This window comes from Halomonas maura, from assembly GCF_030409305.1.
Classification (GTDB): domain Bacteria; phylum Pseudomonadota; class Gammaproteobacteria; order Pseudomonadales; family Halomonadaceae; genus Halomonas; species Halomonas maura.
Genome location: NZ_JAUFPQ010000013.1, coordinates 113,024 through 168,280 on the forward strand (window position 1 = coordinate 113,024; position 55,257 = coordinate 168,280).

At 70.7% G+C, this 55,257-nt stretch carries 54 protein-coding genes and 1 riboswitch (2 of these 55 only partly in view); of the genes, 21 read left to right on the forward strand and 33 right to left on the reverse strand.

The window, feature by feature from the left end; translation table 11 throughout:
• From QWY76_RS07410 to QWY76_RS07450, 9 genes are all read left to right on the forward strand, one after another.
• A protein-coding gene (locus QWY76_RS07410) for a C40 family peptidase (protein WP_290310482.1) crosses the window boundary here: on the forward strand, positions 1 to 11 show its 3' end. Its footprint begins 478 nt before the window's first position; the window shows 11 of its 489 coding nt (coding positions 479-489); its start codon lies off the left edge, out of view; it ends in the stop codon at positions 9 to 11.
• A gap of 140 nt (positions 12 to 151) precedes the next feature.
• Entirely contained in the window at positions 152 to 787 is a 636-nt protein-coding gene (locus QWY76_RS07415) for a thermostable hemolysin (protein WP_290310483.1), read from the forward strand.
• On the forward strand, positions 771 to 2,222 hold the full coding sequence (locus QWY76_RS07420) for an AMP-binding protein (protein ID WP_290310484.1): 1,452 nt from the start codon (positions 771 to 773) through the stop codon (positions 2,220 to 2,222). The genes QWY76_RS07415 and QWY76_RS07420 overlap by 17 nt, the downstream gene beginning before the upstream one ends.
• Entirely contained in the window at positions 2,219 to 2,911 is a 693-nt protein-coding gene (locus QWY76_RS07425; RefSeq protein ID WP_290310485.1) for an iron-containing redox enzyme family protein, read from the forward strand. The genes QWY76_RS07420 and QWY76_RS07425 overlap by 4 nt, the downstream gene beginning before the upstream one ends.
• Positions 2,898 to 3,728: an SDR family oxidoreductase gene (locus QWY76_RS07430; RefSeq protein ID WP_290310487.1), complete on the forward strand. Its 831-nt coding sequence runs from the start codon at positions 2,898 to 2,900 to the stop codon at positions 3,726 to 3,728. Before QWY76_RS07425 ends, QWY76_RS07430 begins: the two co-directional genes overlap by 14 nt.
• Positions 3,725 to 4,372 (forward strand): tetratricopeptide repeat protein, encoded by a 648-nt coding sequence (locus QWY76_RS07435; protein ID WP_290310488.1) that lies wholly within the window; start codon positions 3,725 to 3,727, stop codon positions 4,370 to 4,372. The genes QWY76_RS07430 and QWY76_RS07435 overlap by 4 nt, the downstream gene beginning before the upstream one ends.
• Before the next feature lie 12 nt (positions 4,373 to 4,384).
• Positions 4,385 to 5,065, forward strand: coding sequence for a response regulator transcription factor (locus QWY76_RS07440; protein WP_290310489.1), 681 nt, complete (start codon positions 4,385 to 4,387; stop codon positions 5,063 to 5,065).
• Complete coding sequence (locus QWY76_RS07445; RefSeq protein WP_290310491.1) at positions 5,062 to 6,438, forward strand: ATP-binding protein; 1,377 nt, start codon at positions 5,062 to 5,064, stop codon at positions 6,436 to 6,438. The genes QWY76_RS07440 and QWY76_RS07445 overlap by 4 nt, the downstream gene beginning before the upstream one ends.
• Before the next feature lie 125 nt (positions 6,439 to 6,563).
• Positions 6,564 to 6,845, forward strand: a complete 282-nt coding sequence (locus QWY76_RS07450; RefSeq protein WP_290310492.1) for a hypothetical protein — start codon at positions 6,564 to 6,566, stop codon at positions 6,843 to 6,845.
• 11 nt (positions 6,846 to 6,856) lie between these two features.
• On the opposite strand, the gene QWY76_RS07455 is transcribed toward QWY76_RS07450, so the two are convergent.
• Positions 6,857 to 8,305: a di-heme oxidoredictase family protein gene (locus QWY76_RS07455; protein WP_290310493.1), complete on the reverse strand. Its 1,449-nt coding sequence runs from the start codon at positions 8,303 to 8,305 to the stop codon at positions 6,857 to 6,859.
• A 213-nt stretch (positions 8,306 to 8,518) separates the two neighbouring features.
• Positions 8,519 to 8,621, forward strand: a riboswitch (TPP riboswitch).
• A 32-nt stretch (positions 8,622 to 8,653) separates the two neighbouring features.
• Here QWY76_RS07455 and thiM point away from each other — a divergent pair.
• Together thiM and thiE are read left to right on the forward strand one after the other, a co-directional pair.
• Positions 8,654 to 9,460 carry a hydroxyethylthiazole kinase gene (gene thiM, locus QWY76_RS07460; protein WP_290310494.1) on the forward strand — a complete coding sequence of 269 codons (807 nt, stop codon included), beginning with the start codon at positions 8,654 to 8,656 and terminating at the stop codon, positions 9,458 to 9,460.
• On the forward strand, positions 9,450 to 10,064 hold the full coding sequence (thiE, locus tag QWY76_RS07465) for a thiamine phosphate synthase (RefSeq protein WP_290310495.1): 615 nt from the start codon (positions 9,450 to 9,452) through the stop codon (positions 10,062 to 10,064). The genes thiM and thiE overlap by 11 nt, the downstream gene beginning before the upstream one ends.
• 64 nt (positions 10,065 to 10,128) lie before the next feature.
• On the opposite strand, the gene QWY76_RS07470 is transcribed toward thiE, so the two are convergent.
• From QWY76_RS07470 to QWY76_RS07540, 15 genes are all read right to left on the reverse strand, one after another.
• A complete protein-coding gene (locus QWY76_RS07470) occupies positions 10,129 to 11,004 on the reverse strand; it encodes a DMT family transporter (RefSeq protein WP_290310496.1) in 876 nt (291 codons plus the stop codon).
• A gap of 155 nt (positions 11,005 to 11,159) precedes the next feature.
• Positions 11,160 to 12,644, reverse strand: a complete 1,485-nt coding sequence (locus tag QWY76_RS07475; RefSeq protein WP_290310497.1) for a serine hydrolase — start codon at positions 12,642 to 12,644, stop codon at positions 11,160 to 11,162.
• A gap of 108 nt (positions 12,645 to 12,752) precedes the next feature.
• On the reverse strand, positions 12,753 to 15,632 hold the full coding sequence (locus QWY76_RS07480; RefSeq protein WP_290310499.1) for an HD domain-containing phosphohydrolase: 2,880 nt from the start codon (positions 15,630 to 15,632) through the stop codon (positions 12,753 to 12,755).
• A gap of 130 nt (positions 15,633 to 15,762) precedes the next feature.
• A complete protein-coding gene (locus tag QWY76_RS07485; protein WP_290310500.1) occupies positions 15,763 to 16,527 on the reverse strand; it encodes a sulfite exporter TauE/SafE family protein in 765 nt (254 codons plus the stop codon).
• Between the two features lie 54 nt (positions 16,528 to 16,581).
• Positions 16,582 to 16,788, reverse strand: coding sequence for a hypothetical protein (locus QWY76_RS07490; RefSeq protein ID WP_290310501.1), 207 nt, complete (start codon positions 16,786 to 16,788; stop codon positions 16,582 to 16,584).
• A 55-nt stretch (positions 16,789 to 16,843) separates the two neighbouring features.
• Positions 16,844 to 17,227: a putative zinc-binding protein gene (locus QWY76_RS07495; protein ID WP_290310502.1), complete on the reverse strand. Its 384-nt coding sequence runs from the start codon at positions 17,225 to 17,227 to the stop codon at positions 16,844 to 16,846.
• A gap of 22 nt (positions 17,228 to 17,249) precedes the next feature.
• Positions 17,250 to 17,993 (reverse strand): Crp/Fnr family transcriptional regulator, encoded by a 744-nt coding sequence (locus tag QWY76_RS07500; protein WP_290310503.1) that lies wholly within the window; start codon positions 17,991 to 17,993, stop codon positions 17,250 to 17,252.
• Complete coding sequence (locus QWY76_RS07505; RefSeq protein WP_290310504.1) at positions 17,953 to 19,209, reverse strand: molybdopterin molybdotransferase MoeA; 1,257 nt, start codon at positions 19,207 to 19,209, stop codon at positions 17,953 to 17,955. The genes QWY76_RS07500 and QWY76_RS07505 overlap by 41 nt, the downstream gene beginning before the upstream one ends.
• Entirely contained in the window at positions 19,206 to 19,793 is a 588-nt protein-coding gene (gene moaB / locus QWY76_RS07510; RefSeq protein WP_290310505.1) for a molybdenum cofactor biosynthesis protein B, read from the reverse strand. Before moaB ends, QWY76_RS07505 begins: the two co-directional genes overlap by 4 nt.
• A 75-nt stretch (positions 19,794 to 19,868) precedes the next feature.
• On the reverse strand, positions 19,869 to 20,690 hold the full coding sequence (locus QWY76_RS07515) for a peptidylprolyl isomerase (RefSeq protein ID WP_290310506.1): 822 nt from the start codon (positions 20,688 to 20,690) through the stop codon (positions 19,869 to 19,871).
• A 272-nt stretch (positions 20,691 to 20,962) separates the two neighbouring features.
• The gene (gene narI / locus QWY76_RS07520; protein ID WP_290310507.1) at positions 20,963 to 21,646 is read right to left on the reverse strand and encodes a respiratory nitrate reductase subunit gamma; all 684 of its coding nucleotides are present in this window, start codon (positions 21,644 to 21,646) and stop codon (positions 20,963 to 20,965) included.
• Positions 21,647 to 21,658: 12 nt separating this feature from the next.
• Positions 21,659 to 22,444: a nitrate reductase molybdenum cofactor assembly chaperone gene (gene narJ / locus QWY76_RS07525; RefSeq protein WP_290310508.1), complete on the reverse strand. Its 786-nt coding sequence runs from the start codon at positions 22,442 to 22,444 to the stop codon at positions 21,659 to 21,661.
• Complete coding sequence (gene narH, locus QWY76_RS07530; RefSeq protein ID WP_290310509.1) at positions 22,437 to 24,044, reverse strand: nitrate reductase subunit beta; 1,608 nt, start codon at positions 24,042 to 24,044, stop codon at positions 22,437 to 22,439. Before narH ends, narJ begins: the two co-directional genes overlap by 8 nt.
• The gene (locus QWY76_RS07535; RefSeq protein WP_290310510.1) at positions 24,041 to 27,817 is read right to left on the reverse strand and encodes a nitrate reductase subunit alpha; all 3,777 of its coding nucleotides are present in this window, start codon (positions 27,815 to 27,817) and stop codon (positions 24,041 to 24,043) included. Before QWY76_RS07535 ends, narH begins: the two co-directional genes overlap by 4 nt.
• Positions 27,818 to 28,118: 301 nt before the next feature.
• The gene (locus QWY76_RS07540) at positions 28,119 to 29,366 is read right to left on the reverse strand and encodes an MFS transporter (protein ID WP_290310511.1); all 1,248 of its coding nucleotides are present in this window, start codon (positions 29,364 to 29,366) and stop codon (positions 28,119 to 28,121) included.
• A 208-nt stretch (positions 29,367 to 29,574) separates the two neighbouring features.
• Between QWY76_RS07540 and QWY76_RS07545 the strand changes: the two genes are divergently transcribed.
• From QWY76_RS07545 to QWY76_RS07575, 7 genes are all read left to right on the forward strand, one after another.
• A complete protein-coding gene (locus QWY76_RS07545) occupies positions 29,575 to 31,482 on the forward strand; it encodes a type IV pili methyl-accepting chemotaxis transducer N-terminal domain-containing protein (RefSeq protein ID WP_290310512.1) in 1,908 nt (635 codons plus the stop codon).
• Complete coding sequence (gene narL / locus QWY76_RS07550) at positions 31,479 to 32,141, forward strand: two-component system response regulator NarL (protein ID WP_290310513.1); 663 nt, start codon at positions 31,479 to 31,481, stop codon at positions 32,139 to 32,141. The genes QWY76_RS07545 and narL overlap by 4 nt, the downstream gene beginning before the upstream one ends.
• A gap of 275 nt (positions 32,142 to 32,416) precedes the next feature.
• Positions 32,417 to 34,069, forward strand: a complete 1,653-nt coding sequence (locus QWY76_RS07555; RefSeq protein ID WP_290310514.1) for an MFS transporter — start codon at positions 32,417 to 32,419, stop codon at positions 34,067 to 34,069.
• A gap of 226 nt (positions 34,070 to 34,295) precedes the next feature.
• Positions 34,296 to 35,681, forward strand: a complete 1,386-nt coding sequence (locus QWY76_RS07560; RefSeq protein WP_290310515.1) for an MFS transporter — start codon at positions 34,296 to 34,298, stop codon at positions 35,679 to 35,681.
• 149 nt (positions 35,682 to 35,830) lie between these two features.
• Complete coding sequence (locus QWY76_RS07565) at positions 35,831 to 36,268, forward strand: DUF4870 family protein (protein WP_290310516.1); 438 nt, start codon at positions 35,831 to 35,833, stop codon at positions 36,266 to 36,268.
• Between the two features lie 2 nt (positions 36,269 to 36,270).
• Positions 36,271 to 36,855: a cytochrome c oxidase subunit 3 gene (locus QWY76_RS07570; RefSeq protein ID WP_290310518.1), complete on the forward strand. Its 585-nt coding sequence runs from the start codon at positions 36,271 to 36,273 to the stop codon at positions 36,853 to 36,855.
• A gap of 59 nt (positions 36,856 to 36,914) precedes the next feature.
• Positions 36,915 to 37,211, forward strand: a complete 297-nt coding sequence (locus tag QWY76_RS07575; RefSeq protein ID WP_290310519.1) for a hypothetical protein — start codon at positions 36,915 to 36,917, stop codon at positions 37,209 to 37,211.
• Between the two features lie 6 nt (positions 37,212 to 37,217).
• Here the strand turns inward: QWY76_RS07575 and QWY76_RS07580 are convergent, their stop codons facing one another.
• The 17 genes from QWY76_RS07580 to QWY76_RS07660 all read right to left on the reverse strand — a co-directional run bounded on the left by QWY76_RS07580 (position 37,218) and on the right by QWY76_RS07660 (position 52,607).
• Positions 37,218 to 37,427: a hypothetical protein gene (locus tag QWY76_RS07580; protein ID WP_290310520.1), complete on the reverse strand. Its 210-nt coding sequence runs from the start codon at positions 37,425 to 37,427 to the stop codon at positions 37,218 to 37,220.
• Positions 37,428 to 37,437: 10 nt separating this feature from the next.
• On the reverse strand, positions 37,438 to 39,384 hold the full coding sequence (locus QWY76_RS07585) for a nitric oxide reductase activation protein NorD (protein ID WP_290310521.1): 1,947 nt from the start codon (positions 39,382 to 39,384) through the stop codon (positions 37,438 to 37,440).
• Between the two features lie 167 nt (positions 39,385 to 39,551).
• Entirely contained in the window at positions 39,552 to 40,364 is an 813-nt protein-coding gene (locus QWY76_RS07590) for a CbbQ/NirQ/NorQ/GpvN family protein (RefSeq protein ID WP_290310522.1), read from the reverse strand.
• 54 nt (positions 40,365 to 40,418) lie between these two features.
• A complete protein-coding gene (locus QWY76_RS07595) occupies positions 40,419 to 41,774 on the reverse strand; it encodes a cbb3-type cytochrome c oxidase subunit I (protein WP_290310523.1) in 1,356 nt (451 codons plus the stop codon).
• Between the two features lie 39 nt (positions 41,775 to 41,813).
• Complete coding sequence (locus tag QWY76_RS07600) at positions 41,814 to 42,266, reverse strand: c-type cytochrome (RefSeq protein WP_290310524.1); 453 nt, start codon at positions 42,264 to 42,266, stop codon at positions 41,814 to 41,816.
• Between the two features lie 176 nt (positions 42,267 to 42,442).
• Positions 42,443 to 42,763: a carboxymuconolactone decarboxylase family protein gene (locus tag QWY76_RS07605; RefSeq protein ID WP_290310525.1), complete on the reverse strand. Its 321-nt coding sequence runs from the start codon at positions 42,761 to 42,763 to the stop codon at positions 42,443 to 42,445.
• A 52-nt stretch (positions 42,764 to 42,815) separates the two neighbouring features.
• Positions 42,816 to 43,202 carry a SirB2 family protein gene (locus QWY76_RS07610; protein WP_290310526.1) on the reverse strand — a complete coding sequence of 129 codons (387 nt, stop codon included), beginning with the start codon at positions 43,200 to 43,202 and terminating at the stop codon, positions 42,816 to 42,818.
• A 5-nt stretch (positions 43,203 to 43,207) separates the two neighbouring features.
• Positions 43,208 to 44,404: an NnrS family protein gene (locus QWY76_RS07615; protein ID WP_290310527.1), complete on the reverse strand. Its 1,197-nt coding sequence runs from the start codon at positions 44,402 to 44,404 to the stop codon at positions 43,208 to 43,210.
• Between the two features lie 120 nt (positions 44,405 to 44,524).
• On the reverse strand, positions 44,525 to 44,968 hold the full coding sequence (locus QWY76_RS07620) for a globin (RefSeq protein WP_290310528.1): 444 nt from the start codon (positions 44,966 to 44,968) through the stop codon (positions 44,525 to 44,527).
• Between the two features lie 160 nt (positions 44,969 to 45,128).
• A complete protein-coding gene (locus QWY76_RS07625) occupies positions 45,129 to 46,697 on the reverse strand; it encodes a nitrite reductase (protein WP_290310529.1) in 1,569 nt (522 codons plus the stop codon).
• Positions 46,697 to 47,542 carry a uroporphyrinogen-III C-methyltransferase gene (gene cobA / locus QWY76_RS07630; RefSeq protein ID WP_290310530.1) on the reverse strand — a complete coding sequence of 282 codons (846 nt, stop codon included), beginning with the start codon at positions 47,540 to 47,542 and terminating at the stop codon, positions 46,697 to 46,699. The genes QWY76_RS07625 and cobA overlap by 1 nt, the downstream gene beginning before the upstream one ends.
• Before the next feature lie 24 nt (positions 47,543 to 47,566).
• Positions 47,567 to 48,781, reverse strand: coding sequence for a heme d1 biosynthesis radical SAM protein NirJ (gene nirJ / locus QWY76_RS07635; RefSeq protein WP_290310531.1), 1,215 nt, complete (start codon positions 48,779 to 48,781; stop codon positions 47,567 to 47,569).
• A gap of 23 nt (positions 48,782 to 48,804) precedes the next feature.
• Positions 48,805 to 49,374 (reverse strand): siroheme decarboxylase subunit beta, encoded by a 570-nt coding sequence (gene ahbB / locus QWY76_RS07640; RefSeq protein ID WP_290310532.1) that lies wholly within the window; start codon positions 49,372 to 49,374, stop codon positions 48,805 to 48,807.
• Positions 49,349 to 49,807 carry an Lrp/AsnC family transcriptional regulator gene (locus tag QWY76_RS07645; RefSeq protein ID WP_290310533.1) on the reverse strand — a complete coding sequence of 153 codons (459 nt, stop codon included), beginning with the start codon at positions 49,805 to 49,807 and terminating at the stop codon, positions 49,349 to 49,351. The genes ahbB (QWY76_RS07640) and QWY76_RS07645 overlap by 26 nt, the downstream gene beginning before the upstream one ends.
• Entirely contained in the window at positions 49,804 to 50,337 is a 534-nt protein-coding gene (ahbB, locus tag QWY76_RS07650) for a siroheme decarboxylase subunit beta (protein WP_290310534.1), read from the reverse strand. Before ahbB (QWY76_RS07650) ends, QWY76_RS07645 begins: the two co-directional genes overlap by 4 nt.
• Positions 50,325 to 50,819 (reverse strand): AsnC family transcriptional regulator, encoded by a 495-nt coding sequence (locus tag QWY76_RS07655; protein ID WP_290310535.1) that lies wholly within the window; start codon positions 50,817 to 50,819, stop codon positions 50,325 to 50,327. Before QWY76_RS07655 ends, ahbB (QWY76_RS07650) begins: the two co-directional genes overlap by 13 nt.
• Before the next feature lie 60 nt (positions 50,820 to 50,879).
• Positions 50,880 to 52,607, reverse strand: a complete 1,728-nt coding sequence (locus tag QWY76_RS07660) for a cytochrome D1 domain-containing protein (RefSeq protein ID WP_435388970.1) — start codon at positions 52,605 to 52,607, stop codon at positions 50,880 to 50,882.
• Between the two features lie 363 nt (positions 52,608 to 52,970).
• On the opposite strand from QWY76_RS07660, the gene QWY76_RS07665 reads away from it, so the two are divergent.
• The 3 genes from QWY76_RS07665 to hmpA all read left to right on the forward strand — a co-directional run.
• Positions 52,971 to 53,306 carry a c-type cytochrome gene (locus tag QWY76_RS07665; protein WP_290310536.1) on the forward strand — a complete coding sequence of 112 codons (336 nt, stop codon included), beginning with the start codon at positions 52,971 to 52,973 and terminating at the stop codon, positions 53,304 to 53,306.
• 13 nt (positions 53,307 to 53,319) lie between these two features.
• On the forward strand, positions 53,320 to 54,540 hold the full coding sequence (locus QWY76_RS07670; protein ID WP_290310538.1) for a cytochrome D1 domain-containing protein: 1,221 nt from the start codon (positions 53,320 to 53,322) through the stop codon (positions 54,538 to 54,540).
• A gap of 128 nt (positions 54,541 to 54,668) precedes the next feature.
• Positions 54,669 to 55,257, forward strand: partial view of an NO-inducible flavohemoprotein gene (gene hmpA, locus QWY76_RS07675; RefSeq protein WP_290310539.1) — the 5' portion only. The gene runs 584 nt beyond the window's last position; 589 of the gene's 1,173 nt are visible here — the first part of the coding sequence; it begins with the start codon at positions 54,669 to 54,671; the stop codon falls past the right edge of the window.

A 55,257-nucleotide genomic window follows, 5' to 3' on the forward strand; every position in this document is an offset into this window, starting at 1 on the left:
CGGCCCCCTGAACGTGCCGCCCGGCGTCGACACCGGGCGCTGGCGGGCCTGCATCCTCGCCTGAGCGGGCGTCCCGGCGCCGGTGGCGCGCTTAAGCCTGCGTTAAGTTGCTTCCGCCATAGTATCGGGGAACCGTCCTGGAGACGCCCCGATGCGCGACCGCTCCTCCCCCGTCCCTCAGCAATCGCCCCTGGCGTGGCGCGAGGCTCGCCACTGGTCCGAGCGGCGACGCCTGGAGGGCTTGATCCGCCAGTGCTTCGCCGCCCAGCACGAAGCCCGCATCCACCACTTCCTGCCGCGGCTGTTCGGCCTCTGGCAGACCGGCCAGCCGCTGGCGGCGGTGGGCCTCAAGCGGGCCGACGCCGGCCCCCTGTTCCAGGAGTGCTACCTGGAGGTACCCGCGGAACAGCGCCTGGGCGAGGCCGTGGGACGCGCCATCGCCCGCGACGGCCTGGCCGAGATCGGTAACCTGGCCAGCCGACGGCATGGCCTGCAGCGCCGCCTCTTCCTGCACCTGATCGACCAGCTGGCCGGCGAGGGACTGGAGTGGGTGGTGTTCACCGCGCTGCCGACGGTGGCCAGCGGCATCCGCCGGCTGGGCATCGACCTGCTGGCGCTGCAGCCCGCCGACCCGGCGCGACTCGGCGACGGCCGTGCCGCCTGGGGACGCTACTACGAGCATGCCCCCTGGGTGATGGCCGGTGACCTCCAGCTCGCCCGACAGCGCCTGCGGGCGGCCGGCCTGCTGCCCGTGCCCCAGGAGATGGTCCATGAGCGCCTGGCGTGAGGCCTTCCTCGCCCGCCTGGCCCGCCATGCCGAGCGACGGCCCGAGACCACGGCGCTGCGCGCCGGCCGCCGTCGGTTGCGCTATGGCGACCTCGCGGCCGAGATGACGCGACGCCGGCGGCGGCTGGACGCGGCCGGCGCCCGCCGCGTCGGCCTGGCCCTGGACAACGGCCTCGACTGGGCCCTCTGGGACCTGGCGCTGCTCGCCGGGGAGCGGGTGGCGGTCCCGGTGCCGGCCTTCTTCAGCGCCGCCCAGCGCCGTCATCTCGTCGAGGCCGCGGGTCTCGACGCCTGGATCGGCCCCGGCGGCGACGCCCTGGGCTTCGCACCGGACGGGGACCCCGACATCGCCACCCGCTCGCTGACCGTCCCGCCGCCCCTGCACCCCGGCACCACCCGCATCACCTTCACCTCCGGCACCAGCGCCGCCCCCAAGGGGGTATGCCTCGACGCGGCGGCCCCGCTGAGGGTGGCGACCAGCCTGGCCGAGGTGGTCGCCCCCCTGGCCATCGCCCGCCACCTGGCCATGCTGCCCCTGGCCACCCTGCTCGAGAACATCGGCGGGCTCTACCTGCCCCTGCTGCTGGGTGCCGAGATCGGCCTGCCCCCGGTGGCGAGCGTGGGCTGGCAGGGCGCCAGCGGCTTCGCTCCCGGGGCGGCCCTGGCGACGATCGACGCCTATCGGCCCCACAGCCTGATCCTGGTGCCCCAGCAACTCCAGGCCCTGGTCGAGGCCACGCCCCGGGCGCCGGCGGGACTGCGCCTGGTCGCCGTGGGCGGGGCCCGGGTCGCCGAGCCCCTGCTCGAGCGGGCGCTGGCCAGCGGCTGGCCGGTGGCCGAGGGCTACGGGCTCTCGGAGTGCGCCTCGGTGGTCTGCCTCAACCGCCCCGGGGAACCGCAGCGCGGCGTGGGCCCGCCGCTGCCCCATGCCCGGGTGCGCCTCGACGCCGACGGCCAGGTGCTGGTCCACGGCGCCACCATGCTCGGCTACCTGGGCGAGCCCCCCGCCGCGGCCTGGCACGCCACCGGCGACCTCGGCCGCTGGGACGGCGATGCCCTGCGGCTGGCGGGGCGCCGACGGGAGGTCTTCATCACCGCCTTCGGGCGCAACGTCGACCCCCAGTGGGTAGAGGGCGTGCTCTGCACCCGCCCGAGCATCGCCCAGGCCCTGGTCCACGGCGAGGCCCTGTCCGCCAACCGGGCGCTGATCGTGCCCGCCGACCCGGCCCTCGATGACGCCCGGATCACCGCGGACATCGCCGCCGCCAATGCCGGCCTGCCCGACTATGCCCGCGTCCGGGCGTGGCGCCGCTGCCCCCCCTTCACCCCGGCCAACGACCAGCTGACGGCCAATGGCCGCCTGCGCCGCGAGGCCATCCTGGCCACCCACGGCGCCTGGCTGGGCGCCGGCTATCCGCAAGGAGCAAGCCCATGAGTGCCTACCGACGCCTCCAGGATGCCACCCGCGCCGAGCGCGAGTGGCTGCTGGCCACCCCCCTGCTGACCCGTGCCGTCGACGGCGAGGTCGGCCGGGACGAGTACCTGGCCTTCCTCGGCCAGGCCTATCACCACGTGCGCTTCACGGTGCCGCTGATGATGGCCTGCGGCGCCCGCCTGCCGGACCGCCTGGCCTGGCTGCGCGACGCCATGGTGGCGTACATCGACGAGGAGCACGGCCACGAGCGCTGGATCCTCGACGACATCCGCGCCGCCGGCGGCGACCCCGAGGCGGCGGCCGCGGCGCCCGCCGACCCGGCCACGGCGCTGATGGTGGCCTACGTGCGCGACCGCATCGCCCACGACAACCCGGTGGGCTTCCTCGGCATGGTCCAGGTGCTGGAGGGCACCAGCACGGCGGTCGCCACCCGCGCCGCGCAGAGCCTGCAGGAGAGCCTCGGCCTGCCGGACGACGCCGTTCGCTACCTGAGCTCCCACGGCAGCCTGGATATCGGCCACCTGGCCTTCTTCGAGGGGCTGATCGAGCGGCTCGACGAGGCGGACCTGCCGGCGGTGATCGACACCGCGCGCATGGTCTATCGCCTGTATGGCACCATGTTCCGGGGCGTCACCGCCCGCAGCAGGGGCGGCGATGCCCCCCGGGAGCTCGCCGATGCCCTGGCCTGACCGCGACCGCCTGGCGGGCGGCTGGCCCGCCCAGCGGGTACTGCTCACCGGGGCCAGCGGCGGCATCGGCCGGGCACTGGTGGCGGAGCTCGCCGAGGCCGGCGCCCATCTGCTGATCAGCGGGCGCAACGCCGAGATCCTGGAGGCCCTGCGCCGCCACCACCCGCAACGGGTCTCGGCCCTGCCCGCCGACCTGACCCTCGCCGAGGATCGCCGGCGCCTGGTCGCCGCGGCCCGGGAGGCGGACTGCAACATGCTGCTCAATGCCGCCGGCATCAACCGCGCCGAGCTGTTCGAGGACGGCGACGACGACGCCATCGCGCAGCTGGTGACCACCAACCTGACCGCCACCCTGCAGCTGACCCGCGCCCTGCTGCCGCAGCTGCGCACGGCGGAGCACGGGCGCCTGGTCAACCTGGGCTCGGCCTTCGGCCAGATCGGCTACCCGGGCCAGGCCGCCTATTGCGCCACCAAGTTCGCCCTGCACGGCTTCAGCCAGGCCCTGCGCCGCGAAGTCGCGGACACCTCGCTGCGGGTGCTGTACATCGCCCCCCGGGCCACGTGCACCGCCATGAACGCCCCGGCGGTGGAGGCCATGAACCGCGAACTCGGCAACGCCATGGACAGCCCCGAGCGGGTCGCCCGACAGGTGCGCCGCGCCATCGAACGCGGCCGCAAGGAGACCCGGCTGGGCGGGCCGGAGCGCCTGTTCGCCCGGCTCAACGCCGTGTTGCCGGGGCTCGTCGACCGCGCCCTGCGACGTCAGCTGCCCACCATCCGCCGCTTCGTCGGCGCCTCGCGAGGAGACACGCCATGACACGCCGCCTCATCCCCCTGCTGCTCGCCGCCCTGGCCTGGCTGGCGACGCTGCCCGCCCTGGCCATGGACGCCGAGGTGGCAACGACCGTGCAGCGGCTGCAGGGCCGCTGGGCCGAGATCCGCTACACCCTGCCGGCCGACCGACAGGCGGCCGCCTATGCCAGCCTGGCGAAGGAGGCCGAGCGGGCACTGGACGCCCACCCCGATGCCGCCGAGCTGCACGCCTGGGCCGGCATCGTGCGCTCCACCCAGGCCGGTGCCAGCGGCGGCCTGGCCGCCCTGAGCCTGGTCAAGCAGGCCAGGGCCGAGCTGGAGGCTTCCCTGGCACTGGACCCGCTGGCCCTGGACGGGGCCGCCTACACCAGCCTCGGCGCCCTGTACTACCAGGTCCCGGGCTGGCCGCTGTCCTTCGGCGACGACGACCGCGCCGAGCACTACCTGCGCCTTGGGCTGGCCGCGAACCCCGAGGGACTCGACAGCCTCTACTTCTGGGGCGACTATCTGCACGAGCAGGGGCGTGACGCGCTGGCGCGGCAAGCCCTGCGGCATGCCCTGGACGCGCCGCCCCGCCCGGGGCGCGAGCGCGCCGATGCGGGCCGCCGCGAGGAGATCCGCCGCCTGCTCGCCGAGCTCGATCACTGACAAGGACCGCTCATGCGCATATTGCTGGTGGAGGACGACCCCAGCCTGGCGTCGGGCATTCGCCTGGCGCTGAAACCCGAGCACTACACCGTCGACATCCTCGACGATGGCCAGGCGGCGCTAGCCACCCTGAGGGGCAACGAGCCCTTCGATGCCGTCATCCTCGACCTGGGCCTGCCGCGGCTGGACGGCATCGCGGTGCTCGAGCGCCTGCGCCGCGCCGGCAACCGGGTCCCGGTGCTGGTGCTGACCGCCCGGGACGGCATCGACGACCGCATCCAGGGACTGGATTCCGGCGCCGACGACTACCTGACCAAGCCCTTCGAGGTCGCCGAGCTCAAGGCGCGGCTGCGCGCCCTGCTGCGCCGCAGCCAGGGACATGCCAGCAGCGTGATCCGCTTCCGGGACATCGAGCTCGACCCCGGCACCCGCCGGGTCAGCTTCCGGGGCGAGCCGGTGCAGCTCTCGCGTCGCGAGTTCACCCTGCTGCAGGAGTTCCTCAGCCACCCGGGGCGGGTGTTCACCCGGGATACCCTGACCCGGCTGGTCTATGGCTGGGACGAGGACGTCGAGAGCAACGCCATCGAGGTCCACGTGCACCACCTGCGCCGCAAGCTCGCCCCCGAGATGATCCGCACCCTGCGCGGCATCGGCTACGTGATGGACAAGCCGCCACAGGACGGCGGCGCATGAGCTCGATCCGCCGCCGCACCCTGGGGATCGTGCTGCTGGTGTTCGGGCTCAGCATGCTGGTGATCGGCGTCACCAGCTACCGGGATGCCGCCCACGAGGTCGAGGAGCTGTTCGATGCCCGGCTGACCCAGAACGCCCGTCTCCTCGAGGGCCTGATGCGCGCCCCGCTGCCCGACGAGCGCCGCGACGCCCTGCTGGAAAGCCTCGAGAGCGCCCTGCAACGGGCCGACCAGGCCGACAAGCGCATCGCCGGCCATCGCTACGAGAGCAAGCTGACCTTCCAGGTCTGGCGGGGGGACAGCCTGCTGCTGCGCTCGGCCAGTGCCCCGGCGAGGCCCTTCACCCCGCTGCGTGACGGCTACGAGGACGTGCAGCTGGATAACCATGCCTGGCGGGTCTATGCCCTGAGCGGCCCCGATGACGGCCTGCGGGTGCTGGTCGGCGAGCGGGAAGACGTGCGCGGCGAACTGGTGCGGCTCATCGCGCTGCGCACCCTCACCCCGGACCTGGTCGGTCTCCCGGTGCTGGCGCTGCTGCTGTGGTGGGCCATCGGCTGGGGGCTGCGCCCGCTGTCGCGCATGGCCGACCATATCCGCAGCCGCGATCCCCAGAACCTGCGCCCCCTGCCCGCCTCGCCGCTGCCCCGGGAACTCGCCACCATCGCCGGCGCCCTGAACCGGCTGCTCGAGCGGATCCGCGACCTGCGCACCCGGGAGAAGCGGTTCATCGCCGATGCCGCCCACGAGCTGCGCACCCCGCTGGCGGTGCTGGACCTGCACGCCCAGAACGCCCTGGCCACCGCGGACCCGGACGATCGCCGCGAGGCGCTGACCCAGTTGCGCGACGGGGTCGCCCGGGCCACCCGACTGGTCACCCAGCTGCTGACCCTGGCCCGCCTGGACCCCGAGCAGGAGGCCGACGCCGCCGGCCAGCTGGTCGACCTGCTCCACGACACCCGCGAGGCCCTGGCCGAGCTGATGCCGCTGGCCGCCGATCGCGACCAGGACATCCGGCTCGACGCCGACGAGGACAGCGACTGGTCGCTGACCGCCGAGCCCGGCGCCATCGCCACCCTGGTGCAGAACCTGGTCGGCAACGCCCTGCAGCATTCGCCGCCGGGCGCCCGGGTACGGGTCACGCTGACGGCCTCGCCGCATCTGCTCGGCCTGAGTGTCGATGACCAGGGCACCGGCATCCCCCCGGCCCGGCGCGCCCAGGCCCTCGAGCGCTTCCACCGCGCCGGCCCGGGCGCCGGGGCCGGCCTCGGCCTGTCCATCGTCGACCGCCTCGTGCAGCGCCATGGGGGCCAGCTGGTTCTGGACGAGGCCCCGGGTGGCGGGCTGCGCGTCGTCGCCCGGCTGCCCCGGTGCTGACCGCCTGGTGTCACAGTTGTTATCGAAATGTCACCTTTGTTTAAGCCCACCTTAAGCTGACGCCCCTAACGTGGTTACATCGTGAGCCAAGCTGACGACAACAGCGACACGCGAGGAGCATGCCGATGACACAGACGATTCCGATGGCATCAGGCGCGGCCCGGCAGCGAGCCAACTGGCTGGTGATGGCCGGGGTGCTGGTACTCGCCGCGGGCGGGCTGATCGCCTGCTGGGGCAAGGTGGGCCTGCCGCTGGGCCTGATCGGCCTGGCCGCCGCGGCGACCGCCCTGCTGCGCCCGGAGCGCCATGAGCCCGGCGACCCCGAAGCCGCCAGCCGCACCATGAGTCTCCAGCACCTCAGCCAGGCCAGCCTGCTGACCCTGGCCGCCCTGCAGCTGGCCGCCTGAGGCCCTTCGCGTCAGGGCCCCTCCCGGGTCACCACTCTCGGCGACCCGGCGGGCAGCACCTGCAGCGACCTCAGGAAAGCGATGATGGCCCGGCGGTCCTCCAGCGCGAGGACCGCGAAGGCATCCCGGACTCCGCGCGCCTCGCCACCATGCGCCAGGACGGCCTCGCTGATCGTCGTCAGGTCGCCGCGGTGGCCATAGGGCGCCGAGTTGCCCACGTCCCACAGCTTGCGGGTGAGGAAGAACTCGGCCCCCGGCCGGCCTTCCTGGTCGGGCCGATCCTGGGCCAGGGTCTCGTTGCAGAAGACGCGGATCGCCTCCGCAGCCTGCGGCGGGTCGCAGAGGTCGTGGCGCTTCAGGTCGGTAAAGGCCCGGACGATGGCGCCGCCCCGGGGCGCCGGCTCGAGGTGAGGCCCCTCCCCCTCGCGGGTCAGGTCGAAGGCGATGGCCTGGGCGGTGTCGCTGAGGGTCCCCGGCGGATTGAGGGCATAGGGCTCGACGAAGTGGCGGCTCTCCAGGCGCATCGCCGGCACGTGGCAGCCGGCGCAGCCGATGTCCTCGAACAGCCGCTCGCCCCGCACCACCCGGGCCGCCGCCTCCGGGGCCGCGGGCATCAGCCGCCCGGGCACGCCCAGCGACGCCTGGAAGACGGTCACCGCGGTGATGTCGCCGACCGTCAGTTCCCGCGTCACGCCGTCCTCGTCGTGATCTCCCGCCGGCGACCTGGCGGGGTTCAGCTCGAAGTGCTCCTCCGCCTGCATGCCGTGGTGGTGGTTGAAGGCGCCGACCGTGAATGCCCGCAGCGACCGCCGGACCCCCGACTGGTGGAATGGCTTGACGACCAGATCCGGGTCGATGCCCTGGCTGGACACCACCTCCCCGTCGGTGATCGTCACCCCGAAGTCGACCCCCTTGGAGGACAGCACCCAGGTGCCGTCACCCCGCTCGGCGGCCTGGCGCTGCAGGTCGGCCGTCATCTCCCTGGCCAGCATGTCGATGGCCCCGGCGCCGAACATGCCCAGGGTGTTGCGGCTGTTGCTGAAGCGGGCGCTGACGCTCTCGATGACCGGATCCTGCGCCTGGGCCATGACGAAGACGTTGACCACGAACTCACCGGCCCCGCCCGGGCGGGGATCGATATGGCAGCCGGCACAGGAATTCGCGTCGGGCGCCGAGGTGCGGATGAAGTGCGGCTCGTCCGGGGCGCGTTTCTCGCCGGTGCCGGTGCTGGCCGGACGGCCCTGGCCATCACACCGGTTGAACTTGGCCACGAACAGCTCACGGCCTCGCTGCACGAGCCGCTCGAAGGCTATCTGGCCGGCGACGATATCGGCCTGCTCCAGGTGGCTCGACAGCGCGGGCTCATCGGCCAGGTCGGGCGGGCACTGGTGAGGCTCATGAGCCATCCCCACCGACATCGCCAGCCACAGGACCAACAGCCCCAGCGCCACCTTCCCCATAGAGCCTCCTCGGGCGGCCCCCTCGTCCAGCTCCCCTCGCCCCCGGCACACCACCGCGGAGAGGCGGTAAACCGCCCCCTTGTCTTCACTATAGGAATCCCCGCGAGGGTCGGGTGCCGGACGGCTTATGACTTTTCGCTCGATCCCCATGCCGACGGCCGTGCGCCCCGCACGGGGCGGCTTTACAGCCTGCGGCCGAACGAGGATAGTGACGACTGACGACAGGGGCGCCGGCGCGGCAGGCCGCACCGGCTGAGAGGCACCCTTACCACCTGACCCGGATAATGCCGGCGGAGGGAGTCGTGCCGGCCGCTCCTGGCCCGCGCCTCCCCTCCCCCGGGAGGCCCTATGCATTCCATCGATCCCGCCGAGCACCTGGCTCGGGTCCGCGCGTCCACGCCGCTGGTCCACAACATCACCAATCTTGTGGCGATGAACACCATGGCCAATGTGCTGCTGGCCCTGGGGGCCTCGCCGGCCATGGTGCACGCCCGCGAGGAAGTGACCGAGTTCGTCGCCCTGGCGAGCGCGCTGACCGTCAATATCGGCACCCTCTCCCCGCCCTGGGTGGACGCCATGGACGACGCCGCCCGGGCCGCGACGGCGGCGGCCACGCCCTGGGTCCTCGACCCCGTCGCGGTGGGCGCCACCACCCTGCGCCGCGCGGCCGGTGCCCGGCTGCTGGCCCTGGGCCCCACCGCGATCCGCGGCAATGCCTCGGAGATCCTGGCCCTGGCCGACCAGGGCGGCGGAGGCCGCGGCGTGGACAGCACCGATGCGAGCGCCACCGCCACACAGGCCGCGGTGACCCTGGCCCGCCGCAGCGGCGCCGTGGTCGCGGTCACCGGCGAGGTCGACCTGGTCACCGACGGCCGGCGCCTGGCGCGGATCGCCGGCGGCCATGCCCTGATGCCGCGGGTCACCACCCTGGGCTGCGCCCTGACCGGCGTGGTCGGCGCCTACCTGGCCGGGGCCGAGGATGCCTTCGCCGCCACGGTGGCGGCCCTGGCCGGCTACGCCGTGGCCGGGGAGAGGGCCGGCGAGATCGCCGAAGGTCCGGGCAGCTTCGCCGTGGCCTTCCTCGATGCCCTCCACGCCCTGGACGGCCCCACCCTCACCGCGCGCACGCGCCTGGAGATCACCGATGCGAGCTGACTTGTCCCTCTACCTGGTCACCGACCCGCGCCTGTGCGAGTCCCATGGCCTGGTCGAGACCGTCATGGCCGCGGTGCGCGGCGGAGTGAGCCTGGTGCAGCTGCGCGACAAGCATGCCAGCGACGCCGAACTCGTGTCCCTGGCGCGCCGGCTCAAGACGGCGCTGGCCGGCAGCGGCGTGCCCTTGATCATCAACGATCGCCTGGAGGTGGCACTCGCCGGCGGCGCCGATGGCCTGCATATCGGCCAGGACGACGGCGAGGTGGCCGATGCCCGCGCCGCGCTGGGCCCCGAGGCCATCCTCGGCCTCTCGGTACAGACCCCTGAGCAGCTCGCCCGGCTCGACGCGAGGCGGCTCGACTACCTGGGCCTGGGGCCGGTCTTCGCCACCCCGTCCAAGCACGACCACGCCCGGCCGCTGGGCTTCGCGGGCCTGGCCGAGCTGGTGGCGGCGAGCCCCCTGCCGACGGTGGCCATCGGCGGGCTCAAGGCCGAGCACGCCCGGGACGTGTACCGGGCGGGGGCCGACGGCCTGGCGGTGATCTCCGCCATCTGCGGCACCCCGGATCCCGAGGCCGCCGCCCGCGCCTTCCCGAGACGCTGAGCCCGGCTACCCGGCGACGGACAATCGTCCTGGACCTGATGGGTTGCACGGCAACCCACGCGGCCTAGGCGCTGGGACGGCGGTTCAGGGCGGTGCGTCGCTCGTGATAGGCGATGGCCAGGCCGCTGGCGATGATCAGCGAGCCGCCCAGTAACACCCACAGGTCCGGCACCTCGTCCCAGAAGGCCCAGCCCAGCAGCACCGCCCACAGCAGGGCCGTGTAGTCGAAGGGCGCGGCCAGCGCCGCCGGGGCATGGCGGAAGGCCAGGGTGAGCCCGGCCATGGCGCCCACTCCGAGGCAGCCGGCCGTCAGGAAGGCCGGCCAGTGCAGGGGCGCCGGCGTCTGCCAGACCCAGGGCAGGGTCGTGGCCGAGACCAGCAGCGGCACCAGGGTGGTGTAGAAGACCATCGCCCAGAGATGCTCGCGCTCGCCGTAGCGACGCGCGGTGAGCATGGTCAGGGCATAGAACACCGCCGCCGCCACCACCACCAGGGCCCCGGGCTGGAAGCTGTCACCACCCGGCCGGACCACCACCAGCACCCCGACGAAGCCCAGCAGGGTGGCCAGCACCGTGAAGCGGTCGACCCGCTCGCCGAGTAGCGGCACCGACAGCAGGGTCACGAACAGCGGCGCGGCGAAGGCGATGGCGGTGGTCTCGGCCAGCGGCAGCAGGGTCAGCCCCCACATGAAGCAGATCATGGTGCCGCTGAAGATCAGCCCGCGCAGCAGGTGCACGCCCGGCCGCCGCGTGCGCAGGGTCCGCAGCCCGCCATTGAACCGCGCGATCAGCACGATCAGCGGCAACGAGACCAGGGTGCGAAAGAAGATGATCTGCAGTGGCGAATGGGTCTCGCCCAGCCACTTGGTGATGGCGTCGCCCAGCGCCAGGCACAGCACCCCGCCACACATGTACAGGATGCCCTTCAGCGACGATGACATGCGAACCGCCTCCTTGCATCGCTCCCCCGAGTCCCGGGGAGGGAGAAAAAACCACCCCGCCGGGCAAACCGGCGGGGCGAGGATTCCCTACCAACCTAAGGGGCGCCGCGAGCGGCGGCAAGGCTTGCGGATAGGTTCCGGATGAACCGTCACACCTAGAGGCTGGCCTGGACCACCATGCAGTCCATGCCCTGGGCCTGCAGGCGCCGGCAGGCACTGCGGGCCTGCCCCTCCTGCATGTCCACCAGGCGCGCGCGGTAAACGCCCGCGCCCTCGACACGGGGCACCGCGACCCGGGCATCCGCCAGCTCGGTGGCCAGGCGATCGGCCGCCCGGGCGGCCAGGCGCCGGGCGTGGTCGGCATCGTTGAAGGCGCCGATCTGCACGCCCCAGCCGCCACCGGCCGCATCGCCCTCGGCGAGCACCTGGCGGATGGGGTCGTCGGCAGGCGTCTGCGGGGCCGAGGCAACGGCAGCGGGCGTAGTCGTCGACGGCGACTCGACAGGCTCGGCCATGACGGGTCGGGCCGGCACCAGGGTCTCGTCGACGGAGGGGGCGACGGCCGTCGAGGAACCGGCCGCCGGGGGGTTGAACGCCTGGGCGCCGGCCGATGAGGTGCTGGCCGGAGCGGCGACCGCCGGCTCGGCGGATGCCGGCCGGGCCCTGACCGAGCTCGCGGTGGTGGAGGTGGTGGTGGTATCGATGCTCGCCAGCATCTGCCCGGCAGGCTGCACCGGCGCCACCGGCGCCGCGCCGCCGGGCATCAGGCGCTCGCCGGCGATCGCGGTGTTGGCCAGCCAGCCGGAGCCATCGGCCAGGGAGGCCCGCACGAAGCCGCGATCCAGCAGCTCGGCCATGTGCTCGTCCCGGGAGGCGGCGGAGAAGCCGCCCATCACCACCGACAGCATGCGCCGGCCGTCTCGCACCGCCGAGGTCGCCACGTTGAAGCCCGACGCCCGGATGAAGCCGGTCTTGAGGCCGTCGGCGCCCGGGTAGTTGGCGAGCAGGCGATTGTGGCCACGATAGGTCTTGCCCCGCCAGCCGAAGCGCTGCAGGGCGAAGTAGGGATAGTACTGGGGGAAGTCGAGCATCAGCCGCCGCGACAGCACGGCCATGTCGCGGGCCGTGGTGACCTGGCGGTCATCCGGTAGCCCGGAGGCATTGCGGAAGGTGGTGTCGTGCATGCCCAGCTCGCGGGCCCGGTCGGTCATCATCCGGGCGAAGTGTGACTCGCTGCCGCCCAGCGCCTCGGCGACCACCACGGCCACGTCGTTGGCGGAGCGCACGATCAACGACTCGATGGCGGTCTCCACGGGGATGCGGTCGCCGGGCTTGAGGTACAGCTTGGTGGCCGGCATGGCCGCCGCCGCCGCCGACACGGGCAAGGGCTCGTCGAGACTCAGGCTGCGCCCCTCGAGGGCCTCGAAGAGCAGGTAGAGGGTCATCATCTTGGTCAGCGAGGCCGGGTAGCGCGGCGCATCGGCGTTCTCGGCGTAGAGGATCTCGTGGGTGTCGGCATCGATGACGATGCCCGCATAGCGCGGATTCCCAGCCTTGGCGGCGCCGGCCACGACCAGCAGGCCGACCAGCAGCATGACGACGGTGGCTAGGCGCCACTGCAGGAAGCTCGTGGACCCCATTGACGTTCCCCTGATATTTGGCTTGCTACATGAGTGCATTATGACCCACCCAGCCAGGCTGTACAGGGTGAAAGACGCCGACTTGCGGGTCAATTCCCGGTTTGCCCCTCAGGAGACCGGGCGGGCCAGCCCCGCCTGGGCCTTGAGGTCGTCGATGTCGACCCGGTCGATCTGCTCGGGCGCCAGGAAACGCGCCGCATAGTCGCGCCAGACCCCGCTGTCGAGCAGCAGTTGGAAGACCAGGGGATCCAGGTGGCCATCCCGTGCCATGCGCGCCAGGATCGACAGGGACTGCGACAGCGTCATGCCGGGCTTGTAGGGACGGTCGACGGCGGTCAGCGCCTCGAAGACGTCGGCCACCGCCATGATGCGCTCCTCCAGGCTCGCCTCGGCCAGCACCAGGCGGCGTGGATAGCCCTGGCCATCCATGCGCTCGTGGTGGTTGCCGGCGATGGCCGGCACCTGGCGCAGGTGGGCGGGCCAGGGCAGCGAGTCCAGCATGATGATGGTCTGGACGATATGCTCCTGAATGCGGAACCGCTCCACCTCGTTGAGGGTGCCGCGCACCACCCGCAGGTTGTAGAGCTCGCCCTGGTGGCCGGCCACCGCCGGGGGGCGCATGTCGAAGCCCCAGCGGTTGTCGGGGTCGTCCGCGGCCACCGGCGGCGGCTTGGCGGCCCAGTCGACCAGGTGCCGGGGCCGGTCGGCGAGCAGCGACTCCGCCGCCGGCAGCGTGACCTCGGGCTCCCGGGCCAGGCGCCTGGCCTCGTCCTCCGAGAGCCCCAGCCGATCGTCGAAATGCCGCCACCAGCGCCACTCGGCGATCTCATCCAGCCGCCGGGCCCGCGCCTCGTCGAGGCGCTCGCCGCCCTGGTTGACCTCGGCGACCAGCCGCCAGGCCGCCTGGAGCTCGGCCTGGCGGCGGGCCCGGACCTCGTCGAGGGCGCCCGCCTCGCCGCCCTCGGCGAGGCCCTGCCAGTAGGTCATCTCGGCGTCTCGCCACAGCACCTCGAAGCGGGTGCGGATCTCGTGGATCCGGTTGTAGCGGGTCTCCAGCTTGGTCGCCTTCTCCATGACGTCGTCCGGGCTGGTCAGCTTGCCGCAGTCGTGCAGCCAGGCGGCCAGGTGGAAGGCGGTGCGCCGCTCCTCGTCCACCGTCTCGGCCGCGAAGGGCCCGCTACGGTCGCGCTCCACGCCCTGCAGCAGCATCTCGGCGAGCTGCGGTACCCGCGAGCAGTGGCCGCCGGTATGCGGGGACTTGGCATCGGTCGCCGCGGCGATCAGCTCGACGATGGCGTCCAGCAGGCGCTTCTCGCCCTCCAGCAGGCGACGCATCTCGATGGCCACGGCGGCGGCCCCGGAAAGCTCCTCGACGAAACGCCGCCAGGGCAGGTCGTCCCCCGCATCGGGCTCCCCGCGCAGGGCCAGCAGCAGCAGCCCCAGGCGGTGCCCGCTGCGGTTGCACAGCGGCTGGACCAGATAGCCGCGCAGCTCGAGCTGGCCGCTCAGCGCCGCCAGGCCTTCCTCCGTCACGGCCGGCAGCACCAGCTGGCCGGGCAGGCGGGCATCCTCGCCGCCACTGCCCGCCTCCGCCACACAGGCGAAGCGCGACGCGTCGGCCTCGTCCTCCAGGTAGATGGCGCCATGGCGACTGTCGGTGATCCGCAGCAGGTCATCGAGGATGCCGGCGAGCATCGTCTCCAGGTGCGGCTCGCTGCTGAGCGTGCGGGTCATGCGCTGGAAGTCGGCGATACTGCCGGCCATCCCCTCCAGGGCCTGACTGAGCTGCTGGACCTCGCGCACCGGCGAGGCGGTGCCGCGGTAGCCGGCGAAATCGAAGCCGGCCAGGGCCCGGACCTGCTCGGCCAGGGAGTAGAGCGGCTTGCCGAGACGATGCCCGACCCAGATGCCCAGGGGCAGCAGGGCGAGCACCAGGCCACCTGCCACCAGGGAGCGCTGCCACAGCAGCCGGCGCGTCCCGGCCAGCATCTCGCGTTCCGGCACCGCCAACAGCAGGTGGGCCTGGGTCTCCCCGATACCCTGGAAGGGCAGGCGCATGCCGAACCAGGCCTGTCCCGCGGCGCGGAAGCGCACCGCCTCCTCCTGCCGGCCGAGCGCATCCAGGCGGGACAGCACCGGGACCTCCAGCTCGCGCAGCTGCGCCAGTCGCGGGCCGGCGGGGGTGTCGACGAGCAGGCGCTGCGCTTCGGGATGGGCCAGCACCCGGTCATGCCGGGAAACCACGGCCAGCCGCGTGCCCGGCGTGAGCCTGAGCGAGGCGATCTCGGCGCCCAGATCCATTAGGGAGGCATCCAGCCCCACCACGGCGCGGCCATCCGCACTGCGTCGCGACAGGGTGACGCCGATCTCGCGGGTGGCGAAGAACACATAGGGCGCGGAGAGGTGCACGTCGACGGAGGACTGGGCCTGCCGGTACCAGGGCCGGGGGCGCGGGTCGTAGTCGGCGTCGGGCATGGCCCGCCGCTCCAGCAGCTCGAGGGCCTCGTCGTAGAGGCGCCACTCGCCGTAGCGCCGGCCGCGCGGATCCCGGGAGACCACCTGCACCAGGTAGTGGGCCCGCGCGATGCCGTCGAGCGGCGGCAGGTGCTCCTCGGCCACGCGGGACACCGGCCGCAACCGCAGGAAGTCGCCGTTGGCATAGCCGATGAAGACGGCGCTGGCCACCTCGTGGCTCTCCAGGGCACCGGCCAGCAGCGGCAGGTCTTCCAGGCGATCGGCCAGCCGCTCGTCGGAGGCGAGGTCGTCCCGGGCCAGCAGACGAACCACCACTCGCGCCGGGTCGATCAGGCGCCGGGAGCGCTCCTCGGTGGTGAGGGCGAGCTGGCGACCGGTGTCGCGGACGGCGCTGACCAGCACGCTATCGGCCCCGCGGGCGCCATGCCACAGCAGCACCCCCGCCAGGATCAGCATCAGCCCGACGATCGACAGGGCGATCAGCGTCTGCAGGGACAGGCCTCGACGCAGCATGGCGGGTTCCCGTTGGCAGCCAGAGGGAGAGCCGGCGTGGACCGGTCATGCATCTCAGCATATCCCAAGGTCGGCCAGGCCTCTCGTCCGCCGTGCGTCGCCCCTGCCACGGGGGACGCGCGGATCGGGCTCATCCCAGCCCCAGGCGCTGCAGCCCCAGCCAGGCCAGGCGCAGCGACAGCAGCGTCAGGGCGGCGCGAAAGAGACGGTCGAAGCGGTGCTCGGAGAGGCGATGCAGCAGGCGCAGCCCCAGCCAGGTGCCGACGAAGCCGGCGCCGACCATGGCCAGGATCAGCGCCAGCCAGTCATGGAAGACGAAGCCGGCCACGCCGAACACGAAGGCCTTGGTCAGGTGCTGGGCCATCATGCACGCGGAGAAGGTCGCCACCTTGGCCAGCCGCCCCGACTGGCGCTGCTTGATGAAGGCCGCCACCACCGGGCCGCTGGCCCCGACCAGGCTCGACAGCAGGGTGGTCACCGCCCCGACGACCAGGGTGCCGGCCCGGCCCAGGGCGCGCCTGGGCAGCCCCGGCCCCCAGCAGGTGAAGAGCACGAAGGCGGCGATGCACAGCTCCAGCACCCCCGCCGGCAGCCGGATCAGCAACCAGGCGGCGGCCAGGGCACCGAGCGCCACGCCGGGCAGGAAGGCCAGCAGGGTGACGCGGTCGACATGCCGCCAGGTCATGGCCATGCGGCCGACGTTGGAGCCCAGCTGCACCATGCCGTGCACCGGAATCAGCGCCGCCGCCGGCATCACCTGGGCCAGGGCCATGATCATCAGCACCCCGCCACCGGCGCCCAGCGCCGCGGTGAAGGCCGAGGTCAGCACCGAGAGCAGGATCAGCAGCAGGTTGAGGGCCGCGGAAAGCGGCGAGAGGCTGTCGAGCAGCGGCATGGGGCATCCCTGGCCGTGGACGAGGCTCCCATGATACCCGACCCACGGGCGGGATCAGGCCCCCGGGGCCTCGAAGGCCTCGCGGTTCCGCTGCTCGACCAGCGCGAGCGGCGACTCGGACTGGGGCACCTCGGCCTGGTACAGGGTCGACTCGGCGCGGGAGAAGCGGTCGCGGATCGCGGCGCGGGCGACGAAGGCCGTGGCGGTGTCGTGGATGCGGAGCCCTTGTGGCCGGCCCGGCACGACCCACCAGGAAGACAACCTCCTGGTTCATCTCTTGCCCCCGGCGGAGAGCATCGTCGGCGGCGGGCGAGCCTCAGGCGTCCATCGGCAGCCGGGCGATCAGCTCGCCGACCTGCTCGGTGACGGCGGCGATGGTCGCCTCGTCGTAGCGCCGGCCCTTGCGCTTCTTCAGGCCCTGATCATAGAGCCGGACATGCTCGGTGGGAGTGACGTCGGCGTTGGCCAGGCAGTGGCGGGCACAGTGCATCTGGCAGCCGTCGATGGCCACCACCGGGCGACCGGCGCGCGCGGTGCGCACCAGGCCGGGCACCCCACCGCCCACCCCGGCGATGCACGACATCTCCGCGTCGCCGGCGTGGTCCAGGCGCAGGGCCACCTCGTTGGCGAGCTGGGCCACGTCGGAGCAGCCGGAGCAGGCATAGACCAGGGGTCGGGACTTGCGGACGGGTCGGGACATGGAACCTCCCTGGGAGGATGGGTCAGTGGTCGGCGAGCAGGATCTCGCGCAGCTTCTGCTCGTCGAGCACCACCAGGCGCTGGCGCTCGACATTGATGGCCCCGGCCTCGCGCAGCCGGGCCAGCAGCCGCGACAGGGTCTCCGGCGTCATGGCCAGCTGGGCGGCCAGCCAGCACTTGGGAATGGTCAGGCGCACCACCCGGGGCCCGTTGGCCCGCCCCGGCGGCAGCTGGCGAAGGATATAGCTGACCACCCGGGCCATGGCATCGGCCTGGGTGAGCAGCGCCAGGTCCTCGAGGCGCTCGGTGAGCTCCAGGGCCAGGCGGCTCATGAACTCGGCGCGACAGGCCGGCTGGTCATCGAGCAGGGCGCGGCAGCGGCCGGCGGGAATCGCCAGCAGCTGGGTGCGCCGCAGGGATTCGGCGGAATAGAGGTAGCGGCCCTCGCGGGACACCATGCTCAGCTCGCCCAGCGGACCGCCACGCTCGACGCAGCGAATGGTCGCCAGGTGGCCGTCGGTGGCCGAGCGCACCAGGCGCACGGCGCCGCTGATCACGATATACAGCCAGTGGGCCGGCGCCTCCTGGCGGAACAGCCACTCGCGGCTCTTGAGCGACTGGACCCGGGAATCCGCCAGCAGCGCGCCGGCGGCCTCGTCGTCGAGGCCGCCCAGCCAGGGCACGCCGGCTACGAGGTCACGCAGCTGCCGGGGCCGCAGCAGCAGGTCAGTCGAGGAACTGGTCACCGGGGCAATAGGCATAGGCATGGCCTTCCTCCACTCGGGTATCGGGTTCGATCATCAGGTAGCCATGGGCCTGGCGGGCGGCGCCCAGCATGTGCGAGCCCTGGCCGCCGGCGAGACGCGCCACCGGCCGGCCCTGCGTCCAGTCCAGCACCACCCGCAGCAGCTCGCGCCGGCCCCGGGGCGCCCGGCGGGAGAAGCCGGCGGTCACCGGGAAGCACTGCAGGGGCCCCGGGGTGCGTCCCTGGCGACCGTGCACGAAGGGCAGCGCCAGCAGCTGCCAGCCGACCAGCGAGGCCACCGGGTTGCCGGGCAGGCCGATCAGCGGCGTGCCGGCCTCCCGGGAGGGTCCCAGGTAGCCCAGGGCGAAGGGCTTGCCGGGCTTGATGGCCACGCCATGGAAGTCGAGACCGCCGAGGGTCTCCAGCACCGGGCGCACATGGTCCTCCTCCCCCACCGAGACGCCGCCGGTGCACAGCACCAGATCGGCCGACTCCCGGGCATGCAGGAAGGCCTGCGCCAGGGCTCGCGGCGTATCGACGACCACCCCCAGGTCGAGGCACTCGCAATCCTGGGCGGCCAGCAGCTGACGCAGCATGGCGCCATTGCTGTTGTAGACGGCCCCCGGCGTCCAGGCCTGGCCTGGCTCGATCACCTCGTCGCCGGTACCGATCAGCGCGACGCGCAGCCGGCGGCGCACCGTCACGGCGGCAATGCCCTGACCGGCCAGCAGGGCGACGGTGGCCGGCGAGAGTACCGCCCCGGCCTCGAGCAGCGCCTGCCCGGCGCGAAGCTCCTCGCCGCGGCGGCGGATATGGGCGCCGGCCAGGACCTCGGCGGGAAAGTGCACCCGGCCCTCGGCATCCACGCGGGTGCGCTCCTGGGGCACCACCGCCTCGGCGCCGCGGGGCAGCGGCGCCCCGGTGAATATCCGCGCACAGCCGCCCTCGGCCAGGCACTGCACCCCGGCCCCGGCGGGAACCCGCTGGACCACCGGCAGCACGCCCCCGGTCGCGGCGAGATCCGCCAGGCGCAGGGCATAGCCATCCATGGCGCTGTTGTCGATGCCGGGCATGTCCAGCCGGGCCCGCACCGGCTCGGCCAGCACCCGGCCGCCGGCCTCGTCCAGGGGCAGCCGCTCGATGCCGGCGACGGGGGTGGCGGCGGCGATCATCAGCGTCCGGGCGTCGAACAGGTCCAGCAGCCCGGTGCTCGTCGTTGCCTCGCAGCCGCAATTCATGCCTCGGCTCCCTGGACCCGGCCGGCGTCGGCCGGCGCTGCCAGGCGGGACGCGCAGGGCGCGGCCGCGGGCTGGACCATGGCGACGAAGTTGCAGGGCCGGGTGCGGGCGTCCAGCTGGTCGGCCAGGATGCCGTCCCAGGCGGTGGCGCAGGCCCGCGGCGAGCCGGGCATGGCGAACACCAGGGTACGGTCGATCAGCCCGGCCACGGCCCGGGACTGGATGGTGGAGGTGCCGATGGTCTCCCGGGAGAGCGCGCGGAACAGCTCGCCGTAGCCGTCCACGGCCTTGTCGAACAGCGGTGCCAGGGCCTCGGGCGTGGTGTCCCGGGCGGTGAAGCCGGTGCCGCCGTTGACCAGGATGACCTGGATATCCTCGCGCACCACCCAGGCCGAGACCGCGGCCCGGATGCGGTAGACGTCATCGGGCACGATGCGTCGTTCCACCAGGGCATGGCCGGCGCCGGTGAGGCGCTCGCCGAGCAGGTCGCCGCTGCCGTCCTCGTCGAAACCGCGGGTATCGGAGACCGTCAGCACGGCGATTCCCAGCGGCACGAAGGGAGCATCGGCATGTACATGAGCCATGGGGTCCTCCTGCGCCGCCTTCGTCTCGGCGGCGTCATCAAGAAAAGGGATGGGCGTCAGGCGCGCGCGCCGGGCCTACTGCATCAGCGCTCCGGCGGCATCGTCATCGAGGGCGATCCCCTCGACGCCGATCGCCGCCTCCAGGGCCAGCAGGTAATGGCGCAGCGCGCGGCGAGTGGCCTGCTCCTTCAGGCTGTGGCGCACCCGCTCGGCCACCGCCTCGTAGGGCAGCACGCGCCCCTCGACCCGGGCGTCGAGGCTGACGACATGCCAGCCATAGCGCGACGCCAGCGGCCGTTCGTGCAGCCCCTCGGGCAGGTGCTGCAGGGCACGGTCCAGCTCGGGCACGGTCTGTCCCGGCAGCAGCCAGCCGAGCTCGCCACCCGCGTCCTTCGAGGGGCAGGCCGAATGGCGCTGTGCCAGCTCGGTGAAGCGCTCCGGGGCCTCCCGCAGCTGGCGGATGAGCGTCTCGGCCAGGCGATAGCCGCCATCCCGGCCCGGCGCATCATCCGGGGCCGCGGCCAGCAGCACATGGCGCACCCGCAAGCGGGTGGGCTCGCTGAAGCGCTCCGGATGGGTGGCATGGAAGCGCCGGCAATCCGCCTCGGCGGGCTCGGGCACGTCCAGTTCCCGTTCGAGCAGGGCGGCGATGGCCGCATCGCCCTCCTCGACGGCCGCCTCGTCACTCTCGGCCAGGCCGAGCTGGCCTGCCCGCTGGCGCAGCAGCTCGCGCACCACCAGGGCGCGGGCCGCCTTGAGCTGGGCGGTGCCGGCCGAGTCCGCCGGGTGGTACTGCATCTCCTGGGCGATGGCGCCCTCGTCGATGTCGGCCTCGCCGACCCGGATGGGGGGCGGGGTCACGCCCCCGGGAATCTGCTCGATATCGATCTTTTGCATGACTTAATCCTTGACGCTCTTCTCAACCGGTCTGGTAAGTGGGGGCTTTTCCGGCGGCAGGCCCCGATGTGTCGGACCATCGAGGAGGCGCTGTGAACCCATCCCTGGGCGCTACCGACGCCCTGCCGCGCTCTCGCATCCTGCTCCGCTTCCAGGGCCGGTGCTGGCCGTCCATGGCCAGCCCGTTCGGCGAATTCGCCTCACCCCTGGCGTAGGACCTCCTCTTCGACCTGCCCCCGGCGCCCCTGCCGGGGGTATGGGCAAGGCCTGTCTCAGCCCCGCTTGCGCACCAGCTGGTAGCGGCGGGTGAGATAGCCCAGCGGCACGCTCCAGACGTGCACCAGGCGCGTGAAGGGGAAGAGCAGGATGATGGTCAGCCCCAGGAAGACGTGCAGCTTGTAGATCCAGGACACCTCGGCCATGTAGTCCGCCGCGCCACCGCCGAAGAAGACGATGGCCTGGGCCCAGGCCGCCAGGGTCAGCATCATCTCGCCGTCCAGGTGGCCCAGGGAGAAGAACACCGTGGTGACACCCAGTGCCGCCTGGAACACCAGCAGCGCCAGGATCAGGGTGTCCATCGTGCTGGAGGAGGCACGCACTCGCGGGTTGGTGAGGCGGCGATGCAGCAGCATGGCGCCGCCGGCCAGGCACAGCACCCCGGCGATGCCGCCGACCACGATGGCGATCACCTGCTTGGCCCCGGCGCTGAGGAAGGGCGCATAGACCCAGTGCGGCGTCAGCATGCCGAACAGGTGACCGAAGAAGATCACCAGGATGCCGATATGGAAGAGGTTGCTGGCCAGGCGCATGTTCTTCGAGGAGAGCATCTGGCTCGAGCCGGTCTTCCAGGTGAACTGTCCCTGGTCGTAGCGCAGCAGGCTGCCGACCAGGAACACCGTCCCGGCCAGGTAGGGGTAATAGCCGTAGATGAGATGTTGCAGGTATTCGCCAAACATGACGGTTCTCCTTTAGCGATCGCTCACGGCACGGTCGGTCGAGCCGCTGCCGGGCATGATCTTGACGGGGTCGCTCGACACCTGGTGCTTGCGCTCGGCGAGGCGACGGCCTTCCGCCGACTGCAGGGCACAGTCCTGGTCGGAGGCGGCGGAGAAGCGCACGGCCTCCTCTTCCCAGATCGCGTCGAGCGCCTCGGGGGTGTCGTCCCGCGCCTCGTCCTTCACCTCCTCGCGGTGGGCGTCGACATCGCCTTCGGCGCCGATCAGCGCCAGCAGCGCCAGGGGCACCAGGGCGTGGTCGGCGTCCCGCTCCTCCAGACGGGCGGTGATCCGCGCCAGGATATGGCGGATCTCGCCCAGCCAGCGGCCGATCTCTTCCTCGGGCCGGGTCGACAGGTACTCCAGGAACAGCGGCAGGTAGTCGGGCAGTTCCCGGGCATCGATCTCGAAGCCGGCGGCGCGGTACTCGGCCATCAGGTCGACCATGGCCTGGCCGCGGTCGCGGGACTCGCCGTGGACATGCTCGAAGAGCAGCAAGGAGGTGGCCCGGCCGCGGTCGAAGCACGCCACGTACTCGGCCTGCAGGTCCATGAGGTCGGCCTCGGCCAGGCGCTGGCACCAGTCCATCAGGGCCGTGCGCAGCGTGGCCGACCAGCGACGCTCGGCATCGATGAGCTCGATCATCTCCCCGGCGGCGGCCTGGAGCGCCTCGCCGGGGTAGTCCAGCAGCCGGGCCAGCACCCGCAGGCTCAGCATGCCGCCCATGGGCTCCGGATGTTGCATCGCGGCTTCAGCCATGACGGGCCTCCTCGGTTTTCTCATCGTGCCGCCCCTCGCTCCGGACCTTGTCCCGAGAACCGGGATCGAAGACCTCCACCGGCTTGACCAGGGTGGTGGTCATCTTGCGCCCGCCGAACAGGCTCTCGCCGCTGTCGCCGTGGCAGCCGTCGCCGAAGCTGAAGCCGCAGCCGCCGCGCTCGGGGAAGGCCTCGGTGGCCATCTCCCGGTGGCTGGTGGGAATCACGAAGCGGTCCTCGTAGTTGGCGATGGCGAGATAGCGGTACATCTCCTCGACCTGGGCCGCGGTCAGCTCGACCTCGTCGAGCACCGCGGTATCGGCCGCGCCTTCCACGTGCTTGCCGCGCATGTAGAGGCGCATGGCCATCAGCCGCTTGAGCGCCAGAACCACCGGGGCCTCCTCGCCGGCGGTGAGCATGTTGGCCAGGTACTTCACCGGGATGCGCAGCGACTCGATCTTCGGCAGGATGCCGTCGGACTCGTCTCTCTCAAGGTCGCCGGCCTCGGCGGCGGACTGGATCGGCGACAGCGGCGGCACGTACCAGACCATGGGCAGGGTGCGGTACTCCGGGTGCAGCGGCAGCGCCAGGCCCCAGTCGATGGCCATCTTGTAGACCGGCGAGGCCTGGGCGGCGGCGATCACGTTGTCGGGGATGCCGTCCTTCCTGGCCTGGGCGATCACCTCGGGATCATGGGGATCGAGGAAGATCTCGCACTGGCGATGGTAGAGGTCGCGCTCGTCCGGGGAGCTCGCCACCTCCTCGATGCGGTCGGCGTCATAGAGCAGCACGCCGAGGTAGCGGATGCGCCCCACGCAGGTCTCGGAGCACACCGTGGGCTGGCCGGCCTCGATGCGCGGGTAGCAGAAGATGCACTTCTCGGATTTCCCGGTCTTCCAGTTGTAGTAGATCTTCTTGTAGGGACAGCCGGAGATGCACATCCGCCAGCCGCGGCACTTGTCCTGGTCGATGAGGACGATGCCGTCCTCCTCGCGCTTGTAGATCGCCCCGCTCGGGCAGGACGCCACGCAGGTCGGGTTCAGGCAGTGCTCGCACAGCCGCGGCAGGTACATCATGAAGGTGTTCTCGAACTGGCCGTAGATGTCGGCCTGCACCTGCTCGAAGTTGGCATCCTTGCGCCGCTTGGCGAACTCGGTGCCGAGGATCTCCTCCCAGTTCGGGCCCCACTCGACCTTGTTCATGCGCTGGCCGGAGATCAGCGAGCGCGGCCGCGCGGTGGGCTGGTGCTCGCCCTGCTTGGCGGTATGCAGGTGCTGATAGTCGAAGGTGAACGGCTCGTAGTAGTCGTCGATCTCCGGCAGGTCGGGGTTGGCGAAGATGTTCGCCAGCACCCGCCACTTGCCGCCGATGCGCGGCTCGATGCGGCCGTCCTTGCGGCGCAGCCAGCCGCCGTTCCACTTCTTCTGGTTCTCCCACTCCTTGGGATAGCCGATGCCGGGCTTGGTCTCGACATTGTTGAACCAGGCGTACTCGACGCCCTCGCGGCTGGTCCAGACGTTCTTGCAGGTCACCGAGCAGGTGTGGCAGCCGATGCACTTGTCGAGGTTCAGGACCATGCCTACCTGGGAACGAATCTTCATTTCACGGCCTCCTGCTCATAGTCGTTGCCCTCGCCGTCCAGCCAGTCGATCTTCTTCATCTTGCGCACGATGACGAACTCGTCGCGGTTGGAGCCGACGGTGCCGTAGTAGTTGAAGCTGTAGGCCAGCTGCGCATAGCCGCCGATCATGTGGGTCGGCTTGGGACACACGCGGGTGACCGAGTTGTGGATGCCGCCGCGGGTCCCGGTGACCTCGGAGCCCGGCATGTTGAGGATCCGCTCCTGGGCGTGGTACATCATCGCCATGCCGTTCTTGACCCGCTGGCTGACCACTGCCCGCGCGGCGATGGCGCCGTTGGCGTTGTAGAGCTCGATCCAGTCGTTGTCCTCGACGCCGATGGACCGGGCATCGTCCTCGGACAGCCAGACGATGGGGCCGCCGCGGGACAGCGTCTGCATCAGCAGGTTGTCGCTGTAGGTGGAGTGGATGCCCCACTTCTGGTGCGGGGTGATCCAGTTCAGCGCGATCTCCGGGTTGCCGTTGCCCTTGTCGTCGGCCAGGCTGACCGCCGCCTTGGTGTCGATCGGCGGCCGGTAGACCAGCAGGCTCTCGCCGAAGGCGCGCATCCAGGCGTGGTCCTGGTAGAACTGCTGGCGGCCGCTGACGGTGCGCCAGGGAATCAGCTCGTGGACGTTGGTGTAGCCGGCGTTGTAGGAGACATGCTCGTCCTCGAGGCCGGACCAGGTCGGGCTGGAGATGATCTTGCGCGGCTGGGCCACCACATCGCGGAAGCGGATCTTCTCCTCTTCCTTGGGCTCGGCGAGGTGGCGGTGATCGCGGCCGGTGATCTTCGACAGCGCCTCCCAGGCCTTCACCGACACCTGGCCGTTGGTCTCCGGCGCCAGGGTGAGGATCACCTCGGCGGCGTCGATGGCCGACTCGATGCGCGGACGGCCCTTGGCCGGGCCCTCGGTCTTCACGTAGTTGAGCTTGCCGAGCAGCTCCACCTCCTTCTCGGTCTTCCAGCCGATGCCCTTGCCGCCGTTGCCCAGCGAGTCGAGCAGCGGGCCCACCGAGGTGAAGCGCTCATAGGTGGCCGGGTAGTCGCGCTTGACCTCGACCAGCGCCGGCATTGTCTTGCCGGGGATCGGCTCGCACTCGCCGCGCTTCCAGTCCTTGACCTCGGGCTGGGCCAGCTCGGCGGGAGAGTCGTGCTGCAACGGCAGGGTGACCAGGTCGGTCTCCTCGCCCAGGTGCCCCACGCAGGCCTTGGAGAAGGCCCTGGCGATGCCCTTGTAGATGTCCCAGTCGCTGCGCGACTCCCAGGCCGGGTCGGTGGCCGCGGTCAGCGGGTGGATGAAGGGGTGCATGTCCGAGGTGTTGAGGTCGTCCTTCTCGTACCAGGTCGCCGTGGGCAGCACGATGTCCGAGTACAGGCAGGTGGTGGACATGCGGAAGTCCAGGGTCACCAGCAGGTCGAGCTTGCCCTCCGGCGCCGCTTCGTGCCACACGACCTCCTCGGGCTTCTGGCCGCCGTCCTCGCCCAGGTCCTTGCCCTGGATGCCGTGACGGGTGCCGAGCAGGTACTTGAGCAGGTACTCGTGGCCCTTGCCGGAACTGCCGAGCAGGTTGGAGCGCCAGATGAACATGTTGCGCGGGAAGTTCTGGGGGTCGTCCGGGTCCTCGGCGGCGAAGCGCAGGCCGCCGGCCTTGAGCTGGTCGACCACATAGTCGGCGGTGGACTGGCCCGCCTCGGCGGCCTTGCCGGCCAGCGACAGCGGGTTGGTGGCCAGCTGCGGCGCGGAGGGCAGCCAGCCCATGCGCTCGGAGCGCACGTTGAAGTCGATCAGGCTGCCGGAGTAGTCGGCCGGCCTGGCCAGCGGCGAGAGGATCTCCTTGATCTCCAGCTTCTCGTAGCGCCACTGGCTGGAGTGGTTGTAGAAGAAGGAGGTCGAGTTCATGTGGCGCGGCGGCCGCTGCCAGTCGAGGCCGAAGGCCAGCGGCAGCCAGCCGGTCTGCGGGCGCAACTTCTCCTGGCCGACATAGTGGGACCAGCCGCCACCGCTCTGCCCGATGCAGCCGCACATGACCAGCATGTTGATCAGGCCGCGGTAGTTCATGTCCATGTGGTACCAGTGGTTCATCCCGGCACCGACGATGATCATGGAACGCCCGTGGGTCTTGTCGGCATTGTCGGCGAACTCCCGGGCGATGCGCAGGCACTGCTCGGCGGGCACGCCGGTGATCTTCTCCTGCCAGGCCGGGGTATAGGGCTTGACCTGGTCGTAGGCGGTGGCGCCGTCGTCCTCGCCCTCCTTTCCCTCTTGGCTTCTAAACCCGCGATCGATGCCGTAGTTGGCGCACATCAGGTCGAAGACGGTGACCGCCAGGATCTCGCGGCCATCGGCCAGCGTCAGGCGCTTGGCCGGCAGGCTGTGGAACAGCAGCTCGTCGCTGGCGCCGCCGCTCTTCACATGGTCGAAGTGCTCGTGGGCGATGCCGCCGAAGTAGGGGAAGGCCACCCGGGCCACGTCGTCATGGGCCTCGGCCAGGCTGAGGCGGGTCTTGATCTCGGCGCCCTCGGCGTCGCGCGGCTCGAGGTTCCACTTGCCCTCCTCGCCCCAGCGGAAGCCGATGGAGCCGCGCGGCACGACCAGCTGGTCGCGGGTCTCGTCCCAGGCCACGGTCTTCCACTCGGGGTTGTTGTCCTGACCGAGGCTGGCCTCGAAGTCGCTGGCGCGCAGCTGCTTGCCGGGCACGTAGCTGCCGTCCTCGCGGGCCTCGAGCTCGACCAGGCAGGGCATGTCGGTGTAGCGACGCACGTAGTCGGTGAAGTAGGCGCTGGGCCTGTCGAGGTGGAACTCCTTGAGGATCACGTGCCCCATGGCCATGGCCAGGGCCGCGTCGGTGCCCTGCTTGGCGGACAGCCATTCGTCGGTGAGCTTGGAGACCTCGGCATAGTCCGGGGTCACCGAGACGGTCTTGGTGCCCTTGTAGCGCACCTCGGTGAAGAAGTGGGCGTCCGGGGTGCGGGTCTGGGGCACGTTGGAGCCCCAGGCGATGATGTAGCCCGAGTTGTACCAGTCGGCGGACTCCGGCACGTCGGTCTGCTCGCCCCAGGTCATCGGCGAGGCCGGCGGCAGGTCGCAGTACCAGTCGTAGAAGCTCATGCAGACGCCGCCGATCAGCGACAGGTAACGGCTGCCGGCGGCGTAGGAGACCATGGACATGGCCGGGATCGGCGAGAAGCCGATGATGCGGTCCGGGCCGTACTGCTTGGCGGTGTAGACGTTGGAGGCGGCGATCAGCTCGTTGAGCTCGTTCCAGTCGGCCCGCACGAAGCCGCCCATGCCGCGGGCGCGCTTGTACTGCTTGGTCTTGGCCGGATCCTCGACGATGGAGGCCCAGGCGTCGACCGGATCGCCCTTCTCCTCGAGGGCCTCGCGCCACAGCTTGAGCAGCGGCTTGCGGACCAGCGGGTGCTTGAGACGGTTGGCGCTGTAGAGGTACCAGGAGTAGCTGGCCCCCCGCGGGCAGCCGCGGGGCTCGTGGTTGGGCAGGTCCGGCCGGGTCCGCGGGTAATCGGTCTGCTGGGTCTCCCAGGTGACCAGGCCGTTCTTGACGTAGATCTTCCAGCTGCACGACCCGGTGCAGTTCACCCCGTGGGTGGAGCGCACGACCTTGTCGTGCTGCCAGCGTTGGCGATAGCCGTCTTCCCAGCCACGGGACTCGTCGCGAACCTCGCCATGGTCATTGGCGAAGGGCTCGCGTGCCTTGCGGAAGAAATTCAGCCGATCGATGAAGTGACTCATGGTCGCTCTCCAGGCTCCTCGAATAGATGCGTGACCCCGCCGGGTCACCCGTCCTGCACCGCCGCCTCATGTCGCACACGGCCAGGGTCGTTGGAGCCGATTCTGGGTGATCCCGGCGCCGATTACTGCCCGGTTACCTCCATATACATCGCCTCTACCCCCAAGGAGATAGGTGCCCCCGCAACCAGGGGATAAGCCCCTGGCGGCAGGCGTCGCGGCCGGCCGCCGCACGCGATGTGCCCCCGGCTCGCGGGGCCGGCAGGCGGGGGTAGCAGGGCGTCGGGAGAGGTGCGGCGAGCGCTCAGCGGCGAGCGCCGCGGACGTGGTCGGCCAGCATCACCAGCATGCAGAGCACCAGGGCGGCGTAGAGGAACATGAAGCCGGCGGTATCGAGGCCGGTCCAGAGGCTGCCGAGCACGAAGACCGGCGGCAGCAGGGCGGCGAAGAGCCCACCGAGGGTCAGCGCCAGGCCGCCCACCAGCACCATGTCCTCGCCGTGGTCGCGATGGATCAGCCGCATCAGGCTGCCGAGCCCCAGGCCCATGGCCAGCCCCATCAGGCCCATCAGCAGCTCGAAGCCCCACAGGGGCGCGTCGTAGTGCAGCGCCAGGGCCCCATGCACGCCATGGATCTGCATCGTGAAGGGCGGATAGGAGAGCAGGAACAGGCAGGCCAGCACGAAGGCGCTGACCCACCAGCGCAGGCTGCGGAAGTCGTGGCGGTCGGCCAGGGCCCCGCCCACCACCTGACCGATTCCCACCACCAGCGGGAAGGGCAGCCCCCACAAGGCCGCGGCCTGTTGCGCGAGGCCGTAGCGCGCCGTCAGCTCACCCGGCAACCACAGCGCCAGGCCGACGAAGGCACCGAAGAAGAAGCCGTAGGTGATGGCCAGCCGCCACAGCGTCCAGTCCCGCAGCCGTCGCAGCCCCGCGGCCAGGCGGCCCGACGGGCGGCGGCGCGGGGCCTCCGCCGGCGTGCCGGCGTCGTCGGCGAACAGCCACAGCAATCCCGCGACCAGGGCCACCGGCAGCAGGTAGAGCAACGGGGCCAGGCGCCAGCCATAGGCCTGGCTGACCAGCGGCAGCAACAGGTAGCCGAGCCCCGCCCCGACCATGCCGGCCCCGTAGAGCCCCAGCGCCAGGCCGACGTGCCGCGCCGGGCCCAGCGTGGCCACATGGACCAGGCCGGCGGCCAGAGCGCCGGCCCCGACACCGAGTCCCAGGCCCGCGAGCAGGTACTCCGGATAGTGGTCGGCATGGCCGATCCACCACAGGAAGGGACAGATCCACAGCAGGCAGCCGAGCATGACCCGGCGCCCCCCCAGGCGTCGGGCCAGCAGCGCCGCGGGCAGGCTGGCCAGCCCCCCGGCCAGCAGCGGCATCGCCAGCAGGATGGCGAAGGCCAGGGGGCTCAGCGCCAGTTCGCGCCTGAGCTCGAGGCCCAGCACGGCGAACAGGGTCCAGCAGGCGAAGACCAGCGCGAAGGCCAGTGGCGAGAGCACCACCACCACCAGGGCGCGATAGCCCAGCGGTGGAGTCGGCTCGGCCAACGGGGCCTCCTCGGGCGGGCCGCTGGGGGAAACGAGGGAGTCGGCAGGCGTCATGGTCGGGACTCGCGGGACGATATCCGAATTCTCGTGAGCCCCTTCGGCAGCGTCAAAAGGGCATGGGAGGTATGCCTTTGAGAGAGAATCGTCTACCTACTAGGGTATAGTGGCATCCAGAGCACCGCTTTCCCCGTGTCCCCCGGAGATCCCGATGAGACTGCTGCAGCGCTCCCTGGTGGCCCGCATCATCGCCTCGCTGCTGGCGATCAGCGCCATGGCGCTGGTCAGCATCGCGGTGACCATGGGCGTGGCCGGCAGCAGCCAGGGCGACGCCGCCGCCATCAACCTGGCCGGCTCGCTGCGCATGAACTCCTACCAGCTGGTGGCCGCCCTGCAGCGCTACGACCGCGCCCCGGCCGCCGAGCGACGCGCCCGGGTGGAAGCCATCGCCGGGCGCTTCGCCGAGCGCCTGGACAGCCCGGAGCTGACCGGCGCCCTGCCCGAGGCCGATGACCACCAGCTGCAGGCCCAGTACCGCCGGCTGAAGGCCCACTGGCAGGATCAGCTGGCCCCTCGGGTCATCGCGGCACTGGACGGCCAGGCCGTGGCGATCGCCCCGCTGAACCGCGAGCTCGAGGGCCTGGTGGACGAGATCGACCGGCTGGTGACCCTGCTCGAGCAGAACAGCGAGGCCAAGATCCGCCTGCTCAGCGCCCTGCAGATCCTGTTCCTGGCGCTGACCGCGGTGGTGGTGGCCATCGCCCTCTACGACATCCGCTACAACCTGGTCCGCCCCCTGCACCAGCTGGTGGTGCTGGCCCGGGAGGCCGGACGCCGCAACTTCGGCTATCGCACCCGGCTCGCCGGCAGCGACGAGCTGGCCCTGCTCGGCCGCACCCTGGACACCATGGCCGCGGAGCTCGGCGCCAGCTACGCGGAGCTAGAGGAACGGGTGTCACGCAAGCAGCAGGAGCTGGCTCGCAGCAACGAGGCCATGCAGATCCTCCACGACGGTAGCCGCGCCCTCTATGGCGGGGGCAACGACCTGTGCGCCAGCGCCGCGCCGATGCTGCGCCGTCTGGAAGACCTGCTCGGCATCGGCCCCATCGGCCTGTCGCTGCATGACCCCTTCGACCAGCGCGAGGTGCCGATCCTCGCCACCCACTCGCGCAGCCGGCCGACCTACTGCCGCGACCACGACTGCCATGCCTGCCTGATCGACCCCCAGCCCCTGGAGCTCTCGGAGCGCGGCGACGCCGAATGCCTGCTGCTGCCGGTGAGCGTCGGCGAGACCCTGCTCGGCACCCTGGAGGTCTGGTACCCCACCGCCGCGCCGCTCACCGACAGCACGAGGCGGCTGCTGTATGCCCTCACCGACCAGCTGGCCACCGCGGTCTACCTGCAGCGTCGCATCGAGGAGGAGCAGCAGGTGACGCTGATGAACGAGCGCACCATCATCGCCCGGGAGCTCCATGACTCCCTGGCCCAGTCGCTGTCCTACCTGAAGATGCAGGTGGCCCGCCTCGAGCGCATGCAGGCCAAGCAGATGCCGCGAGAGACCCAGGCGCCGGTGTTCGACGAGCTGCGCGGCGGGCTGGACAGCGCCTATCGCCAGCTGCGCGAGCTGCTCACCACCTTCCGCCTGCGCCTCGACGGCCCGGGGCTGCAGAGCGCCCTGCGCGAGACCACCCTGGAATTCGGCGAGCGGCTGGGCTTCCCGGTGGAACTGTTCTTCGACGTGCCGCCCCACCTGCTCAACCCCAACGAGGAGATCCACGTACTGCAGGTGGTGCGCGAGGCGCTGGCCAACGTGCACAAGCATGCCCAGGCCCACTGGGCGGCGGTCACGGTCCGCTTCGCCCAGGCCCGCCTGGGGGTGATGATCGAGGACGACGGCATCGGCCTCGAGGACGACCGCTCGCCGCCCATGCACTATGGCCTGGTGATCATGCGCGACCGGGCCGAGACCCTGGGCGGCGAGTTCGAGGTGCGCAACCGCGACGCCGGCGGTACCCTCGTGGCCATCACGTTCCCCCCGCAGACGGCACGACTGATCGCCCAGCAACCCGCCGAGCCGGCCCTCCACCTCCAACCAGCGAACAGGGACCCCGCAGGATGACCCGGACAGCCCACGACCCCGCCACTCTGCTGATCATCGACGACCACCCGCTGCTGCGCCGGGGGGTCACCCAACTGCTCGAGCTGGAGGACGACCTGGAACTCGCCGGCGAGACCGGCGAGCCGGAGGAAGGCATCCGCCTGGCCGGCGAGCTGGACCCGGACCTGATCCTGCTGGACCTCAACATGCCGGGGATGGACGGCATCGAGACCCTCAAGCGGCTTCGCCAGGACGATTTCGCCGGACGCATCGTGATGTTCACGGTCTCCGACCATGAGGAGGACGTGGTCGCCGCCCTGCGCGCCGGGGCCGACGGCTACCTGCTCAAGGACATGGACCCGGACGACATGGTGCGCCAGCTGCGCCAGGCGGCGCTGGGCCGCATGGTGATCAGCGAGAGCCTCACCGCCCTGCTCGCCGAGGCCCTGCGCAGCCAGCGGACCCAGCCGGCCACCCCGGATATCCACAGCCTGACCCAGCGCGAGCGGGAGATCCTCCGCGAGCTGGCCGCGGGACTGTCCAACAAGCTGATCGCCCGCAAGCTCGACATCACCGAGGGCACGGTGAAGGTCCACGTCAAGCACCTGCTCAAGAAGCTCAACCTGCGCTCCCGGGTCGAGGCCGCGGTGTGGGCCGTGCAGGAGGGTGTGGACAAGTAGTCGGCCACGGTTCTCTGTGGATACCTCCAAATACTCTCGCCGCCGGCACCGGTGAGCCGGCCCGGCGAGCGGCGTGGCTAAGCTCCTGATATTGCAGACCACGACCCTCCTACCTCCCTACCCCTCAAGGGGTATCTCGCTGTTTTTCGGGTCTTTTCGGGCCGTTTCACCGCCCTGTCCCCGGGCGTATCTTGCGTTGCAAAGCCCCAGGCTGATGCCGGTCGACCGCCATCGCGCGACGGGGCTCCACCGAGAGAGCGCAAGGGGGATACACCATGACCAGACAGAGTGCCGATTCCACCCACTGGGAGGCCGGCCAGAAGCCGCTGCCTCCCCGCGGGCGGCGCAACGCCGACATCGAGCAATGGGACGTCGAGGACCCGACGTTCTGGCAGACCACCGGGCGCCGCATCGCCAACCGCAACCTGTGGATCTCCATTCCCAGCCTGCTGATGGGCTTCGCCGTCTGGCTGATGTGGGGCATGATCACCACCCAGATGCGCAACCTGGGCTTCGCCTTCACGGTGGACCAGCTGTTCACCCTGACCGCCATCGCCGGGCTCTCCGGGGCCACCCTGCGTATCCCGGCATCGTTCATGATCCGCATCGCCGGCGGGCGCAACACCATCTTCCTGACCACCGCCCTGCTCATGCTGCCGGCGCTCGGCACCGGCATCGCGCTGATGAACCCGGGCACCCCGCTGTGGGTCTTCCAGGCCCTGGCGCTGCTCTCGGGCATCGGCGGCGGCAACTTCGCCTGCTCGATGAGCAACATCTCGACCTTCTACCCGAAGAAGCAGCAGGGCTATGCCCTGGGCATGAACGCCGGCCTGGGCAACTTCGGCGTCACCACCATGCAGATCCTGATCCCGCTGGTGATGACCGTCGGCATCTTCGGCGCCATCGCCGGCGATCCCATGGAACTGACCCGAGCCAGCGGCACCCTGATCGGCCGCATCGAGGCCGGCACCGATACCTGGATCCAGAATGCCGGGCTGATCTGGCTGGTCTTCCTGATCCCGCTGGCCTTCGCCGGCTGGTTCGGCATGAACAACCTGCGCACCATCACCCCCCATCCCGGCACCCCGCTGCAGGCCTTCGGCAAGATCATCGGCCTGTACGGCGTGGGCCTGATCACCTCCGTGGTGGGCGTGGCCGCCCTGGGCTGGCTGAACATGTGGCTGGCCCTGCCGCTGACCATCGTGCTGACCCTGGGCCTGCTGCGGCTGATGCCCGGTAACGTGCGCAGCAACATCCAGAAGCAGTTCGAGATCTTCCGCGACAAGCACACCTGGTCGATGACCGTGCTCTACATCGCCACCTTCGGCTCCTTCATCGGCTTCTCCGCCGCCCTGCCGCTGTCGATCACCGTGATCTTCGGCAACATGATGGAGGTGGCCGCCGACGGCAGCGTGACCCGCGTGGCCAACCCGGATGCCCCCAGCGCCCTGACCTGGGCCTGGATGGGCCCCTTCGTCGGCGCGCTGATCCGCCCGGTCGGCGGCTGGATCTCCGACAAGGTGGGCGGTTCCATCGTCACCCAGATCATCTCGGTGATCATGGTCGCCGCCTCCGCGGCGGTGGGCTACGTGATGATGCTCGCCTACAACGCCACCGATCCCAACCAGTACTTCTGGATGTTCCTCACGCTGTTCATCGTGCTGTTTGCCGCCAGCGGCATCGGCAACGGCTCCACCTTCCGCAGCATCGGCGTGATCTTCGACCAGCAGAAGAAGGGCCCGGTGCTCGGCTGGACCTCCGCCGTGGCCGCCTATGGCGCCTTCATCGCCCCGCGGGTGATGGGCGAGCAGATCAAGGCCGGCACCCCGGAGATGGCCATGTACGGCTTCGCGGTCTTCTACGCCCTGTGCCTGGTGGTCAACTGGTGGTTCTACCTGCGCGGCAATGCCTACGTGAAGAATCCCTGACCCACCCCGCCACATGGAGCCAGCCGTCGCACGACCGGGCCCCGAGAGGGGGCCGGTCGCCGCTGGCGGCGGCGTCGAAGGGCGTACCGAGCGCCTACTCCCAAAGGGATAGGCCCCGGCTATCAAGGGGTAGCGGCGGCGGCATCTTGATGCACGTCAATATCGTCCACCCCCCAGCTGCCAGTCTGGAAGGCGACCTTTCATGCATCGCCGAAGGAGGCACGACATGAACCATCTCGAGGGCGTGACCCGGCCACAGCAATACCGGGCGTTGTCACTCAGCACCCTGGCGTTCACCACCTGCTTCGCGGTGTGGACGATCTTTTCCATCATCGGCATCAAGATCAAGCAGGACCTCGGCCTCAACGAGACCCAGTTCGGCATCCTGGTGGCCACGCCGATCCTTACCGGCTCCATCAGCCGGATCTTCCTCGGCATCTGGACCGAGCAGTTCGGCGGGCGCCGCGTCTTCAGCCTGCTGATGCTGGTCACCGCGGCCTGTGTCTTCCTGCTCTCCTACGTCGAGTCCTACGCGATGTTCCTGGTCGCCGCCCTGGGCGTCGGCCTGGCCGGCGGCTCCTTCATCGTCGGCATCGCCTACACCTCCTACTGGTTCGAGAAGGAGCGCCAGGGGACCGCGCTGGGGATCTTCGGTGCCGGCAACGCCGGGGCGGCGGTGACCAACTTCGCCGCCCCCTTCCTGCTGCTGGCGCTGGGCTGGGAACAGACCGCGGTGGTCTACGCCATCGTGCTGGCGGTGGTGGCCGTGGGCTTCTGGGTGTTCTCCAAGGAGGATCCGCTGACCCGCTCCCGGCGCGGCCAGGGCGGCAAGGCCACCTCCGCCCGGGAACAGCTGGAGCCGCTCCGGCACCCGCAGGTCTGGCGCTTCGCCCTCTACTACTTCTTCGTCTTCGGCGCCTTCGTCGCCCTGGCCTCCTACCTGCCGCGCTACTACGTGGGGGCCTATGACGTCAGCATCGCCGTGGCCGGCTCGCTGGCGGCTCTCTACACCCTGCCGGCCAGCGTCTTCCGGGCGCTCGGCGGCTGGATGTCCGACCGCTACGGCGCCCGCTCGATCATGTACCTGACCTTCATCGCTTCGCTGGTCTGCCTGTTCCTGCTCGCCTACCCCGAGACCCACTACGTGGTGGAGGGCAAGGAGGGCCAGATCGCCTTCTCCCTGGCCATGCCGTTGTGGGGCGTGGTGGTGCTGACCGTGCTGCTGGGCTTCTTCATGTCGCTGGGCAAGGCCGCCGTCTACAAGCACATCCCGGTCTACTACCCGGAGAACGTCGGCTCGGTGGGCGGCCTGGTCGGCATGATCGGCGGCCTGGGCGGCTTCTTCCTGCCGATCGTCTTCGGCGCGGTTCTCGACCTCACCGGGGTCTGGACCAGTTCCTACATGGTGCTCTTCGTGCTGGTGGCCGTCTCGCTGATCTGGATGCACGGCGCCATCCGCCGCATGGAACGCAGCCACGTGCCGGAGCTCGACGAGGAGCGCTACCGCTACCTGCCGGAGATCCAGGATGTGGGGGCCCGTCCCGCCGGCCATGCAGGCCGGGCCGCGCCTTCCGCGCCAGCGGCTCGTCCGGGCCGGGAGGCCGAGGCCTGAACCCCGGCCCCATGACACGAATGCCGCCTGCGGGCGGCATTCGTCGTTCACGCTGTCCCGGACTTGATCCAGGCCAAAGCAGGCCCCGGCTTCCGGATATATCGTGGAATGATTCATTCATCTTGACTGCCAGCCGCCGGAGGTGCGCCATGTCCCTCACCCCGTCCCCCCACGAGCCCTACGGATCCCTTTACAAGGAACCCGGCCGCGGCACCATGCTGATCGTCTACGGCCTGTTCCTGGGAAGCGTCATGGCCGTGATCACCGCCCCGCTCGGCGTGGGCCTCGCCCATTGGATGCGCCATCGCACCAGCGCCTGGCTCGAGTCCCACCGCCGCTTTCAGGTCCGCACCTTCTGGCTGGGGCTCGCGGGGGGCGGCCTGGGCCTCGGCACCTGGCAGCTGCTGGGGTGGCTCCAGCTGCCCGCGGCGACGTCCTGGGCATTCGGCTACCTGTTCTTCACCGCCTGCCTGGTGTGGATGGTCGGGCGCTGCGGGGTGGGCCTGCATCGGCTGCTGGCCAACCGGCCCATCGCCAACCCGGCGAGCCTGGCCTTCGGCGGGACCGGCGTGAGCCTCAAGGGGTGAGCATGGCCTTCCCGGACGCCTCCGCCACGCGCGTGCCGAACCCGGGATGGGGCCCGCTGTCCACGCTGCCCGGCAACCCGCTGATGTGGGTGCTGATCCTCAGCGAGCTGCTGGTCTTCGCCGCCTTCTTCGCGCTCTATGCCTGGCAGCGGGCCCTGGACCCGGCGCTGTTCGACGCCGGCCAGCGCCAGCTCGACCCGCTGATGGGCGGTCTCAACACCCTGGTGCTGCTGACCAGCGGCCTGTTCGCCGCCCTGGCGGTGCAGGCCATGGCGGCCGGCCGGCGCCGCCGCGCGCGGCAATGGCTGGTCATCACCCTGGTGTTCGGGGGCGTGTTCGGGACGATCAAGGTCCTGGAGTACGCCGACAAGCTGGCCGGCGGGTTGACCCCGGAGACCAGCCCCTTCTTCGGTTTCTACTACGGCCTGACCGCCTTCCACTTCGCCCACGTGCTGTTCGGGATGGCGATCCTGGCGCTGGTGACCTGGCGCCTGTCGAGGGACAACGTCGAGACCGCCACGGCCTTCTGGCACATGGTGGACCTGATCTGGGTCCTGCTCTATCCCCTGCTCTATCTCTTGCGCTGAGGGCGCCCTATCGCGCCGAGGGCATCCGCCCTCGCCGGAGGCGCCCCGCCGAGGTGACCATGACCCTGCTTCCCGGATCGCACCGCCTGCTCGTCACCTGGGCCCTGCTGATGGGCCTGACGGTGGTCTCCATGCTCTCGGCACGCCTGGACCAGGCCACCCAGTGGCAGGCCCTGCCGCTGGGGTCGGCGGGCCTGGTGCTGCTGGCCAGCGGCTTCAAGGCCCATCGGGTGCTGATGGTCTACCTGAACCTGCGTATCGCCGGCCCGGCCTGGCGGGGAGCCTTCGTCGGCCTGCTGGGCCTGACCCTGGCGCTGATCGCCGGCGGCTACCTGGTCGCGCGCTGGATGGGCTGAGTCGCCTCAGCCCTCGCCCGGTGGCAGCACGCACCGCGCCCAGCCCTCCAGGGCACGGCCCAGGTGCAGCAGGCCGTAGACTGCGAAGGGCACCAGCAGCATCAGCGCCACCCCCCAGTCGCGGGTGTTGATCAGCCAGACCAGCGGCACCACCACCGCCACGGCGGCCAGGCACCAGGCCGTCACGGCCAGTACGAGTCGGGAACGGGTCGTCACGGCAACCTCCTCAGCTGGCGATGATCTGGCGGTAGATCCCCGGCAAGGCCAGGGAGAGGTGCTCGGGGCGCTGAACGATGGCATAGCCCCCACGACCGAACAGGTGCGGGATGTAGCGGCCCGCCTCGCGGTCGATGGTCACGCCGAAGACCCGCACCTCCTGGCGGCGCGCCTCGAGCACCGCCTTGCGGGTGTCCTCGATCCCGTAGCGTCCCTCGTAGTAGTCGTTGTCGTTGGGCTTGCCGTCGGTGAGCATCAGCAGCAGCCGATGCCGGTTGGGCCGCTCGGCGAGTTCCGCGGTCAGGTGGCGGATGGCCGGCCCCATGCGGGTGTAGGAGCCCGGCTTGAGCGCGGCGATGCGCCGCGACACCCGCTCGCCCATCGGCTCGTCGAAGTCCTTGAGGGTCTTGACCCAGACCCGGTGGCGACGCTGGGAGGTGAAGCTGTGGATGGCGTAGTCGTCGCCGCAGCCGGCCAGCCCGTGGCCCAGCACCAGCAGGGCCTCCTTGGCCACGTCCAGCACCCGGCGATCCGCCAGCCAGGCCTCGGTGGACAGCGACACGTCGACCAGGATCGACACCGCCAGGTCGCGGGCCTGGGTGCGACTGTCCTGGTAGAGGCGATCGCTGGCCTCGCCGGTGGCCGCCAGGTCACAGCGCGAGCGGATCACCGCGTCCATGTCCAGCTCGCTGCCGTCGAGCTGGCCGCGCAGGAGCTCGCGGCGCGGACGCAGCGCCTCGAACTCGCGCCGCACCCGGCGGATGCGCCGGCGGGTGGCCTCGTCGGGGGTCCAGTCCTCGCCCTCCTCGCTCTGCAGGTCGCTGTGCACCACGCAGTGGTCGGGCAGGTAGGCCTGCTTGCGGTGGTTCCACTCCGGATAGGTATGGCGTCCCTTCAAGCGGCCGCCGGCGACCTCGTCCGGCGCCAGGTCGAGGTCGAGCTTGAGCCGCGAGCTGGCGCGCTGGCGGTTGGGGCTGAGCACGATCTCGTCGATCTGGTCGGCGGCCTGGCGGGCCGCGTCCTGCTCCTCGTCCTCCACGTGGCGGTTGAGGTTCACCATCTCGGCCCAGGAGAGCATCTTCTCGGAGGCGTTGAGGATCAGCGGGTCGTCGCGGTCGGCCTGGTCCTGCTCGCGCCGGTCGGCCTGGCGCTTGCCATGGTCGTCCTCCCGGGCATCGCCTCCGGCGAGTGGAATGTCCTCGTCATCGGCTCGCGCGCCCGCCCCGTCCTCCCGGGTGCCCAAGGTCACGGCCTGGCCCCATAGCGGAACGGGCAGTGTCGGCCGGTAGCCGCGCGGCGCAAGGAAGTCGTCCAGCGGGAGGCTGTCGTCGCGAATGGCCCGCTGCATGGCCCGGGCCCAGCCCCCCTCGGGGTCCGGGGCGCCGAGCTCCGCGCACAGAGCGGCTTCCAGCGCCGCCTCACGGAGCGGCAGCCGGCGGCGCCGGGGACGGATCGCCAGCAGCTCGCCGCACAGGCGGACATAGCGCTCCGTCAGCCCGGGGAAGCGCGCCAGCGCCGCCCGCGCGGCACGGCGCGCCTCGCGCAGGCGCGCCAAGTCGGCCTGCAGCGGGTCCGCGGACAGCGGGACCGGGCGCGCCTCGGCCAAGAAGGCAGTCAGCCACAGGTAGAGGTCGCGATTGAGGGCGGCCTCGGGGAAGAGCGCCAGGCGCGGCGGCAACAGCAGGTGTTCCTCGTCGCGGCGCGCCTGGTCGAGGGCCTCCTCGTCGAGGCCCAGCCGCTGGCGCAGGCTCAGTCGGTGGGACGAGGCGCGGGCGGCGATGGCGGCCACCTCGACGCCCGCCTCGCCACCGCCGGCGCGGAAGAAGACCCCGAGCATGGGACGCAGGCTCTCGAGGGATACCGCCGCCTCGGGGTGGTCGGGGTAGCTCGCCGCGCCCGAGGCCCAGCGGTGCCAGTGCCGGCCGACGAACTCCTCGACCTCGAGGAAATCGAGCATTTCAACGCTCCTCTTAACAACCGGGCGCAAGAGACAAGAGATGAGCTTTTCCGGCGCCAAGCCGCTGCGAAGGCGCTGTGAACCCTTCCCTGGGCGCTACTTTTGCCATCCCTGGTCAAAAGACCTTCGCTGCGACCTGCCCCCGGCGCCCCAGCTCGGCTTGGCATTCACCCAAAGGTGGCGCGAATGGCTTCCATCAACCCCTCCTGGACATCCGCATCGTCGGAGAGCGGCTCCACCAGGGTGGCCCGGGCCGCCTCGAGGACCGGCATGCCGCCCTGGATCAGGGTCGCGCAATAGACCAGCAAGCGGGTCGAGACGCCCTCCTCCAGGTCCTGGCCCTTCATGGCGCGCAGGCTCGCCGCCAGGTTGACCAGGGCCGCGCAGCGTTCGGCGGGCAGGCCGCTCTCCCGGGCGACGATGTCGCGCTCCACCCCGGGGGGCGGGAAATCGAAGGACATCGCCACGAAGCGCTGGCGGGTGCTGGGCTTGAGCGACTTGAGGATGTGCTGGTAGCCGGGGTTGTAGGAGACCACCAGCATGAAGTCGTCGGGCGCCTCGAGCAGCTCGCCGGTGCGCTCCAGCGGCAGCAGGCGACGGTCGTCGGTGAGCGGATGCAGCACCACGCTGACGTCCTTGCGGGCCTCGACCACCTCGTCGAGGTAGCAGATACCGCCCTCGCGCACCGCTCGGGTCAGCGGGCCGTCGACCCAGCGGGTCTCGCCGCCCTGCAGCAGGTAGCGGCCGGTGAGGTCGGCGGCGGTCAGGTCGTCATGGCAGGCCACGGTGTACAGCGGCTTGCCGAGCCTCGCCGCCATGTGGCTGACGAAGCGGGTCTTGCCGCAGCCGGTCGGCCCCTTGAGCAGCAGCGGCAGGCGCTGGCGAAAGGCCTGCTCGAACATCGTGCACTCGTTGCCGACGCTCTGGTAGAAGGGCGGTTCCTGCTCACGAGGGGTGGCAGCCAGGGGGGAAACAGCCATGCGTTGACTCCCGAATCGATGAAGCGAGGGACGGCCCCGTGGGGCCGTCCGCGATCAGAGGCGCTCGGCCCCGGCGGTGAGCTGGGTACCGCCGGCCGGCAGCTGCACCCGGGCCCGGCCGAAGAAGGCGACGATCAGCAGCACCGCCCCCACGGCCACCGCCACGCCGGCGCCCAGGCGCATCAGGTAGAAGAGCTCGAGCTGGCTCTGCACCTCCATGTAGTTCATGCCCAGCACGCGCTGCAGGTGGGTCTGCACCACCCCGGCGAAGGTCAGGGTGAAGGTCATGAAGCACATCGCCGAGGTCATGATCCAGAAGCCCCACATGTTCATCACCTGGTTGTAGGGCTGGGTGCGACGCAGCGCCGGCATGGCGAAGGTGATCACGCCGAGGATCAGCATCACGTAGGCACCGTAGAAGGCCAGGTGGCCGTGGGCCGCGGTGACCTGGGTACCGTGGCTGTAGTAGTTGATGAACGACAGGGTGTGCATGAAGCCCCACACGCCGGCACCGAAGAAGGCCACGGTCGGGCAGCCCAGTGCCCACAGCATGGCGGCCTTGTTGGGGTGGTTGCGGCTGCCCTTCCAGAACATGGTGAAGGCGAACACCACCATGGCGAAGAAGGGGATCACCTCCAGGGTGGAGAAGATGCTGCCGATGGGCTGCCAGTAGCTCGGCGCGCCGATCCAGTAGTAGTGGTGGCCGGTGCCCAGCAGGCCGGAGAACAGCGACAGGCCGACGATGACGTAGAGCCACTTCTCGATCACCTCGCGATCGACGCCGGTCATCTTGATCAGCAGGTAGCCGAGCAGCGAGGCCATGATCAGCTCCCAGACGCCCTCCACCCAGAGATGCACGACCCACCACCAGTAGAGCTTGTCCACGGCCAGGTTGGTCGGGTTGTAGAAGGCGAACAGCCAGAACACCGCAGCCAGCCACAGGCCCAGCATCAGCACCAGGTTGATGGCGGTCTTGCGGCCCTTGGCCAGCGTCATGCTGGTGTTGAAGAGGAACATCAGGAAGGAGATGGTGATCAGCACCTTGACCCAGAACGGCTGCTCGAGGAACTCGCGTCCCTCGTGGATCCCGAACTGGTAGCCGACCAGGGCCGCGGCCCCGGCGAAGGCGAAGATGGCCAGCTGCAGGTAAGCCAGCCCGGGGCTGTGGATCTCCCGCTCGGCCTCTTCCGGCATCAGGTAGTAGGTGCTGCCCATGAAGCCGAGCAGCAGCCAGACGATCAGCAGGTTGGTATGGCTGACGCGCATGATGTTGAAGGGCATCAGCTCGGCCATGAAGGTCGGCCAGGCATAGACGGAGGCGGCCAGCAGGCCGAAGACGATCTGCAGCGCGAACAGCGCCATGGCCACCATGAAGAAGGGCAGGGCCACCCTCTGGGTCTCGTATTTCATCGCTATGGGTCTCCTTGCGTCATCCGAAGCGCTGGCGGCCTAGCCGGCGGGATGCGGTGGCCAGTCCTGAGCGTCGATGCCGTCGGTCCACTCCAGGAAGTCGATCAGGGCATCGAGCTCCTCGTCGCTGAGGTCGAACTGCGGCATCTGCCGCCGACCCGGCGCGCCCAGCGGCTGGGCCTTCATCCAGGCGATGAGGCCGGCACGGGCCGCCTCGGGATTCTCCCGGCCGCCGTAGCGCGTCCAGACGTTGCCCAGCTCCGGGGCGAAGTAGGCGCCCTCGCCCATGATGCTGTGGCAGTTGATGCACATGTTCTCCTCCCACACCTCCTTGCCGTGCTCGACGGACTCGGAGAGCCCCTCGCTGTCGGTGGACGTGTTGACCATGTACCAGTGGCTGTGGGCCGTCAGCGCGGCGAACAGCAGAAAGAAGAACAGCGACCCGCCATAGAAGATGTTGCGGGCCGCCGACTTGGTGAGACCTTCGGCCATGAACCATACCCCCTCGCTCGCATCGCGCCGCCTGGCGGCCGCGCCCAATAACATGCATTAAAAATACATGTTAAGATTAGCGTCTTCCGGCGGGGCGAACCATGACGTCGATCAAGAAGGCGGCATTCGAGGGGAACCGGCGGGCGGCGAGGCCGCCCGAGCGGGATCGGCGAGGATCAATCGCCTTCGGTGAAGTCCTCGATCCAGGTCAGCGCCGCCGCGCTGGCGGGCAGGCCCAGGGTGGGGATGGCCAGCATGGCCACCTGTTTCAGGGCCTCGGCGGACTCGCCCTCGGCCAGGGCGCGACGCACGTGGGAATGCACGGCGCCCTCGGAGCCCGAGCCCACCGCCAGGGCGAGCTTGACCAGGCGGCGGGTTCGGGCATCGAGGGGACCGGTCTCGGCGCAGGCCTTGCCCAGCGCCGCGAAGGCTTTCCAGACCTCGGGATGCTGGTCGGCCACCTGGCGAGCGCCGGAGGGAAGCGATTGTTTCGCCATGAGGGGGTCCTTCTGACGGTGAGTGACGCCACTCAGTATAGGAAGCGCCGCCTCAGGCCAGCCAGGACAGCGGACTGTGCCGGACCGCCGCCCCCACCATGAAGGCGAACACGACCAGCGCGGCCAGCGCCGCCACGCCGCGCACCGCCGGCGTCCGCCCGCGCTTGATGGCCAGGGTGCCGAGGCCGATATAGGCGATCAGGGCGAGCAGCTTGGCGGCCAGCCAGGGCTGCTGGTGGGGCCACAGCGAGAGGGCCACCATCAGCCACACCCCGAGCCCCAGCAGCAGGGTATCGACCAGGTGGGGCAGCACCCTCACCCAGCGCCGGGCGAGGTTCGGCGAGGCCCGCACCGACCACCAGGCCCGCACCAGGAAGAGGCCGAGGCTCAGGGCGGCGGCGCTCATGTGCAGGTGCTTGATCAGGGCGTAGTGTTCCATGGGGATCAACCGTCCTTGCCATCCAGGCGGGCGCTGCTCAGCGGCAGCGCGTAGTGGAGCAGGAAGATCGCGTAGGCCAGGCACCAGAAGATGATGCCCAGATTGTAGGTCCAGTGGCTGATGCCGGGAAACAGCGCCAGCACCGGCGAGCGCAGCACGGCGGCGGCGAGCAGCAGCGCCAGGGCCACGCCGATGCCCGGCAGGCTCGCGATGGGGCGACCGGTGTGGCCGAGCGAGACGCGTGCCATCATCGCCAGCATCATGGTGCCCATGCCGCCGATGGCCAGGGCATGCACGGCCAGTTCGACGCGGAAGGCGCCCAGCGCCGCCAGGGCCCACATGGCGAGCCCCAGGCAGAGGAAGGCGTAGCTGGCATGCAGTCCCCAGAGCAGCGGTTCGCGGAGGGTGCGGTGTCCTTCCCAACGGGCCAGCCGCAGGGCATTGGCCAGTGCGGCCAGCCCCGTCAGCCCGGCCATCCCGGCGCCGGGCAGGGCCAGGCCCAGCACGGCGGCCAGCTGGACCAGCACCAGCGCCGCCATGCTGCCCAGGGTCAACCGCTCCAGCCAGGGCCGCGGCGCCGGCCGGGGACGTGCCAGGCGATTGGCGGTGAACATCGGGATCACCCGCCCGCCGATCACCACCATCAGGGCAGTGATCAGCAGCACCGCCAGGTAGGCCCCCTGACGGATCAGCGCGGCATCCCCCTGCAGGACGCCGAGATGCATCGCCAGGTTGGCCAGGGCCAGCAGCCCGAGGGCGGGCAGGAAGACCAGGTTGCGCCAGCGCCGGGCGGCGATCACCAGCCGGGCCATCACGGCGGCCACCACCACCAGGAAGGCCAGGTCCACCAGCGCCGGCACCAGCGGCGGCAGCCCCAGGGGCACGGCCAGCAGCACCCGTCCGGCCAGCCATAGCGCCACCAGGGCCAGCAGGGACCAACCGCGCAGGCTCGGCAGGCCGGTCCAGTTCTGCACGGCGGTGAGCAGAAAGCCCGCCACCACGGCGGCGGCGAAGCCGAACAGCATCTCGTGCTGGTGCCACCAGAGCAACCCGCCCTGGGGCCTGAGCAGCACGTCGCCGTGCCAGAAGGCCAGCCAGACCATCAGGGCGACCATCCCGAACAGCGTGGCCAGCAGGAAGAAGGGACGGAAGGCGAGGCGGGCCAGGGGCTGGCGCGCCGGCGAGAGGGAAGCAGCTGTCATGGCGAATACCCGACCGGAACACTTGGATATCGACATTGTGCGCCCGGCGAGGCCGGCAAGACCATGACGGGCATCAAGAAGACTGCTTCACATCACACCCGTTGTCCCGGCCCGGCGGGCTCAGGCGCTATCGCCCTCGCCGACCAGCGTGTCCCGCTCGTAGTGGAACTTCATGTAGACGATCCCCGGGGTCATCACCAGGCGCCAGGCCAGCTCCACGGTGTCGTTGAACGCCGGGTCGAAGTCGCGCAGGGTCGCCACCATGGTCTCCAGCCAGAGGTCGTAGAGGGGCGGAGGGATGTCGAGATGCCGGCGATTGTGGCTGATGGCCACCTTGTCCAGGTAATAGTCGGCGTGGCTGGAGGCATAGAAGGTCAGCAGATGGTAGAAGGACTTCTTGAGCATGGCCTGCTGGCGATGCATGTCGGTATGGCGGAACTTCTCCGCCACCTCCGGCGAGGCGGCGACGAAGCGCTCGTAGAAGGCCTCGAAGAAGCCCTTGCCGTCGACCTGGCGCTCCAGCACCCGGGCATAGCTCGCATCGAAGACCGTCTCGATATCCACCGCCTGCCTCCTCCGGCCGTCCCCATCGGGCAAGGGCCGGCCGTCACCCCTGACTCGAAGCGTAGCCCGCGCGACCGGCGCGGCCCAGCGCTCGAGGCCCGGTGCTTGACCGGGATCATGACACGGCCGGTCGGGCCGCTCGAGATACCGCGGTGATCCGTCAGTGGCTGGTGCCCTCCTCGTAGCGGGTCTTGTTCCAGACGTTGTACTTGCCCGAGGGCTTGCTCATGGGAATGCGCTCGAGCGCCTCCAGGGTGTCGCCATCGTAGACGATCACCGCCCCCGCCTCGTCCCAGATGCTGAGCAGCAGCCTCTCGCCATGGCGGTCGAACTCCACGTGGGCGGCGGTCTTGCCGGGCTCGGGGGTCAGGGTCGCGACGATCTCCAGGCTCGCCTTGTCGATCACGTGGACCCGGTCGCGATGGGGGCCGAAGAAGACGTCCACCCAGGCATGGGGCGAGTTGGCGTGGCTGCGCATGAAGAAGCCGGGACCGTCGGTCTCGAGCGTCTTCACCAGCGACCAGTCCTGCATGTCGATGATCGAGACCGCCGCCCTGGCCAGGTGGGGGATCGCCATCACCCGGCGCCCCTGATGCTCCCAGGTGATGCCGGACCCCAGGTGCGGCATGCCCTCCAGGGGCAGGTCGGCCACCTTGTCGCCGCTCTCCAGGTCGATCACCATGCCGCCCCGGCCGCCCCGGGAGGCACCGATGAGGTGGCGATAGGCCGGGTCGAAGAAGAAGTCGTCCAGGTAGTCGGGCACCGGAATGCGACGCACCTGGAAGTTGGGGGTGTCATGCCCGCGTTGCGTCTCCAGTGGCGTGGCCATATGCCCGGTGGCGACCACCGGTTCGGCCGGCAGCGGCCAGGGAATCTCCCAGACCTCCTCGATGTCCTTGAGCGCGGCAATGAAGCTGCCCCGGGGCGGCGCGGCATAGACGGCGCTGACCCGGGAGCCCTGCCCCGCCGTGCTCGCCACCGGATAGACCTTCATCAGGTCCAGGTTGTGGGCGTCGAACAGCACCAGGCTGTGGGGCAGGTAGTTGGCGGCCATCACGTAGCGGCCATCGGCGGAGACGGCGATGTTGCGCATGTTGATGCCGGCGCGCACCTCGGCCACCACCTCGAGGTTGTAGAGGTCGTACTTGGTGATCCAGCCGTCCCGGGAGCCGAAGAACACGTAGCGGCCATCCGGGGTGTACTTGGGCCCGCCGTGCAGGGCGTAGCGGGTCTCGAAACGATGGATCCGCTCGAAGGTATCGCCGTCGAGCAGGCTGGCGTGGTGATCGCCGGTCTCCACCACGATGAAGAGGTTGAGGGGATCGGCAGCGAAGGCCGGCGCGTCGGGCAGGCTGCCGTCGGGATGCGCAACGACCTGGCTGGCCAGGATATCCTGCGGGGTCCAGCGCGGCTCCACCGCCGGGGGGCGGTAGAGCCACTCGGCCAGGGAGGCAATCGCCGCGTCGTCGAGCGTCTCGCCGAAGGCCGGCATCTGGCTGGCCGCCCGGCCATCGCGGATCACCGCCTCGGCCGCCTCGGGCGTCAGGCGCGAGAGATTGCCCGGCAGCAGGGCCGGGCCGATGCCGCCGAGGCGGGCCTCGCCGTGGCAGGCGGCGCACTCGGCCTGGTAGAGCGCCGCGGCCTCCTCGGCGTCCGCCGGTGCACCGACCGCCAGCAGCACGGTGGCGACCAGCGTCGGCAGGCAGGGCCTGTGCCGGGCGATGCGCATCACAGGGCCACCCGTTCGCCGACCCGATCCCGGATCTCGCCCTCGGCGAGGATCGCCACCTGCGCGGCCGGCTGGGCCAGGGTATCGGCCAGGCGCACCACCTCGCCCACCACGATCAGGGTGGGCGGCGTGAGTCCCTCGCGGGCGATGGTCGCGACCAGTTCGCCCAGGCAGGTGATCACCCGGCGCTGCTCGGGCGTGGTGCCGCGCTCGACCAGCGCCACCGGGTGGCTCGCCGGCAGGCCGTGGGCCTGCAGCTGCCGGCTGATCGTCCCGGCGTTGGCCAGGCCCATGTAGAACACCGCCGTGTGGTGGGGCACCGCCAGGGCGCTCCAGTCCAGGATCAGCTCACCGTCGCCCTTGCGGTGACCGGTGACGAAGGTGACGCTCTGGGCGTGGTCACGATGGGTGAGCGGGAACCCGCCATAGGCGGCGCAGCCCTGGGCGGAGGTGATGCCCGGCACCACCCGGAAGCGGATGCCGTGCGCGATCAACACCTCGCCCTCCTCGCCTCCGCGCCCGAAGATGTAGGGGTCGCCGCCCTTGAGCCGCACCACCCGCCGGCCCTCGCCCGCCAGCCGCACCAGCAGGGCATTGGTCTGCTCCTGGGTCAGGGCATGGCAGCGCGAGGCCTTGCCCACGTAGAAGCGCCGGGCTTTGGGACTGGCCAGGGCCAGCACCTCCCGCGAGACCAGGCGGTCGAAGACCAGGCAGTCGGCCTGCTCGAGCAGCGACAGGGCCCGCAGGGTCAGCAGCCCCGGATCGCCGGGCCCGGCACCGACGATGGCCACCTCGCCGGGCGCCAGGGGGGCCTCGGCGAGCTCACAGGAGATTCGATGGGTCATGGCGGCGCTCCTCGCTCGGCCTGGCTAGAGTTCAATGGCCGGAATGGCCGCATGGGGCGCGGCGAGGCGGCGCCCGGGCACGTCACCGAGGCCGATCTCGGCGTTGGTCAGGTAGCAGCCGGGATCCTCCTCCCAGGGATCCCCGCAGACCTTCCAGGCCCGCACCCGGGTATTGCCATTGCAGAGGGCAAGAAAGCGGCAGTCGCCGCAGCGCCCCTTCACGGGCCGCGGGCGCTGGCGCAGGCCCTGCATCAGCGGGTCGGTGGTGTGGCGCCAGATCTCGGAGAAGGGCGTCTCGCGGACATTGCCCAGGTCGTGGTCCCACCAGAAGGTGTCCGGGTGGACGTTGCCCAGGTTGTCGATATTGGCGATGTGCTCGCCGGAGGCATTGCCGCCCCACCGGGCGAGGCGCTGCTCCAGGGCGTCGGCCCGGTCAGGGAAGTGCTCGCGGGCCCACATCAGCAGGAAGGGACCGTCGGCGTCGTTGTTGCCGGTGACGTACTCGCGCTCGATGCCGCGTTCCAGCTCGTCCCGGCAGTGGTCGAACAGCCGGGTCATGGCGTCCCGGGTCATGCGGTACCAGGCGTCCTGCTTGCTGTGACGACGGCCGCGTCCCCCGTAGTTGAGGTGCGAGAGGTAGAACTTGTCGACGTCGTGCTCGGCGAGCAGGGCCAGGATGTCGTCGAGCTGGGCATGGTTCTCCCGGGTCAGGGTGAAGCGCAGGCCCACCTTGATGCCACGCTCCTTGCACAGCCTCACCGCGTGCAGGGACTCCCGGAAGGCTCCCTGGCGCTGCCGGATGGCGTCGTGGGTCGCCTCCAGGCCATCGATGCTGATCCCCACGTAGTCGTAGCCGACGTCGGCGATCGCGTCGATGGTGGCCTCGGTGATCAGGGTGCCGTTGGTGGAGAGCCCGGTGTAGAGGCCGAGCGCCCGGGCCCGACGGGAGAGCTCGAGGATGTCGGGGCGCATCAGTGGCTCGCCCCCGGACAGGATCAGCGCCGGCACCCGGAAGCGATGCAGGTCCTCCAGCACGGCATGGGCCTCGGCCGTGGACAGCTCACCGGCGAAGTCGATGTCCGCCGACGTCGTGTAGCAGTGCTTGCAGGTCAGGTTGCAGCGACGGATCAGGTTCCAGATCACCACCGGCCCGGGCGGCTTGGCGGCCGGCGCTCTCGTCTCCGGTACGGGGGGCACCGGCGCGAGCAGCGTCTTGATGTAGCGGGTGACTCTGAACATGGCGTCTCTCCTCGACGGGCGCCTCAGTCGCGGCGCTGGGTGTCGCTCCCCGGGCCACCGGCCCCCAGGCGCAGCCCGGTCTTCTTGAGGATGCGCGAGCTGTAGAGGATGCGGTGGTCGCGGCAGGCCTCGCCGAGACGGGCGCGTAGCACCTCGGCCTGGCGCTCCACCTCCTCCCGGCTGTGCCCATGGAGCATGGCGAAGAGGTTGAAGGGCCAGTGGGGGCGGTGCCGGGGGCGGCGGTAGCAGTGGCTGACCCCCTCGATGGCGGCCACCTCGCGGCCCAGCCGGTCGATCTCGGCATCGTCGACGTCCCACACGCTCATGCCGTTGGCCACGTAGCCCAGGCGATAGTGGTTGGGCACGGCGGCGACACGGCGGATCACCCCGCGCGCCGCCATGGCCTGCATCCTGGCCAGCACCTCGTCGCCGCTCATGCCCACCCGCCGCCCCACCGCGCCCCAGGGATCGGGGACCAGCGGCAGCCCGGCCTGGGTGGCCAGCACGATGGCGCGGTCGCGTGGGTCCAGGTGACCCGCCGGCGTCGCGGCGTCCTGCGCACGCGCCTCAGACGGGCAGGTGGAGTCGGACATGGAACTCCTCCTCCTTGGGCAGGTTGAACACCGGCAGGCCGGTGGCCGCCTCGATGGCCTCGATCACCTCGGCGATGCGCCCCGGGGTCTCGGTGGCCAGCACGAACCACATGTTGAGGGCGTGCTCGCGGCGATAGTTGTGGGCCACCTCGGGAAAGGCGTTGACCGCCTCGGCGACCCGCTCGAAGTCCGGCTCCGGCACCGCCAGGGCCGCCAGGGTCAGGCCGCCGCCCAGCCGCTCGGCGTGGTACAGGGGGCCGAACCGGCTGAGCACCCCGGCCTCGCGCAGGCGCTCGAGACGGTAGAGCAGCTCGCCCTCGGCGATCCCCAGCGCCGCGGCCACCGTGGCAAAGGGCCGCGCCACGAGCGGCAACCCGTCCTGCAGGCGGTTGACCAGGCGGCGGTCGACGGCGTCCAGCGCGGCGGGGCTCATGGCGACGGCTCCCCGGCATAGCGGCCGCCACACTGGCGATAGGCCCGCTCGCTGAACAGCACGCGATGCTCGAGGTCCGCCAGACCCTGGCGCTCGACGATGGCCGCGAGCTCGGCGAGGACCCGCTCGCGGCGGATGCCATGCAGCATGCAGAAGAGGTTGTAGGGCCAATCGGGGAGGCATCGCGGCCGTCGATAGCACAGGGTCACCGCCACCTCCCGGGCCAGACGGCGCCCCGCCTCGGCGACCCGGGCGTCGGGGACGTCCCAGACCACCATGGCATTGGCCCGGATGCCCAGCGGACGGTGGCGCACCACCAGTCCCTGGCGCTTGATCAGCCCGTTGGCCTGCCAGCGGTGGACGCAGGCCAGCACCTCGCCCTCGGTCAGGCCGCACTGCTCGGCCAGCACCCGCCAGGGGCGCGGCGACAGGGGCAGCCCCTGCTCGAGCCGCTCGCGCAGGCGACGCTGCGCCTCGCTCGACACGCTGGCGCCGTCCGGCGCCTGGATGACGGCAGTCACGGTGGGCATGTCCCCTCCAGTTCGGCCCAGGGAATCGGAATCGCCAGGTCGATGTGATAGCCCTCGAGCATCGGCAGGCGCAGCAGCGGATAGCCCAGCGTGGCCTCCAGTCGATCCAGGCGACTCGCCAGGACCGCCTCATCCGGGGCGGTCATCACGAACCACAGGTTGTAGGCGTGATCCCGGGCGTAGTTGTGGTTGACCCCGGGGGCCCGGTTGACGATCGCGGCGCAGGCCTCCCGCTCCGCGTCCGGCACGGACACCGCAGCGAGCAGGCTGGCGCCGGCCCGGGCATGGTCGAAGACCGGCCCCACCCGGCTCACCACGCCGAGGGCCAGCAGGCGCTCGAGGCGGGCGATCACCTCCGCCTCGGAAGTGCCCAGGCGCTCGGCCATGCGGGCGAAGGGCCGGATGCAGACCGGCAGGCGGCGCTGGTAGCAGTCGATCAGGCGACGGTCCAGGGCATCGAGGTCTCGCGGGTCAACAGGCATCGCGCCCCCTCATCCACGGAAATCGGGGGCGGGCCGGGATGACCGGCCCGCCGGGACGCCTCAATAGACGTCGTGCTGGGTGTTGTAGACGTTGAACTTGCCGGTGGGCGTGACCAGCCGCGCGTCCTTGATCACCGCCTCCAGCTCGCGGGTCGCGTCGTCCACCACCACCAGGGCGGAGGTCTGGTCCATGGTGTTCCACACCGAGAACCACACCTCGTCGCCGGCGTGGTTGTACTCCGGCTGCACGACCCGCTTGGGGCCCTCGCCGAGATCCGCCCACTCGGCGATGGGCAGCACCTCGAAGCCGGCCTCCAGGTCGTTGATGTCGTAGACCGCCACGCTCTGGCTGATCGCCTCGCCGGGGTTCAGCGGGGTGTCGACGTAGAGGTTGTCGGACTCGGGGTGGGTCTTGATGAACAGCGAGCCGCCGCCCTGGCCCTGCAGGGTACGCACCACCCGCCAGGCCTGGTCGGGATGGCCGTCCGGGTCGGTGCCGATCAGCTGGATGCTGTTGTCGCCGAGGTGGCTGGTGGCCCAGACCGGCCCGAACTCGGGATCGACGAAGTTGGCGCCGCGGCCCGGGTGGGGAATCTTGCCGACGTCGACGATGGCCTCCAGCTCGCGCTCTTGGGCGTCGATGACCACGATCTGGTTGGACTCGTTGGCCGCGGTCAGGAAGTAGCGACCGGTGCTGTCCCAGCCGCCGTCATGCAGGAAGCGGGAAGTCTCGATCTCCACCGTGGAGAGGGCGTCCAGGTCCTCGTAGTTGACCAGCTGCACCTTGCCGGTCTCCTTGACGTTGACGATGAACTCGGGGTGCTGGTGGGAGGCGACGATGGCCGCCACCCGCGGCTCGGGATGGTACTCCTGGGTATCGACGGTCATGCCCCGGGTGCTGACGATCTTCAGCGGCTCCAGGGTCTCGCCGTCCATGATCACGTACTGCGGCGGCCAGTAGGTGCCGGCCACGGCGAACTTGTCCTCGTAGCCCTCGAACTTGGAGGTCTCCACCGAGCGGGCCTCCAGGCCGACCTTGATGGAGGCGACGATCGCCGGCTCCGCCATCCACAGGTCGATCATGTCGACCTTGGCGTCGCGGCCGATCACGAACAGGTAGCGCCCGGAGGCCGACATCCGCGAGATGTGCACCGCGTAGCCGGTATCCAGCACCTGGACGATCTCCTTGGAGGCGCCGTCGATCAGGGCGATCTGGCCGGCATCGCGCAGGGTCACCGAGAACAGGTTGGCCAGGTCCAGGTCGTTCAGCTGCTCGGTGGGACGCTGCTCGGGCGGCACCACCACCTCCCAGCTCTCCTGCATGGCCGGCAGGCCGAACTCCGGCGGCACCGGCGGCTCATGCATGATGTACTTGGCCATCAGCTCGATCTCGTCCTCGCCGAGTTCCCCCGAGGTGCCCCAGTTGGGCATGCCGGCCGCGGAGCCATAGGTGATGAAGGCCTTGAGGTACTCGAGCCCCCGCTCCTGGGTGATGTCGGTGGTCAGCGGCTTGCCGGTGGCGCCGTTGCGCAGCACCCCGTGACAGCCGGCGCAGCGCTGGAAGTAGATCTCTTTGGCCTGCTCGAACTCGGCCTCGCTCAGGTCCGGGGCGCCGGGCGTGCGCACCGTGCGGGCCGACTCCGCCTCCACCGCCGACTCGGTGCCCTGGTAGGCCGCCTGGGACTCGTCGATGTTCTCGTGCGGCTGAGCATGGGCCAGGCCGATGCCCAGGGCCGCGGCGGTCACCGCCATGGCGAGGGGCTTGAGATACCCGAGTTGCTTCATCATCGCTCCACCTCTGTCGTGATCCACGTATGCGCGTTCGCCAGGCCGGGGGGTTGTTGTGATGTCACCGGAGGAGCATCGGCATGGGCGTGGGCGACGAGATCGATGACCCTCCTGGCAGCCAAGCGTGGTGCACTAACGCGCATTTTTCATGCACCTTCAGCGTGTCAGCGGCGGATTCCCGCCCCTTGTTGACCTGGGTCAAGGGCCTCACCGGCGAGCCGCCACGGGACATTGCGACGCGCCCGGAAGCGTGCTTTCGGGTCGGCGTCGCCGGCCCGGTTGACGCCGGTCAAGGCAGGCCGACCCGCCGGGCGCAACACTGAAGACCATCGCCACGGCCCGGCCACGACACGAGGACCGCCCATGCCCACGCCCTTCCCACGGCTGCTGCCGGTGCTGCTCATCGCGCTGGCCTGGGGACCGGCACCGGCCGATGCCCCCGACCCGGCACGCCAGGCGGCGCTCGAGACCCTGCTCTACCAGGACTGCGGCTCCTGCCACGGCATGACCCTGCGTGGCGGCCTGGGCCCGGCGCTGAGCCGGTCGCGGATGCGGGCCTACGACCGGGACGCCCTGGCGGCGCTGATCCTGCACGGCATCCCCGGCACCGCCATGCCCGGCTGGGCGCCGCTGCTCGGCGACGCCGACGCCCGCTGGCTGGCCGACCTCCTGCAGCGCGCCGCCCCCCAGACCCCCTGAGACCGGAGTGACCATGACCCCGACCGCCCGGCGCCTGCCGCCGATCGCCGCCCTGCTCGCCCTGCTCGCCCTGCTCGCCGGCTGCCAGTCGCCGGGAACGCCCACCGAGCGGGAGGCACTGCGCGGCACCGGTGACCTGGGGGTGGTGGTCGAGCGGGCCACCGGCAGCCTGCTGCTGGTGGACACCAGCGAACGGTCGGTCATCGCGCGCCTCGAGGGGCTCGGCGACCTGTCCCACGCCTCGGTGAAATTCAGCCGCGACGCTCGCCATGCCTTCGTGTTCGGCCGCGACGGAGGCCTGACCCGGGTCGACCTGCTGACCGGCGAGATCAGCGAGCGGGTGATGCAGGCCGGCAACAGCATCGGCGGGGCCATCTCCCAGGATGGGCGCCGGGTGGCGGTGGCCAACTACGCGCCGGGCGGGGTGAGGGTCTTCGACAGCGAGACCCTCGACCCGGTCGCCGACATCCCGGCGACCTACCGGGCCGAGGACGGCACCCGGCAGCGCGCCAAGGTGGTGGGCCTGGTGGATGCCCCGGGCAACCGCTTCGTCTACAGCCTGTTCGAGGCCGGCGAGATTCATCTGCTGGACATGAGCGGCGAGACACCGACGCTGACCCGCTTCACGGCTATCGGCGCCCAGCCCTACGACGCCCTGATCGACCCCACCGGGCGCTACTACCTCGCCGGGCTGTTCGGCGAGGACGGCCTGGCCCTGCTGGACCTGTGGCATCCCGAGCGGGGCGTGCAGCGCGTCCTGCCCGACTACGGCCGCGGCGAGGCGCGCCTGCCGGTGTACAAGATGCCGCATCTCGAGGGCTGGGCCCTGGCCAACGGCTCGGCCTGGCTGCCGGCGGTGGGGCGCCACGAGGTGCTGGTGGCCGACGCCGACGACTGGACCCTGGTCGACCGCGTGCCGGTGCACGGCCAGCCGGTCTTCGTCATGAGCCGGCCGGACGAGCGCCAGGTGTGGGTCAACTTCGCCCATCCCGACAACGACCTGGTCCAGGTCATCGATACCGAGTCCCGGGAGGTGATCCGCACCCTCTCCCCCGGGGAGGCGGTGCTGCACATGGAGTTCACCCCCCGCGGCGAGCATGTCTGGATCTCGGCCCGGGACAGCGACCGGGTCCGGGTCTACGACACCCGGACCCTCGAGGTCCTGGCGGAGCTTTCGAGCGAGTCACCGAGCGGCATCTTCTTCACCGACCGGGCCCACCGCATCGGGTTGTAGGGCGGCTCGGCAAGCGTTGGCCCGTTCGCCCTGCGACATTTTGCGTCAGCCCCGGCGCTGTCGGCGGCGCCATGAAAGAGGTATTTTGCTTACTCCTTTAGCAACACCACGGACCACGGAGCCCCGCCATGCTGACACCCGCCCAGGAACGCCTGATCGAGGCCACCGCCCCGGTCGTCGCCGAGCACCTCGATGCCATCACCCGGTGCTTCTACCCGTTGATGTTCGCGCGCTACCCCGAGGTCAAGCCGCTGTTCAACCAGGCCCACCAGGCCAACGGCGGCCAGCCCCGGGCACTGGCCGGCGCGGTGCTGGCCTATGTCCAGCTGCGCCGCGATCCCGAGCGGGTACGAGAGACCCTGGCCACCGTGGTCAGCAAGCACGTCTCCCTGGATATCCGGCCCGAGCAGTATCCGATCGTCGGCGAGTGTCTGATGGCCGCCATCGGCGAGGTGCTGGGCGAGGCGGTGACGCCGGAGATCGCGGACGCCTGGGGGGCGCTCTATGAGGAGCTGGCCGGGCTGCTGATCGAGCTCGAGGCCCACCGCTATCGCGACTTCGAGCATCGCCCGGGGGGCTGGCGCGGCCCCCGCGACTTCCACATCGCCGCGATCCGTCAGGAGAGTGCGGTGATCCGCTCCTTCGTGCTCACGCCCGTGGATGGCGGGGCGGTGGCCGACTTCGCCCCGGGCCAGTACATCGGCGTGCGCCTGGTCA

Excerpts from the sequence above, each read along its gene's own strand:
- QWY76_RS07585 (WP_290310521.1), bottom strand. The coding sequence starts at position 39,384 with ATGCTCGATTTCCTCGAGGTCGAGGAGTTCGTCGGCCGGCACTGGCAC.
- nirJ (WP_290310531.1), bottom strand. The coding sequence starts at position 48,781 with ATGTTCAGAGTCACCCGCTACATCAAGACGCTGCTCGCGCCGGTGCCC.
- thiM (WP_290310494.1), top strand. The coding sequence starts at position 8,654 with ATGCATTCCATCGATCCCGCCGAGCACCTGGCTCGGGTCCGCGCGTCC.
- QWY76_RS07445 (WP_290310491.1), top strand. The coding sequence starts at position 5,062 with ATGAGCTCGATCCGCCGCCGCACCCTGGGGATCGTGCTGCTGGTGTTC.
- QWY76_RS07435 (WP_290310488.1), top strand. The coding sequence starts at position 3,725 with ATGACACGCCGCCTCATCCCCCTGCTGCTCGCCGCCCTGGCCTGGCTG.
- QWY76_RS07645 (WP_290310533.1), bottom strand. The coding sequence starts at position 49,807 with ATGAGCCCCGCCGCGCTGGACGCCGTCGACCGCCGCCTGGTCAACCGC.
- QWY76_RS07450 (WP_290310492.1), top strand. The coding sequence starts at position 6,564 with ATGACACAGACGATTCCGATGGCATCAGGCGCGGCCCGGCAGCGAGCC.
- QWY76_RS07440 (WP_290310489.1), top strand. The coding sequence starts at position 4,385 with ATGCGCATATTGCTGGTGGAGGACGACCCCAGCCTGGCGTCGGGCATT.
- QWY76_RS07495 (WP_290310502.1), bottom strand. The coding sequence starts at position 17,227 with ATGTCCCGACCCGTCCGCAAGTCCCGACCCCTGGTCTATGCCTGCTCC.
- moaB (WP_290310505.1), bottom strand. The coding sequence starts at position 19,793 with ATGGCTCATGTACATGCCGATGCTCCCTTCGTGCCGCTGGGAATCGCC.
- QWY76_RS07430 (WP_290310487.1), top strand. The coding sequence starts at position 2,898 with ATGCCCTGGCCTGACCGCGACCGCCTGGCGGGCGGCTGGCCCGCCCAG.
- QWY76_RS07420 (WP_290310484.1), top strand. The coding sequence starts at position 771 with ATGAGCGCCTGGCGTGAGGCCTTCCTCGCCCGCCTGGCCCGCCATGCC.
- QWY76_RS07665 (WP_290310536.1), top strand. The coding sequence starts at position 52,971 with ATGCCCACGCCCTTCCCACGGCTGCTGCCGGTGCTGCTCATCGCGCTG.
- QWY76_RS07555 (WP_290310514.1), top strand. The coding sequence starts at position 32,417 with ATGACCAGACAGAGTGCCGATTCCACCCACTGGGAGGCCGGCCAGAAG.
- QWY76_RS07485 (WP_290310500.1), bottom strand. The coding sequence starts at position 16,527 with ATGCCGCTGCTCGACAGCCTCTCGCCGCTTTCCGCGGCCCTCAACCTG.
- QWY76_RS07660 (WP_435388970.1), bottom strand. The coding sequence starts at position 52,607 with ATGATGAAGCAACTCGGGTATCTCAAGCCCCTCGCCATGGCGGTGACC.
- QWY76_RS07455 (WP_290310493.1), bottom strand. The coding sequence starts at position 8,305 with ATGGGGAAGGTGGCGCTGGGGCTGTTGGTCCTGTGGCTGGCGATGTCG.
- QWY76_RS07415 (WP_290310483.1), top strand. The coding sequence starts at position 152 with ATGCGCGACCGCTCCTCCCCCGTCCCTCAGCAATCGCCCCTGGCGTGG.
- QWY76_RS07470 (WP_290310496.1), bottom strand. The coding sequence starts at position 11,004 with ATGTCATCGTCGCTGAAGGGCATCCTGTACATGTGTGGCGGGGTGCTG.
- QWY76_RS07565 (WP_290310516.1), top strand. The coding sequence starts at position 35,831 with ATGTCCCTCACCCCGTCCCCCCACGAGCCCTACGGATCCCTTTACAAG.
- cobA (WP_290310530.1), bottom strand. The coding sequence starts at position 47,542 with ATGACCCATCGAATCTCCTGTGAGCTCGCCGAGGCCCCCCTGGCGCCC.
- narI (WP_290310507.1), bottom strand. The coding sequence starts at position 21,646 with ATGTTTGGCGAATACCTGCAACATCTCATCTACGGCTATTACCCCTAC.
- narJ (WP_290310508.1), bottom strand. The coding sequence starts at position 22,444 with ATGGCTGAAGCCGCGATGCAACATCCGGAGCCCATGGGCGGCATGCTG.
- QWY76_RS07575 (WP_290310519.1), top strand. The coding sequence starts at position 36,915 with ATGACCCTGCTTCCCGGATCGCACCGCCTGCTCGTCACCTGGGCCCTG.
- QWY76_RS07570 (WP_290310518.1), top strand. The coding sequence starts at position 36,271 with ATGGCCTTCCCGGACGCCTCCGCCACGCGCGTGCCGAACCCGGGATGG.
- QWY76_RS07590 (WP_290310522.1), bottom strand. The coding sequence starts at position 40,364 with ATGGCTGTTTCCCCCCTGGCTGCCACCCCTCGTGAGCAGGAACCGCCC.
- QWY76_RS07475 (WP_290310497.1), bottom strand. The coding sequence starts at position 12,644 with ATGGGGTCCACGAGCTTCCTGCAGTGGCGCCTAGCCACCGTCGTCATG.
- QWY76_RS07535 (WP_290310510.1), bottom strand. The coding sequence starts at position 27,817 with ATGAGTCACTTCATCGATCGGCTGAATTTCTTCCGCAAGGCACGCGAG.
- QWY76_RS07480 (WP_290310499.1), bottom strand. The coding sequence starts at position 15,632 with ATGCTGCGTCGAGGCCTGTCCCTGCAGACGCTGATCGCCCTGTCGATC.
- QWY76_RS07560 (WP_290310515.1), top strand. The coding sequence starts at position 34,296 with ATGAACCATCTCGAGGGCGTGACCCGGCCACAGCAATACCGGGCGTTG.
- QWY76_RS07615 (WP_290310527.1), bottom strand. The coding sequence starts at position 44,404 with ATGACAGCTGCTTCCCTCTCGCCGGCGCGCCAGCCCCTGGCCCGCCTC.
- QWY76_RS07670 (WP_290310538.1), top strand. The coding sequence starts at position 53,320 with ATGACCCCGACCGCCCGGCGCCTGCCGCCGATCGCCGCCCTGCTCGCC.
- QWY76_RS07425 (WP_290310485.1), top strand. The coding sequence starts at position 2,219 with ATGAGTGCCTACCGACGCCTCCAGGATGCCACCCGCGCCGAGCGCGAG.
- QWY76_RS07625 (WP_290310529.1), bottom strand. The coding sequence starts at position 46,697 with ATGCGCATCGCCCGGCACAGGCCCTGCCTGCCGACGCTGGTCGCCACC.
- QWY76_RS07655 (WP_290310535.1), bottom strand. The coding sequence starts at position 50,819 with ATGCCTGTTGACCCGCGAGACCTCGATGCCCTGGACCGTCGCCTGATC.
- thiE (WP_290310495.1), top strand. The coding sequence starts at position 9,450 with ATGCGAGCTGACTTGTCCCTCTACCTGGTCACCGACCCGCGCCTGTGC.
- narL (WP_290310513.1), top strand. The coding sequence starts at position 31,479 with ATGACCCGGACAGCCCACGACCCCGCCACTCTGCTGATCATCGACGAC.
- QWY76_RS07610 (WP_290310526.1), bottom strand. The coding sequence starts at position 43,202 with ATGGAACACTACGCCCTGATCAAGCACCTGCACATGAGCGCCGCCGCC.
- narH (WP_290310509.1), bottom strand. The coding sequence starts at position 24,044 with ATGAAGATTCGTTCCCAGGTAGGCATGGTCCTGAACCTCGACAAGTGC.
- QWY76_RS07505 (WP_290310504.1), bottom strand. The coding sequence starts at position 19,209 with ATGAATTGCGGCTGCGAGGCAACGACGAGCACCGGGCTGCTGGACCTG.
- QWY76_RS07600 (WP_290310524.1), bottom strand. The coding sequence starts at position 42,266 with ATGGCCGAAGGTCTCACCAAGTCGGCGGCCCGCAACATCTTCTATGGC.
- QWY76_RS07515 (WP_290310506.1), bottom strand. The coding sequence starts at position 20,690 with ATGCAAAAGATCGATATCGAGCAGATTCCCGGGGGCGTGACCCCGCCC.
- ahbB (WP_290310534.1), bottom strand. The coding sequence starts at position 50,337 with ATGCCCACCGTGACTGCCGTCATCCAGGCGCCGGACGGCGCCAGCGTG.
- ahbB (WP_290310532.1), bottom strand. The coding sequence starts at position 49,374 with ATGTCCGACTCCACCTGCCCGTCTGAGGCGCGTGCGCAGGACGCCGCG.
- QWY76_RS07595 (WP_290310523.1), bottom strand. The coding sequence starts at position 41,774 with ATGAAATACGAGACCCAGAGGGTGGCCCTGCCCTTCTTCATGGTGGCC.
- QWY76_RS07500 (WP_290310503.1), bottom strand. The coding sequence starts at position 17,993 with ATGCCTATGCCTATTGCCCCGGTGACCAGTTCCTCGACTGACCTGCTG.
- QWY76_RS07545 (WP_290310512.1), top strand. The coding sequence starts at position 29,575 with ATGAGACTGCTGCAGCGCTCCCTGGTGGCCCGCATCATCGCCTCGCTG.
- QWY76_RS07605 (WP_290310525.1), bottom strand. The coding sequence starts at position 42,763 with ATGGCGAAACAATCGCTTCCCTCCGGCGCTCGCCAGGTGGCCGACCAG.